This window comes from Citrobacter freundii complex sp. CFNIH2, assembly GCF_002880615.1.
In the GTDB taxonomy this organism is placed as follows: domain Bacteria; phylum Pseudomonadota; class Gammaproteobacteria; order Enterobacterales; family Enterobacteriaceae; genus Citrobacter_A; species Citrobacter_A amalonaticus_F.
In genome coordinates, this window is record NZ_CP025757.1 from 5,059,727 (window position 1) to 5,117,397 (window position 57,671).

Consider the following 57,671-nt stretch of genomic DNA (forward strand, 5'->3'; position numbering starts at 1 on the left):
AAACGCTTACATTCTGTCAGTGTTACGGAAAACGGCTGCTGGTTCAAGCAGATTGCCTGTTGCGACGCGGCAAATGTGAGCAAACTCCGTGGAATTAAGCCAAAAATCGAACGATGCAAACCATTAGTTACACTTTGCGAAGGGCTGTTGCGATTGTTCGCTGGCGACGTTTCTCAGCGGCTTGATAGAGTTGAGATCCCAGAGGTATTGATAGGTGAAGTCAACTTTCGGGTTGAGCACACGAATTACACCAGCCTGCGCCAGTTGCGCAGGTTTTTTTTTGCTATTACGCCAATCTGTAACAGTAAGCGATAATTTACACAACTGGTTGCATTTCCCTTCATTCCTTTGCGTTTTCTCGCTGGCGAAGCGGTCATGTACCGACCACAATCAAGATCCCAGAGGTATTGATTGGTGAGATTATTCGGTACGCTCTTCGTACCCTGTCTCTTGCACCAACCTGCGCGGATGCGCAGGTTTTTTTTCGCCCCGAGTTTACTGTCGCTCCTGTTGCCTTGTTCGTGTAATCTGCCACCATTATTTTACCGAATCGTGCGCAAAGGGAGTTGAAATGTTATTTGGCTTTTTCCGTAACCTGTGCCGCGTGCTCTATCGGGTACGCGTGACGGGGGATATGCAGGCGTTGCAGGGAGAGCGCGTCTTAATCACCCCCAACCATGTCTCGTTTATCGACGGCATTCTGCTGGCGTTATTTTTACCGGTACGTCCGGTATTTGCGGTTTACACCTCGATTAGTCAGCAGTGGTACATGCGCTGGTTAACCTCGCTGATTGATTTTGTGCCGCTCGACCCAACGAAGCCGATGGCGATTAAACATCTGGTTCGGCTGATCGAGCAGGGTCGCCCGGTGGTGATTTTCCCTGAGGGACGCATTTCGGTGAGCGGCTCGCTGATGAAAATCTACGACGGTGCCGGATTTGTCGCCGCGAAATCCGGCGCGACGCTGGTGCCGGTACGGATTGAAGGCGCAGAACTCACCCATTTCAGCCGCCTGAAAGGGCTGGTGAAACGCCGCTTTTTCCCGCAGATCCATTTGCATGTTTTACCACCGACCCAACTGCCTATGCCCGATGCGCCGCGCGCGCGCGATCGCCGTAAAATCGCCGGTGAAATGCTGCATCAGAAAATGATGGAAGCACGGATGGCGGTGCGTCCGCGCGAAACGCTGTATGAATCGCTGCTGGCGGCGAAGTACCGTTATGGTGCGGGCAAGCACTGTATCGAAGACATCAACTTCAAGCCGGACAGCTACCGACAGTTGCTCACTAAAACGCTGTTTGTCGGGCGTATTCTGGAAAAATACAGCGCGGAAGGTGAAAAAATTGGCCTGATGCTGCCCAATGCCGCGATCAGCGCGGCGGTGATTTTCGGCGCAGTGTCTCGCCGTCGTATCCCGGCAATGATGAACTACACGGCGGGCGTCAAAGGGCTGACCAGCGCCATCACCGCTGCGGAAATCAAAACCATTTTTACCTCCCGCCAGTTCCTGGATAAAGGCAAACTCTGGCACCTGCCGGAGCAATTGACGCAGGTTCGCTGGGTCTATCTGGAAGATCTCAAAGCCGACGTGACCACGGCGGACAAGCTGTGGATCTTTGCGCACCTGCTGATGCCGCATCGGGCGCAGGTCAAGCAGCAGCCGGAAGAGGCGGCGGTGATCCTTTTTACCTCGGGTTCCGAAGGTCATCCCAAAGGGGTGGTGCATAGCCACAAGAGCCTGCTGGCTAACGTCGAGCAGATTAAAACCATTGCTGACTTCACCGCCAATGACCGTTTTATGTCGGCACTGCCGCTGTTTCACTCGTTCGGTCTGACGGTAGGGCTGTTTACGCCGCTGCTCACCGGTGCTGACGTGTTCCTCTATCCCAGTCCGTTGCATTATCGCATTGTGCCGGAACTGGTTTATGACCGGAACTGCACGGTGCTGTTCGGTACCTCCACGTTCCTCGGTAACTATGCGCGTTTTGCCAATCCGTATGATTTCTATCGTCTGCGCTATGTGGTGGCGGGCGCGGAGAAACTCCAGGAGAGTACAAAACAGCTCTGGCAGGACAAGTTTGGTCTGCGCATTCTAGAAGGTTATGGCGTGACGGAATGTGCGCCAGTGGTTTCGATTAACGTCCCGATGGCGGCGAAGCCTGGTACCGTTGGGCGGATCCTGCCCGGCATGGACGCGCGTCTGCTGGCGATCCCCGGTATTGAAGAGGGCGGTCGTTTGCAGTTGAAAGGGCCAAACATCATGAACGGTTATCTGCGCGTGGAAAAACCGGGCGTGCTGGAGGTGCCGGTGGCGGAAAACGCCGCCGGAGAACTGGAGCGCGGCTGGTATGACACCGGCGATATCGTGCGCGTTGATGAGCAAGGATTCGTGCAAATTCAGGGCCGCGCCAAACGCTTTGCGAAAATTGCCGGTGAAATGGTCTCACTGGAGATGGTTGAGCAACTGGCGCTCGGCGTGTCACCGGAAAAAATGCACGCGACGGCGATCAAGAGCGATGCCAGCAAAGGCGAAGCGCTGGTGCTCTTTACCACCGATAGCGAGCTGACGCGTGATGTATTACAGCAGTATGCCCGTGCGCACGGGGTGCCAGAACTGGCGGTGCCGCGCGATATCCGTTACCTGAAGCAACTCCCGTTACTCGGCAGCGGTAAGCCGGATTTCGTGACGCTGAAAAGCTGGGTTGATGATCCGGAAAAACAAAATGCCTGAGTCAGTACATACCAATACCTCTGTCTGGTCGAAAGGGATGATGTCGGTTATCGCGGCGCAGTTTCTCTCTGCGTTTGGCGATAACGCCCTGTTGTTTGCCACGCTGGCGCTGCTGAAGGAACAGTTCTATCCAGACTGGAGCCAGCCGATTCTGCAAATGGTGTTTGTGGGCGCTTACATCCTGTTTGCGCCGTTTGTGGGGCAGATCGCTGACAGCTTTGCCAAAGGCCGGGTGATGATGTTCGCCAACGGCCTGAAACTGCTGGGTGCGGCAACGATCTGTTTTGGCTTCAATCCATTTATCGGCTATACGCTGGTGGGGATTGGCGCGGCGGCGTACTCTCCGGCCAAATACGGCATTCTGGGGGAACTGACTACTGGCGATAAGCTGGTGAAAGCGAACGGCCTGATGGAGGCATCCACTATTGCGGCGATCCTGCTCGGCTCGGTGGCGGGCGGCGTGCTGGCCGACTGGCATGTTATTGCCGCGCTGGTTGCCTGTGCGCTGGCCTACGCCGGTGCGGTGGTGGCGAACCTGTCTATTCCCAAACTGGCGGCCGCTCGTCCTGGGCAGTCCTGGCATCTGGTGAAGATGACCCGCAGTTTCTTCTGCGCCTGCGTTTCACTGTGGCGCAATGGCGAAACGCGTTTCTCGCTGGTGGGCACCAGTCTGTTCTGGGGCGCGGGAGTCACGCTGCGTTTTCTGCTGGTGCTGTGGGTGCCGGTGGCGTTAGGCATTACCGATAACGCCACGCCAACCTACCTGAACGCGATGGTCGCGATCGGTATTGTGGTCGGTGCGGGTGCTGCTGCCAGACTGGTGACGCTGGATACCGTGGTGCGCTGCATGCCAGCGGGGATCCTGATTGGCGTCGTGGTGCTGATTTTCTCTCTGCAACACGCGCTGTTGCCTGCCTATGCGCTGCTGATGCTGATCGGTGTGCTGGGCGGTTTCTTTGTGGTGCCGCTGAATGCACTGTTGCAGGAGCGCGGTAAAAAGAGTGTCGGCGCGGGTAATGCGATCGCGGTACAGAATCTCGGTGAGAACAGCGCGATGCTGTTGATGCTGGGGCTCTACTCGCTGGCAGTGTGGGTAGGGATTCCGGTTGTCGCCGTGGGTATCGGTTTTGGCGGTCTGTTTGCGCTGGCGATAGCGGCGCTATGGATCTGGCAGCGCCGCCAGGCATAATCAACGCGCCGGAATTCCTCCGGCGCGTTTCTGTTACGGTGCAGGATAGGTGTAAACCTGATGCACCGCTTCAATCTCAGCCAACACCTCTTCGCTTAACGTCAGATGCAAGCTCTCGACGTTGGTTTTCAGCTGTTCCATGGTGGTGGCACCAAGCAGCGTGCTGGCAACAAACGGTTGATGACGAACGAACGCCAGCGCCATCTGCGCCGGATCGAGGTTATGCCGTCTGGCGATATCGACATACGCCGCCACGGCTTTTTGCGTCTGCTCGCCGCTGTAGCGGGTAAAGCGGCTAAACAGCGTATTGCGCGCACCGGCAGGTTTCGCGCCGTTCAGGTATTTGCCGGTCAGCGTGCCAAATCCCAGGCAGGAATAGGCCAGCAGTTCAACGCCTTCGTACTGGCTTACTTCCGCCAGCCCCACTTCAAAGCTGCGGTTGACCAGGCTGTAAGGGTTCTGGATGGTGACAATGCGCGGCAGGTCATGCTTATCCGCCAGATGCAGATAGCGCATCACGCCAAAGGCCGTTTCATTCGACACGCCGATGTAGCGGATTTTGCCCGCCCGCTGGAACTCAGCCAGCGCATCCAGCGTATCCAGTAGCGACACCACCGGCGCGGCGTCGTTCCAGCTGTAGCCGAGTTTGCCAAAACAGTTGGTGGGGCGCTGTGGCCAGTGAACCTGGTAGAGGTCCAGATAATCGGTTTGCAGACGTTTCAGGCTGTCATGCAGCGCTTCACGAATGTTTTTACGATCCAGTGCCTGATTCGGGCGAATGCTGTTGTCATTATTGCGCGACGGGCCGCTAACTTTAGAGGCGACAATCAGCTTTTCTCGATTGCCATATTTGGCCAGCCAGTTTCCGACGTAAGTTTCGGTGAGACCCTGGGTTTCCGGGCGTGGCGGGACCGGGTACATTTCGGCCACGTCGATCAGGTTAATGCCGTTGGCGACGGCATAGTTGAGCTGTGCATGTGCGTCGGCTTCGCTATTTTGTTCACCAAACGTCATTGTGCCCAGCCCCAGTGTACTGACTTCAAGCGAGCTGTGGGGTATACGGTGATATTGCATAGCCGTTTCCTTTTTATAATCACGACATAAGGATTATAAAAATGGCTGAGGGAAGGGAAAAAGGGAAGAAAAATTGTTAAGGCCAGCAGCGCGGCTGACCTCAACCTTCAACGTTCAATGATTTGAGAAACGTCGTCGCGGTTAATTTGCATGGCGTTGCCCTGCTGGTCGTGGTAGCTCACCAGACCGGTATCGTCATCAATCTCGGGTTTGCCGTCGGTCAGGATCATCCGACCATCTTTGGTCGCCATGACATAATCGCTGCTACAGCCGGAAACAGCAAAAGCCAGTCCTACTGCGGAAATTATCACTGCCCATTTTTTCATCCATTTATCCTCACGTGGCCTGCGTCTGATAACAGTCTAGTAATAACCTGAAGTTGTGGGCAGGAAAAGCAGGAAAATCTTAATCTGAGAGGAGAAAAGGTGAGATATTCGCTCCCCGCAGGGAGCGAAAAGGGCAATTACAGTGGGTTCTTTTTGTTTCGTAACAAGTTCAGGCTCTCGACCGCAATCGAGAAGAACATGGCGAAATAGATGTAACCCTTCGGCACGTGAACGTCGAAGCTTTCCAGTATCAGGGTGAAGCCCACCAGAATCAGAAACGACAGCGCCAGCATCTTAACGGATGGGTGTCTGTCGACAAACTCGCCAATAGGACGCGCCGCAAACATCATTACGCCAACGGCAATCACCACCGCCGCCATCATGATGAACAGATGATCGGACAAGCCCACCGCCGTGATCACCGAGTCCAGACTGAAGATGATGTCGAGCAGCATGATCTGCACGATGGCCCCCAGAAAGGAGGTGACGCGCATGTTCATCCCTTCTTCTTCACCTTCAATGGATTCGTGGATCTCCTTACTCGCTTTCCAGATCAGGAACAATCCGCCGAGCAGAAGGATCAGGTCACGGGCGGAAATGGCTTCACCAAACACCTCGAACAGCGGATTGGTCAGCCGGGTCACCCAGGCGATGGAGGCCAGCAGCGCCAGCCGCATAATCATCGCCGCCGCCAGACCGAGACGACGGGCATGCGCACGTTGCGCAGTCGGGAGTTTTGCCACCACCAGAGAGAGGAAAATAATATTATCGATCCCAAGCACGATCTCCAGCAGCGTCAGCGTACCGAGCGCAAGCCAGGCGTTAGGATCGGTTATCCATGCAAATAACATTGAACAAAGTCCTGCCAAAAAAAGAAACGCTAATTATATGCTTCCCGGACACCAGGCGAAAGTCTAACGCTGTTGTAACAAAAAGTGGCGTTCCAGCAGGGCACGTGTGAAGTTCTTTTTCAGGTAGAACCCACGCGGCAACGTCAGTATTGGCTCGCCCTGGGCGCCGATCGCCTCGGTGAGCGCTTTGGCGTTTGCCGCCTTCGGTCGCAGTTGTAAAAATTCGCCATGGCGGGCGGTGATACGTTCAACCTGACCGAGCACAATCATGTCCATTAATTCTTCCCAGTCGAGCCGTAACTGACGATCTTCTTCTTCATCAGGGCTCCACAGTACCGGCGATCCCACCCGCCGCTGTGCGAGAGGAATGCTGCGCTCGCCTTCCACCGGGATCCACAGCACCCGCTTCAGTTTGTGCCGTACGTGACTGGTTTCCCACGTCACGCCGCTGTTTCCGGTCAGCGGTGCAACGCAGACAAAGGTAGTTTCAAGCGGCCGCCCGAGGCTATCCACAGGAATGGTTTTCAACTCGACGCCTAAGGCGGCGAAATCCTGTTCAGGCTTACTTCCGGCGCTGGCCCCCAGCCAGAGTTCCAGCAACACGCCGATCCAGCCTTTGTCCCGCTTGAGATCGTTCGGTGCAACAATACCTGCCATCGCCGCCAGTTCGCCCAGCGAATAGCCCGAAAGCTGCTGCGCTTGCTGGAGCAGAAGGGCTTCAGATTCCGGTGGAAAGCGTAAAGGATGGAGTCCGGACATGGCGTCACACCTTAGGTGAAAAAATGAACAAGGATTTTATACCGTGAGAAAGAAGTTTATCGTTTTCCACATGTGATATTCAATGCCATGATTTATATTGGTTTTTAGTTTCTGACGTCACGTGTTGCGCAACGTAAGAATGGGTTTTCCATTTCTGGTCACTGAATTTAAACAGGATCTTACACCATGTTATCCACAGAAAGATGGGATAACTGTGAAAAACCTCGACTACTGTTTCGATTTACAGCCTTGACGTGCGACGAAAATCGAATTTTCACACAATTTGTGTTTAACTTATTGGCACAATCTGTGGATAAAGTCGGCGCTGTTCGATCTTTCATCAGCCTGAAGATCCTCAGTGTGATGGCTATCACTTTTTTGCCTGATTATCACTGAAAGTAGCCAGTAAGCTCATGAATAAAAGAAAATATTTTTTTCACTCTATCGCCTGGTTATTCGGACTGTTCCGGGTTTTCCCGGAGTAATTCCGTACTTCTTCACAACTCTATCCACAGAAAAGGTGAATAAAATCGCCCAAATGGGTGAGTGTCTGTTTATAACTTTGTCTTTAACTGTGAGTTATTCAATTGTTATTAGATGCACACCGCCGTAACTCAGTGGTTTACCGTCTGTCAGGAGTGTGAAACAATCATTCTCATATAAGGTTTATGTTGAGGTAGTCCGGTGATTGATGACGATGGCTACCGCCCAAATGTAGGTATCGTAATTTGTAATCGTCAGGGCCAAGTGATGTGGGCCCGGCGGTTTGGTCAGCACTCCTGGCAGTTCCCTCAGGGTGGGATAAATCCAGGAGAATCAGCAGAACAGGCGATGTACCGGGAACTGTTTGAAGAAGTAGGGTTAAGCCGTAAAGATGTGCGAATCCTTGCCTCTACTCGCAACTGGTTGCGTTACAAGTTACCGAAACGTTTGGTGCGTTGGGATACAAAGCCGGTGTGTATCGGCCAGAAACAAAAGTGGTTTCTTTTGCAGTTGATGAGCGGGGACGCGGAAATCAATATGCAAACCAGTAGCACTCCTGAGTTTGACGGCTGGCGTTGGGTAAGTTACTGGTACCCGGTCCGGCAAGTGGTTTCATTTAAACGCGATGTCTACCGCAGGGTGATGAAAGAGTTCGCAAGTGTTGTGATGGCGCTTCAGGAAGCGACGCCGAAGCCGCAAAATACACCTGCTTATCGACGTAAAAGAGGTTAAGCCACGCAAATTATGCTCACCCGCCTGCGCGAAATAGTCGAAAAGGTGGCCAGTGCTCCGCGTCTTAATGAAGCGCTGAATATTCTGGTTACTGACATCTGTCTTGCGATGGATACAGAGGTCTGCTCGGTTTATCTGGCCGATCATGACCGGCGTTGTTATTACCTCATGGCGACGCGGGGGCTTAAAAAACCGCGCGGTCGTACTGTCGCACTCGCGTTTGATGAAGGTATCGTCGGCCTGGTTGGCAGGCTGGCGGAACCTATCAACCTCGCTGATGCGCAAAAACATCCCAGTTTTAAATACATCCCCTCGGTAAAAGAAGAACGCTTCCGCGCCTTCCTTGGGGTGCCAATCATTCAGCGTCGTCAACTGCTGGGCGTCCTCGTTGTACAGCAGCGCGAACTGCGCCAGTACGATGAAAGCGAAGAATCTTTCCTGGTGACGCTCGCCACGCAGATGGCGGCGATCCTGTCACAATCTCAGCTTACCGCCCTGTTCGGCCAGTATCGCCAGACGCGTATTCGCGCGCTACCGGCGGCGCCGGGTGTGGCGATCGCCGAAGGCTGGCAGGATGCGACGCTACCACTGATGGAGCAGGTATATCAGGCCTCGACGCTGGATCCCGCTCTGGAGCGTGAGCGCCTCACCGGCGCGCTGGAAGAGGCGGCAAATGAGTTTCGCCGTTACAGCAAGCGGTTTGCCGCTGGCGCGCAGAAAGAGACCGCCGCGATATTCGATCTCTATTCGCACTTGCTTTCCGATGCCCGTCTGCGACGTGAGCTGTTTACCGAGGTCGATAACGGCTCGGTGGCGGAGTGGGCGGTCAAAACGATCATCGAAAAGTTTGCCGAACAATTTGCCGCGCTGAGCGACAACTATCTCAAAGAGCGTGCGGGCGACCTGCGTGCGCTGGGCCAACGCCTGCTGTTCCATCTCGATGATTCCATACAAGGGCCAAATGCATGGCCAGAACGCTTCGTGCTGGTGGCTGACGAACTCTCCGCCACGACGCTAGCGGAACTGCCGCAGGACCGGCTGGCGGGCGTTGTTGTTCGCGACGGGGCGGCCAACTCCCATGCCGCGATCATGGTCCGTGCCCTGGGCATTCCCACCGTGATGGGCGCCGATATTCAGCCGTCGGTGCTGCACCGGCGTACGCTGGTGGTGGATGGCTACCGCGGTGAGCTGCTGGTCGATCCTGAACCGGTATTGATTCAGGAATATCAGCGGCTTATCAGCGAAGAGAACGAGCTCAGCCGGCTGGCGGAAGATGACGTCAATTTACCCGCACAGCTGAAAAGCGGTGAGCGGGTCAAAGTTATGCTGAACGCGGGGCTCAGCCCGGAGCATGAAGAAAAGCTAGGCAGTCGTATTGACGGCATTGGCCTGTATCGCACCGAAATCCCCTTTATGCTGCAAAGCGGTTTCCCTTCTGAAGAGGAGCAGGTGGCGCAGTATCAGGGCATGTTGCAGATGTTTAACGACAAGCCGGTGACGTTGCGAACGCTGGACGTTGGCGCGGACAAACAGTTGCCGTACATGCCAATCAGCGAGGAGAATCCCTGCCTGGGCTGGCGGGGGATCCGCATTACGCTCGATCAGCCGGAGATCTTCCTTGTCCAGGTGCGGGCGATGCTGCGCGCCAATGCGGCAACGGGCAACCTGAGTATTCTGCTGCCGATGGTAACCAGTATTGATGAGGTGGATGAAGCGCGCCGCCTGATTGAACGTGCGGGCCGCGAAGTGGAAGAGATGATTGGGTACGCGATCCCGAAACCGCGTATCGGCATCATGCTGGAAGTGCCGTCGATGGTCTTTATGCTGCCGAATCTGGCGAGCCGTATCGACTTTATCTCCGTCGGGACTAACGATCTGACCCAGTACGTGCTGGCGGTGGATCGCAACAATACGCGCGTTGCCAGCATCTACGACAGTCTGCATCCGGGGATGTTACGTGCGTTGTCGATGATTGCGCAGGAAGCCGAGCGTAGTGATATTGACCTGCGCGTGTGCGGCGAAATGGCGGGCGATCCGATGTGTGTCACCATCCTGATTGGACTGGGTTTCCGCCATCTTTCAATGAACGGTCGTTCCGTGGCGCGCGTAAAATACCTGCTGCGCCGCATTGATTACGAAGAGGCAAAAATCCTTGCCCAACGCAGCCTTGAGGCGCAACTGGCAACGGAAGTGCGCCATCAGGTGGCGGCGTTTATGGAGCGTCGCGGCATGGGCGGCCTGATTCGCGGGGGGTTGTAAAAGCGCTATACAGATCTTTTACATCTTCCCGACAGCCTCACAGAACCTCGTATGCTATCATTCGCTCCTTTGGAGCGCCTGTAAGCAGTGGGTGCGCATATCGCTCGCTGAGTTTTTTCAGCGAAATAACAAGAACTTGTGGTGACAGATGACCAGTAGCTATCTGCATTTTCCGGAATTCGATCCGGTCATTTTCTCAATTGGACCCGTTGCACTTCACTGGTACGGCTTAATGTATCTGGTTGGCTTCATTTTCGCGATGTGGCTGGCGACGCGCCGAGCCAACCGTCCGGGCAGCGGCTGGACCAAAAATGAAGTCGAAAACTTACTCTATGCAGGTTTCCTCGGGGTCTTCCTCGGGGGGCGTATTGGCTACGTGCTGTTCTATAACTTCCCGCTGTTCCTGGATAATCCGCTGTACCTGTTCCGCGTCTGGGATGGGGGCATGTCCTTCCACGGTGGTTTGATTGGTGTGATTCTGGTGATGATCATTTTCGCCAAACGCACGAAGCGCAGTTTCTTCCAGGTCTCTGATTTTATTGCGCCGCTGATCCCGTTTGGCCTGGGGGCCGGGCGTCTGGGCAACTTTATCAACGGTGAACTGTGGGGGCGTGTCGACCCGAATTTCTCTTACTCCATGCTGTTTCCAGGGTCGCGCACTGAAGATATTCTGCTGCTGCAAACCAACCCGCAATGGCAATCTATTTTTGATACCTACGGCTCCCTACCGCGCCACGCGTCTCAGCTCTATGAGATGGCGCTGGAAGGCGTAGTGCTGTTTATCATTCTTAACCTGTTTATTCGTAAACCGCGTCCGATGGGGTCAGTCTCCGGGCTGTTTTTGATTGGTTACGGCGCGTTTCGTATCATTGTTGAATTCTTCCGTCAGCCGGATCAGCAGTTCACCGGTGAATGGGTACAGTACATCAGCATGGGACAGATCCTCTCGATTCCGATGATTGTCGCTGGTGTGATCATGATGGTTTGGGCCTATCGCCGTCGCCCACAGCAACACGTTTCCTGAGGAACCATGAAACAGTATTTAGAACTGATGCAAAAAGTGCTGGATGAAGGCACACAGAAAAACGACCGTACCGGAACCGGAACGCTTTCCATTTTTGGTCATCAGATGCGTTTTAACCTGCAGGAAGGATTCCCGCTGGTGACGACAAAACGTTGCCACTTGCGCTCCATCATCCACGAGCTGCTGTGGTTCCTGCAAGGTGACACCAACGTGGCCTATCTGCACGAAAATAACGTCACTATCTGGGACGAATGGGCAGATGAAAACGGCAACCTTGGCCCGGTGTATGGCAAACAATGGCGCGCCTGGCCAACGCCGGACGGTCGCCACATTGACCAGATCACGACGGTGCTGAACCAGTTGAAAAATGATCCCGATTCGCGCCGTATTATCGTTTCGGCGTGGAACGTCGGCGAACTGGACAAAATGGCGCTGGCGCCGTGCCATGCGTTCTTCCAGTTCTATGTTGCGGACGGCAAACTCTCCTGCCAGCTGTATCAGCGCTCCTGCGACGTGTTCCTCGGCCTGCCGTTTAACATCGCCAGCTATGCGTTGCTGGTGCATATGATGGCGCAGCAGTGCGATCTGGAGGTCGGCGATTTCGTCTGGACCGGTGGTGATACGCATCTGTACAGCAACCACATGGAGCAGACGCATCTGCAACTGACTCGCGAACCGCGCGCGCTGCCGAAACTGGTGATTAAACGTAAACCTGATTCCCTCTTCGACTACCGCTTCGAAGATTTTGAAATCGAGGGTTACGACCCGCACCCGGGGATAAAAGCGCCGGTTGCTATCTAAACGGGGTTTATCCTGTCATAGCCGACGCCTTTGCGCGTCGGTTTTTTTTACCCTAATTTTGGTTTTTCGGTACGGGTTCCTGAAATGATGCAACCTGCTGCAACAGGATAAATTTCTTTCGTAACGCGCCGAAAAAGCTGAATTCTCGCCTCGTGTTAACCTCCCGACGCGTCATACTGCCGCCATGAATACACAGCAGGGCTATACGCTCATCGAAACGCTGGTCGCGATGCTTATTATTATCAGCCTGAGTGCAACAGGACTCTACGGCTGGCAGCAGTGGCAGCAACAGCAACACCTCTGGCAGACCGCCTGTCAGCTGCGCGATTTCTTGCTGCAGCTACGAGAGGATGCCAACTGGCATAACCGCGATCACATCATTACCGCCATCAGGGAGGACGCGTCATGGTGTCTTGTCAGTTCGACAGCCTTACGAAATACCTGTACGCCGCGCTCTGCGCTCGTTTTTGTGCCGCTCTGGCGCGATGTCGACCTCGTCGGGATTACAGCTTCACTGGCGTTTTATGGTCAGCGCAACACCGCGTGGCCGGGGAATATCCGCCTGAAAAATGCGACAGGCGAATGGCGAGTGGTGGTTTCGCCGTGGGGACGCATTCGCTTGTGCGAGCGCGACGATACCGAGGGGTGTCGGTGAGTGAACGCGGTTTTTCTCTGCTTGAGGTGCTGATTGCGATGGCGATCAGCAGCGTGCTGTTGCTGGGCGCCGCCCGTTTTTTACCGGCGTTACAGCGCGATATTTTACAGCAGACCCGCAAACTCGCGCTGGAGGATGACGTGTGGCAGCGGGTGTACACCGTCGCGAAGCATCTCCAGCGCGCAGGATATTGCCACGGTAGCTGTAGTGGTGATGGGGTAAACATTACCAACGCGGGACAGTGTGTCATTGTTCAGTGGGATGCCAACGCGAATGGCGTCTGGGAAAGCGAGCCGGTAAAGGAGGCTGAACAAACCGGGTTTCGTCTGAATGACAACGTGCTGGAGACGCAGCGCGGCGCCAAAACGTGCAGTGGAAAAGGATGGGATAAAATGACCGATCCTGACGTCGTACAAATTACGGCATTTGAAGTTGTGCCTCAGGATATCGCGGGCTTTGCGCCCGAGTTGACCATACATCTGCGCGGCGCAAGCCGGGGGGATCCGCAAACCGTGGTCGATGCGCGCTACAGCGTTACCGGTTTTAATTTATGAACCGCGAACGGGGCGTCTCCTCTCTGGCGCTGGTTCTGTTGCTGTTAGTCCTCGGCAGCCTATTGTTGCAGGGGGTTAACCAGCAGCAGAGCAGTTTTGCTTCGCGGGTGACGATAGAAAGCCAGGCTCTGCAACGCCAGGCTGTCGTACAGTCAGCCATGGAGTGGGGCAGGATGCAGCCATGGTCGATAAGCTCGGATAAACCGTGTCGGTACTACGGGGAAGTCAATGTCCCCGTCTGCCTGCGCAGACTCGCCAACAGTCGCGCTTTGCTTATTGCCAGCTATCAGGGAACCTCCATATGGCGAGAAGGTGAGCAACAGGAGGAAAGCGTCGTCTTTTCTCTTCATGGCTGGAGCGATTTCTGTCCGCTACGGGAGGTTGCGCTATGCCAACTCCCCTGAGCCGCCAGCGCGGGTTTAGCTTGCCAGAGGTGATACTGGCAATGGTTCTCATGGTGATGGTGGTGACGGCGCTTTCCGGATACCAGCGCGCGCTGATGAACAGTTTTTTCATCAGGGGCCAGTACCTGCAGCTCTGGCGGCAGGGCTGGCAGCAGACGCAACTGCGTTCGTTTTCGCCACCTGTTAACTGGCAGGTTAACCGGATGCAGACAACGCAGGCGGGATGTGTCAGCATCAGCGTTACGCTATCTTCACCTCAGGGCAGGCAGGGAAAAATGACACGCCTGCACTGTCCAAACCGTTAGTTGCCAGGAGTCTCTATGTTAAGGGTCTACCACTCAAACCGTCTGGATGTGCTGGAAGCATTGATGGAGTTCATCGTCGAGCGCGAGCGGTTGGACGATCCTTTTGAGCCGGAAATGATTCTGGTGCAGAGTACCGGGATGGCGCAGTGGTTACAGATGACCCTTTCGCAGAAATTTGGTATTGCCGCCAACATAGAATTCCCACTTCCGGCCAGTTTTATCTGGGATATGTTCGTCCGCGTACTGCCGGAGATCCCCAAAGAGAGTGCCTTCAACAAACAAAGCATGAGCTGGAAGTTGATGACGCTACTCCCGCAACTGCTGGATCATGACGACTTCGCGCTGCTACGCCACTATCTGACGGACGATACTGATAAACGTAAGTTGTTTCAGTTGTCGTCGCGCGCGGCGGATCTTTTCGATCAGTATCTGGTGTACCGACCGGAATGGCTAACCCAGTGGGAAGCGGGGCGAACGGTTGAAGGGTTGGGAGAGGCGCAATGCTGGCAGGCGCCGCTGTGGAAGGCGTTGGTGGAATATACTGATGCGCTGGGGCAGCCGCGCTGGCATCGTGCCAATCTCTATCAACGGTTTATCCAGACCCTCGAAAACGCTGACTGCTGCCCGCCAGAACTCCCTTCTCGTGTGTTTATCTGCGGGATCTCCGCGTTGCCACCTGTATACCTACAGGCACTGCAGGCGCTCGGTAAACATATCGATATTCATCTGCTCTTCACCAATCCCTGCCGCTACTACTGGGGCGACATCAAAGATCCGGCGTATCTGGCAAAACTGCTGGCACGTCAGCGGCGACATAGTTTTGAAGACCGTCATTTACCGTTGTTTCGTGACAATGCGAATGCCGAAAGTTTGTTTAACGGCGATGGCGAACAGGATGTCGGTAACCCGATGCTGGCTTCGTGGGGAAAACTGGGACGCGACTACATTTATCTGCTCTCCGAACTGGAAAACAGCCAGGAGCTGGATGCGTTTGTCGACATTACGCCGGATAACCTGCTGCATAACATCCAGGCCGATATCCTTGAACTGGAAAACCGCGCAGTGGCGGGCGTGAGTCTGGAAGAGTATTCCCGCAGCGACAATAAGCGACGCCTTGATCCAAACGACGCCAGCGTCACCTTCCACGTCTGTCATAGCCCACAGCGTGAAGTCGAAGTTCTCCACGATCGTCTGCTGGCAATGCTGGAGGCAGACCCAACGCTCACGCCGCGCGACATCATCGTGATGGTGGCCGATATCGACAGCTATAGCCCGTTTATTCAGGCGGTTTTTGGCAGCGCCCCTGCGGAGCGTTATCTGCCTTATGCGATTTCCGATCGCCGGGCGCGTCAGTCGCATCCGGTGTTGCAGGCGTTCATCAGCCTGCTGTCTCTGCCTGACAGTCGTTTTGTTTCTGAGGATGTGCTGGCGCTGCTGGATGTCCCGGTGCTGGCGGCGCGCTTCAATATCAGCGAAGAAGGATTGCGTTATTTGCGGCTATGGGTCAATGAATCGGGCATTCGCTGGGGCATTGATGACGACAACGTGCGGGAACTGGAACTTCCGGCAACGGGACAGCATACATGGCAGTTTGGCCTGACGCGCATGCTGCTGGGCTATGCCATGGAAAGTGCGCAGGGCGAGTGGCAGTCCGTTCTGCCTTACGATGAGTCCAGCGGACTCATCGCCGAACTGGTAGGGCATCTGGCGTCGTTACTGATGCAGCTTAATCTCTGGCGTCGTGGCCTGGCACAGGAACGCCCACTGGAAGAGTGGCTGCCAGTGTGTCGTGAGATGCTCAACGATTTCTTCCTGCCTGATGCTGAAACCGAGGCGGCCATGACGCTGATTGAGCAACAGTGGCAAGCGATCATCGCCGAAGGAATGGAGGCTAAGTATGGTGACGCGGTCCCGCTGTCGCTACTGCGCGATGAGCTGGCGCAGCGGTTGGATCAGGAGCGAATTAGTCAGCGCTTTTTGGCCGGGCCGGTAAACATCTGTACGCTGATGCCGATGCGTTCCATTCCCTTCAAAGTGGTTTGTCTGCTGGGAATGAACGACGGTGTTTATCCGCGCCAGCTTGCGCCGCTTGGTTTTGATCTTATGAGTCAGAAACCCATGCGCGGGGATCGCAGTCGTCGTGATGATGACCGTTATCTGTTCCTCGAAGCCTTAATTTCTGCCCAGCAGTCGCTTTACATCAGCTACATCGGGCGTTCGATCCAGGATAACAGCGAACGTTTTCCTTCCGTGCTGGTGCAGGAACTGCTCGATTACATCGGACAAAGCCACTACCTGCCGGGTGACGAGGCGTTAACCAGCGATGAGAGCGAGAAACGGGTGAAAGCACATATCGCTCGCCTGCATACCCGTATGCCGTTCGATGCGCAAAACTTCCTGCCTGGTGAACAGCAAAGCTACGCCAGCGAATGGCTACCAGCGGCAAGCCGTCGTGGAGAAGCCCATAGCGATTTTGTGCAGCCGCTAGCCTTTGATATGCCAGAGACGCTGAGTCTGGAAACGCTGCAGCGCTTCTGGGCGCATCCGGTGCGGGCGTTTTTCCAGCAGCGTCTGCAGGTTAATTTCCGCTCCGAAGAGCAAGAGATCCCGGACACCGAACCGTTTACCCTGGAAGGGCTGACCCGTTATCAGCTCAACCAGCAGTTACTGAACGTGCTGGTTGAACAGGATGATGCCGAACGTCTGTTCCGTCGCTTCCGCGCGGCGGGGGATCTGCCGTATGGGGCCTATGGCGATATCCTCTGGGAAGCTCAGCATCAGGAAATGCAGACGCTGGCGGACAGGATCGTGGCTTGTCGTCAGCCGAGCCAAAGCCTGGAGGTTGATCTGCACTGCAACGGCGTACAGTTGACCGGCTGGCTGCCGCAGGTGCAGGAAGATGGTCTGTTGCGCTGGCGGCCTTCGTTAATCAGCATTTCACAAGGCGTGCAACTTTGGCTCGAACACCTTGTCTATTGTGCCTGCGGGGGAAAAGGTGAAAGCCGGCTGTTTTTGCGAAAAGACGGAGAGTGGCGATTCCCACCGCTGGAGCAAGAGCAGGCATTGGGGTATCTGGCGCAACTGATTGACGGATATCGCGAAGGGATGTCCGCACCGCTGCTGGTGTTACCGGAAAGCGGCGGCGCGTGGATAAAAACCTGTTATGACGCGGCAAATGATGCCATGTTAGATGACGATGATACGCGACAAAAAGCCCGCGTGAAGTTTATGCAGGCTTACGAAGGCAATATGGTCGTGCGTGGCGAAGGCGAGGATATCTGGTATCAGCGCCTGTGGAGACAACTGGACTCAGAAACCTATGAGGCCATTATTTTGCAGTCACAACGTTACCTGCTTCCGCTTTTCAGATTTAATCAGTCGTGATGATTGTATAAAAATTGCGCAATTTTGATGCTTCCTTTATGATGCGTTGCCCTGCTCAGAGAAGCATCCAATGTGTCTTTGCGCAGAAAGAAAGTTAATGATGAGGTTCTTGAATGCCCCGCAGCACCTGGTTCAAAGCGTTACTGTTGTTGGTCGCCTTTTGGGCGCCCTTAAGTCAGGCAGATACCGGTTGGCAACCCATTGCGGAAACCATCCGTAAAAGCGACAAAGATACCCGCCAGTATCAGGCCGTCCGTCTGGATAATGGCATGGTGGTATTACTGGTATCCGACCCGCAGGCGGTGAAATCGCTTTCTGCGCTGGTGGTGCCCGTGGGGTCGCTGGAAGATCCCGATGCACATCAGGGACTGGCACATTATCTTGAACACATGTGTCTGATGGGATCGAAAAAGTACCCACAGGCCGATAGCCTTGCGGAATACCTCAAACTGCACGGCGGTAGCCACAATGCCAGCACCGCGCCGTACCGCACGGCGTTCTATCTGGAAGTGGAAAACGACGCGCTTACCGGTGCTGTTGACCGCCTGGCCGATGCCATTGCTGAACCGTTGCTGGATAAAAAATATGCCGAGCGTGAGCGCAATGCGGTAAACGCTGAACTGACGATGGCGCGTACCCGTGACGGGATGCGGATGGCGCAGGTGAGTGCGGAAACCATCAACCCGGCTCACCCCGGTTCACGTTTTTCCGGCGGCAACCTGGAAACCTTAAGCGACAAACCGGGGAATCCGGTGCAACAGGCATTGCGCGATTTTCACAACAAGTACTACTCCGCCAATCTGATGAAAGCGGTTATCTACAGCAATAAGCCGTTGCCGGAACTGGCAAAGATTGCTGCAGAGACCTTTGGGCGAGTACCCAACAAGAATATCGAAAAGCCGGAAATTACCGTTCCGGTCGTCACCGATGCGCAGAAGGGCGTTATCATCCATTACGTTCCTGCGCTGCCGCGTAAAGTGCTGCGCGTTGAGTTCCGAATCGACAACAACAGCGCGCAGTTTCGCAGTAAAACCGACGAGCTGATCACCTATCTGATTGGTAACCGTAGCCCGGGTACGCTTTCTGACTGGCTGCAAAAGCAAGGACTGGTGGAAGGCATTCGCGCGGACTCCGATCCGGTAGTCAACGGCAACAGCGGTGTGTTAGCCATTTCCGCTACCCTGACCGACAAAGGGCTGGCGAACCGCGAAGCGGTGGTTGCGGCTATTTTCAGCTATCTTAATCTGTTACGCGAAAATGGCGTCGATAAACGCTACTTTGACGAGCTGTCGCATGTGCTTGATCTCGACTTCCGTTACCCGTCGATCACCCGTGATATGGACTACGTCGAATGGCTGGCGGATACCATGATCCGCGTGCCGGTGGAGCATACTCTGGACGCAGTGAACATTGCCGATCAATACGATGCGAAAGCCATTCAGGCGCGTCTGGAGATGATGACGCCGCAAAATGCGCGAATCTGGTACATCAGCCCAAAAGAACCGCACAACAAGACCGCTTACTTTGTTGATGCGCCTTATCAGGTCAATAAAATCAGCGAACAGACGTTCAGCGACTGGCAGAAAAAAGCGCAGGAGATAACCCTGTCGCTGCCGGAACTGAACCCCTACATTCCTGACGATTTCACGCTGATCACGCCGGAAAAGAAATACGACCGTCCGGCGCTGATTGTCGATGAGCCTGATCTGCGCGTGGTATACGCTCCGAGCCAGCATTTCGCCAGCGAACCCAAAGCGGACGTGAGCGTCATTCTGCGTAATCCGCAGGCGATGGACAGCGCCAGAAACCAGGTCATGTTTGCGCTGAACGACTATCTGGCGGGAATTGCGCTCGATCAGTTAAGTAACCAGGCGGCGGTGGGCGGTATCGGTTTCTCAACCAACGCCAACAATGGCTTAATGCTCAATGCTGACGGCTATACGCAGCGTCTGCCGCAACTTTTCCAGGCGTTGCTGGAAGGTTATTTCAGCTACACCGCCACCGAAGAGCAGCTTGAGCAGGCGAAATCCTGGTATAGCCAGATGATGGATTCCGCCGAAAAGGGGAAAGCCTACGAGCAGGCGATTATGCCGGTGCAGATGATCTCTCAGGTGCCCTATTTCTCCCGCGATGAGCGGCGTGCGCTGCTGCCGTCAATCACCCTGAAAGAGGTGATGGCCTACCGTGACGCGTTGAAAACGGGCGCTCGTCCGGAGTTTCTGGCGGTTGGCAACATGAGCGAAGCACAGGTCACGACGATGGCGCGGGATATCCGGAAACAGCTGGGGGCGAACGGTTCCGAATGGTGTCGCAACAAAGATGTGCTGGTGGATAAGAAGCAGTCGGTCATTTTTGAAAAAGCGGGCAGCAGTACTGACTCCGCGCTGGCGGCAGTCTTTGTCCCTGTCGGTTATGACGAGTATGCCAGCGCGGCCTACAGCGCCATGTTGGGCCAGATTGTCCAGCCATGGTTCTACAATCAACTGCGAACGGAAGAGCAGTTAGGGTATGCGGTGTTTGCCTTCCCGATGAGCGTCGGACGCCAGTGGGGAATGGGCTTCCTGCTGCAAAGCAGCGATAAACAGCCGCCGTATCTCTGGGATCGCTACAAGGCGTTTTTCCCCACGGCGGAAGCAAAACTGCGGGCAATGAAACCGGAAGAGTTCGCCCAGATTAAGCAGGCTATCGTCGCGCAGATGTTGCAGGCACCGCAAACGCTGGGCGAAGAAGCATCGAAATTAAGCAAAGATTTCGATCGCGGCAATATGCGCTTCGATTCACGTGATAAAATTGTGGCTCAGATAAAACAGCTGACGCCGCAAAAACTTGCTGATTTCTTCCATCAGGCGGTGGTCGAGCCGCAAGGCATGGCGGTACTGTCGCAGATTTCCGGCGGTCAAAACGGGAAGCCACACTATGTGCACCCGGAAGGCTGGAAAGTGTGGGACAACGTCAGCGCGTTGCAGCAAACTTTGCCCCTGGTGAGAGAACAGAATGAATGATGTCGCCGAGTCCCTTGATCCCCTGCGCTTGCCCCTCACGGGCGAGCGCCTGATTGAAGCCTCTGCGGGCACCGGCAAAACCTTTACCATCGCGGCGCTCTATCTGCGCCTGCTCCTCGGGCTCGGCGGTTCCTCCGCCTTTCCCCGCCCCCTGACCGTTGAAGAACTGCTGGTGGTGACCTTTACTGAGGCCGCCACCGAAGAGTTGCGCGGGCGTATCCGTAGTAATATTCATGAGCTGCGTATCGCCTGCCTGCGCGAATCGACTGACAATCCCCTTTATGCTCGTCTGCTGGACGAGATCGACGATAAAAAGCAGGCGGCTCAGTGGCTGCTGCTCGCCGAAAGGCAGATGGATGAAGCGGCAGTGTTCACCATCCACGGTTTTTGCCAGCGCATGCTGAGTCTGAATGCCTTCGAATCCGGCATGTTGTTTGAGCAACAGTTGATCGAGGATGAATCATTGCTGCGCTACCAGGCCTGTGCGGATTTCTGGCGTCGACACTGTTACCCCTTGCCACGTGAAATTGCTCAGGTAGTGTTTGAAACGTGGAAAGGGCCGCAGGCGCTGCTGGTGGATATTAACCGTTACCTGCAAGGGGAAGCGCCGGTTATCAAAGCACCACCGCCGGATGACGAAACGCTGGCGTCCCGTCATCAACAGATCGTGCAGCGAATCAATGCGCTTAAGCAACAGTGGTGTGACGCGGAGGGTGAGCTTGAGGGGTTGATGGAAGCCTCAGGCATTGACCGGCGTAAATTTAACCGTGGCAACCAGGGGAAATGGATCGAGAAGATCCGCGCCTGGGCGCAGTCCGGAACGCAAAGCTACCAGTTGCCAGAAGCACTGGAGAAATTCTCTCAGCGTTTCCTTGAAGACAGAACCAAAGAAGGCGGTGTTGTGCCGCAGCATCCGCTGTTTGTCGCGATTGATGAATTACTGGCGGAACCTCTGACGCTCAGAGATCTGGTGATCACCCGCGCACTGGCGGAGATCCGTGAGACGGTGGCGAAAGAAAAACGCCGCCGGGGTGAGCTGGGGTTTGACGATATGCTCAGCCGACTGGATAGCGCGCTGCGCAGTGAAAGCGGCGATGCGCTGGCGGCGGCGATCCGTACCCGCTTCCCGGTAGCGATGATTGATGAGTTTCAGGATACCGATCCGCAGCAATACCGTATTTTCCGTCGTATCTGGCAGCATCAGCCAGACACCGCGCTGTTGCTGATTGGCGACCCGAAGCAGGCGATTTATGCGTTTCGCGGCGCGGATATTTTTACCTATATGAAGGCCCGCAGTGAGGTCAGCGCGCACTATACCCTCGACACCAACTGGCGTTCCGCCCCAGGCATGGTGAACAGCGTCAACAGGCTGTTTAGCCAGATGGACGACGCCTTCATGTTCCGCGAGATCCCGTTCCAGCCGGTGAAATACGCCGAAAAAAATCAGTCGCTGCGTTTTGAATTTCACGGTGAAACTCAGCCCGCAATGACGATGTGGCTGATGGAAGGGGAAAGCTGCGGAATAGGGGATTATCAAAGTCATATGGCGCAGGTGTGTGCCGCGCAGATCCGCGACTGGCTGAAGGCCGGGTTGTGCGGAGAGGCGATGCTTATCAGCGGTCGTGATGTGCGTCCGGTGAGCGCGGCGGATATCAGCGTGCTGGTGCGTAGCCGCCAGGAAGCGGCGCTGGTGCGCGATGCTCTGACACAACTGGCGATTCCGTCCGTCTATCTTTCCAATCGCGACAGCGTGTTTGAAACGCTGGAAGCGCAGGAGATGCTCTGGGTGCTACAGGCGGTGATGGCGCCGGAAAAAGAAAATACACTGCGCAGCGCGCTGGCGACTTCAATGATGGGGTTGAACGCACGCGACATTGACATGCTCAACGGCAATGAAAATGCCTGGGATCAGGTGGTCGATGAGTTTGTCGGCTACCGCCAGATCTGGCAAAAACGCGGCGTGATGCCGATGCTGCGCGCGTTGATGTCAGCGCGACAGATTGCGGAGAACCTGCTGGCAACAGCGGGCGGTGAGCGTCGCCTGACCGATATTTTGCACATCAGTGAGCTGTTGCAGGAGGCCGCTTCGCAACTGGAAAGCGAGCATGCGCTGGTGCGCTGGCTCTCGCAGCATATTCTTGAACCTGACAGCAATGCCTCCAGCCAGCAAATGCGTCTGGAAAGCGACAGCCATCTGGTGCAGATCGTCACCATCCACAAGTCAAAAGGGCTGGAGTACCCGCTGGTCTGGCTGCCGTTTATTACTCATTTCCGCGTTCAGGATCAGGCGTTTTATCATGACCGCAACTCGTTTGAAGCGGTCCTGGATCTGAGCGAGGCGGACGAAAGCGTGGCGCTGGCTGAAGCCGAAAGGCTGGCGGAAGATTTGCGTTTACTGTACGTGGCGCTGACGCGTTCAGTCTGGCACTGCAGTCTGGGCGTTGCGCCTCTGGTTCGCCGTCGTGGCGATAAAAAGGGCGATACCGATGTGCATCAGAGCGCGCTGGGGCGTTTGCTGCAAAAAGGCGAACCGATGGATGCCGCCGGGCTACGCGCGGCAATAGACGCAGTTTGCGATGAGAACATCGTCTGTCGTATTCCGGAAGCGGTCAGTATGGAGCCGTTGCCTGGCGCCGTTGCGAGCGAGGCGTCTCTGAATGCCCGACGGGTACAACGAACGCCGGGCGACAACTGGCGGGTGACCAGTTATTCCGGCCTGCAACAGCGTGGTCACGGCATCGCACAGGATCTCATGCCGCGACTGGACATCGATGCGGCAGGCGTCGGTGAGGTGGTTGAGGAGCCGGAACTGACGCCGCATCAGTTCCCACGCGGCGCGTCGCCGGGGACATTTTTACACAGCCTGTTTGAAGATCTCGATTTTACCCAGCCGGTTGAGGCCGCCTGGGTGCAGGAAAAGCTGGAGCTTGGTGGCTACGATGCCAACTGGGAACCGATCATCACCGCGTGGGTGACGGCGATTCTCCATGCGCCGCTTAATGAGTCTGGCGTCAGCCTGAGCCAACTGTCTGCGCGTGAAAAACAGGTCGAGATGGAGTTTTATCTGCCCATTAGCCAACCGCTTATTGCGGAAAACCTGGATGCGCTGATCCGCCAGTTTGACCCGCTCTCGGCGGGCTGTCCGCCACTGGAATTCGTCCAGGTTCGCGGAATGCTGAAGGGCTTTATCGATCTGGTATTTCGTCACAACGGGCGCTATTACCTGCTGGATTACAAATCGAACTGGCTGGGTGAAAACAGCGCCGCTTACACCCCAGAGGCGATGGCGGTGGCCATGCAGGCGCATCGCTACGATTTGCAGTATCAGCTCTATACCCTCGCGCTGCACCGGTATTTACGCCATCGCATCGCAGATTACGACTACGAGCGCCATTTTGGCGGCGTGATTTATCTGTTCCTGCGCGGTGTGGACAGCACACAGCCGCAGCAGGGGATTTACACCACTCGCCCGGCGGGTGAGTTGATTACCCGGATGGACGAGATGTTTGCCGGTGTGGCGCTGGAGGAGGCATCATGACGCTACAGAAGCGCTTGCTTGAGGCCGTCGAGCAGAAGCAACTGCGCCCCCTGGATGCGCAATTCGCGCTGGCGGTGACCGGCGAACATGAACCCGCCGTGACGCTGGCAGCGGCGTTACTCAGTCGGGATGCCGGAGAAGGGCACGTCTGTTTACCGCTCACCCGACTGACGAGGGATGCTGACCTGCCGCCGCTCCTGGCTGCCTGTCTGAGTGAGACAGACGAACCGGCGGACTGGGCGGAATGCCTGCTCGCTTCCGACGCCGTCAGTCGTGGAGAGCGGCCATCGCCGATGGTCCTTCACGGCGATCGCCTGTATCTGAACCGGATGTGGCGCAACGAACGTACCGTTGCTCATTTCTTTAGCGAGGTGAATCGGCCCATTGAGGTGGATGAAGCCTTGCTGACGCAAACGCTGGAAGCGCTGTTCCCGACGACAAACGAAATCAACTGGCAAAAAGTCGCCGCGGCGGTGGCGCTGACCCGCCGTATTTCGGTGATTTCTGGCGGGCCGGGGACGGGAAAAACGACGACCGTGGCGAGACTGCTGGCAGCGCTGATCCAGATGGCGGAAGGCGAGCGTTGCCGTATTCGCCTGGCGGCGCCGACAGGTAAAGCTGCGGCGCGTTTGACAGAGTCCTTAGGCAAGGCGCTGCGCCAGTTGCCGCTGACGGATGAACAAAAGAAACGCATCCCGGATGATGCCAGCACTCTGCACCGGTTGCTGGGCGCGCAACCCGGCAGTCAGCGCTTACGCCATCACGCGGGCAACCCGTTACATCTGGATGTGCTGGTGGTGGATGAGGCGTCAATGATCGACCTGCCGATGATGTCGCGCTTGATCGATGCGTTGCCGCCGCACGGGCGCGTTATTTTCCTCGGCGATCGCGATCAGCTTGCCTCGGTCGAGGCGGGGGCGGTGCTGGGAGATATCTGTGCCTGGGTGAATGCGGGCTATACCCCTGAACGGGCGCAGCAACTGGCTCGCCTGACGGGGATGCCCGTTCCGGCAGGTGCTGGTCAAGAAGCCGCCATGCTGCGGGACAGTCTTTGTTTGCTGCAAAAGAGCTACCGTTTTGGCAGCGATTCCGGCATCGGACAACTGGCTGCGGCGATTAACCGCGGTGACAAGGCGGCGATAAACGGCATTTTCCAACAGGGCTTCAGCGATATCGATAAACGGACGCTTGAGAGCAGTGAAGATTACACCGCCATGCTTGAAAACGCGTTGGCAGGTTATGAACTCTATCTGCAACGGCTTCAGGCGCGCGCGGAGCCGGCATTAATCATTCAGGCATTCAATGAGTTCCAGCTGCTGTGCGCGCTGCGCGAAGGGCCGTTTGGCGTAAGCGGACTGAATGAACGCATCGAACTGGCTATGCAGCAAAAGCGCAAAATTTATCGCCTGCCACATTCCCGTTGGTATGAAGGACGGCCAGTGATGATTGCCCGTAACGACAGCGCGCTGGGCTTGTTTAACGGCGATATCGGCGTGGCGCTCGATCGTGGGCAAGGATTAAGAGTCTGGTTTGCGATGCCGGATGGCAGTATTAAGTCTGTGCAGCCCAGTCGCCTGCCGGAGCATGAAACGACCTGGGCGATGACGGTGCACAAATCTCAGGGCTCGGAGTTCGATCATGCCGCGCTGGTGTTACCCACGCAGCGCACGCCAGTGGTGACACGGGAACTGGTGTATACCGCCGTCACCCGCGCACGTCGCCGCCTGTCGTTATATGCCGATGAACGCATTCTTGGCAGTGCGATTGCCACCCGAACCGAACGACGCAGTGGGCTGTCAACGTTGTTTAAATGAGAGGTTGCCGGATGGCGCTTGCGCTTATCCGGCCTCGTTAAGTGCGTGATTGTAGGCCGGATAAGCCGTTTACGCTGCTATCCGGCAATCCGATAACCGCTACCCCAGATCCGCCATCAGCACTTTGGATTTCCGCTGATAGTTGTACATCTCTTTCTTGCTTTCCGGCAGCAGGTCGATATCCACCGGCGTGAAGCCGCGTTCCTGGAACCAGTGAATGCTGCGGGTCGTCAGGACGAACAGCTTGCTCAGGCCAATCTGCTTCGCCTGGGCGGCGATCCGCTCCAGTAACACTTCTCCTCTCGAAGAACTGCGGTAGTCCGGATGGACAGCCACGCAGGCCATTTCGCCGATTTTCTCTTCCGGGAAGGGGTACAGCGCGGCACAGGCGATGGTCATGTTATCGCGCTGGATAATGGTGAACTTGTCGATCTCCATTTCCAGTTGTTCGCGTGAACGACGCACCAGAATGCCCTGCTGTTCCAGCGGGCGGATCAGCTCCAGGATCCCGCCGATATCATTAATGGTGGCGCGGCGGATCTGCTCGGCGCTTTCCATCACAATTTGTGTCCCGATACCGTCGCGCGAGAACAGCTCCTGCAACAGCGCGCCATCTTCCTGATAGCTGATCAGGTGACAACGACGGACGCCGCTGCGACAGGCTTTCACCGCGCCACGCAGAAAGCGTACGGTACCCGAGTTATAATCGCCTTTTTCTTCCTGTGCTTCTACGCGCGCCTGCGCTTCGTTCGGGAACAGTTCGGAGACGATATCGCCGTCGTCGTTAGTTACCCCCTGTGAAGAGCAGAAACCGATCATCTTTTCCGCTTTCAGTTTGATCGCCAGCTGCGTGGCGATCTCTTCCGAGGTCAGGTTAAAGCTCTCGCCGGTGACAGACACCGCAACAGGGCCCATCAGCACAATGGCGCCACTGTCCAGTTGACGATGGATCGCCTCTTCATCGATGCGACGGATACGTCCGCTGTGGCAGTAATCCACACCGTCATCGACACCCAGCGGCTGCGCAATGATAAAGTTGCCGCTGACCACGTTGATATGCGCGCCCTGTAGCGGCGTATTGTTCAGGCTCATCGACAGGCGAGCGGTGATATCCAGTTGCAACGTTCCCGCCGCCTGCTTTACCAGCTCCAGCGTTTTGGCGTCGGTGACGCGGGTATTTTTGTGATACATCGGCTCATGGTGATGGATGACGAGGTTGGCGTCGATTTGCGGACGCGCGCCATAAACCACCACCAGGCGAATGCCGAGGCTGTGAAGAAGCCCAATGTCGTTGACGATGCTGGAAAAGTTTTCATGCTCAATGGCTTCGCCGCCGAGCATAATGACAAACGTTTTTCCCCGATGGGTATTGATATAGGGAACAGAATGGCGGAATCCCTGTACCAGTTCGGTTCTACGCTCCTTCACCACGGCATATCCTCATTGCATGATTATTCGTAATTAGTGTATTTTTATTCTGTTTTTCCGCCGCGCGCAAGTGCAAATTTTGACCCTGACAAAGTTTTTTCTCAGTAATACCGTGAATACAATAACAATGTTTACCCTTTTATAGATGACAGATTATGCGTCATTCGTTAAAGTTTCCGGTCAATTTAGACGTTTACTATCTCATCACCAATACGTTTTATTTTGCTCGGGAGAAGCATGTCAGGATCCAATCCACCTATTAGCCGCCGTCGTTTACTGCAAGGGGCGGGCGCCATGTGGCTATTGAGCGTCAGTCAGGTCGGTCTGGCTGCGGCCAGTCAGGTCGTTGCGGTTCGTATTTGGCCAGCGTCCAGTTACACCCGTGTGACGGTGGAATCGAATCAACAGCTGAAGTACAAACAGTTTGCGCTGAGCAACCCTGAACGCGTGGTGGTGGATATTGAAGGTGTGAACCTGAATTCCGTGCTGAAAGGCATGGCGGCGCAAATTCGCCCCGACGATCCTTACATCAAGTCGGCGCGCGTGGGGCAGTTCGATCCGCAGACCGTGCGCATGGTATTTGAACTGAAGCAAGACGTGAAGCCACAGCTGTTCGCGCTGGCGCCGGTGGCTGGGTTTAAAGAGCGTCTGGTGATGGATCTCTATCCGGCTAATGCGCAGGATATGCAGGATCCGCTGCTGGCGTTGCTGGAAGATTACAACAAAGGCGATCTTGATAAGCAGGTGCCGCCCGCGCAGAGTGGGCCTCAGCCAGGCAAAGCGGGGCGCGATCGTCCGATTGTGATCATGCTCGATCCGGGACATGGCGGTGAAGATTCTGGTGCCGTCGGTAAATACAACACGCGTGAGAAAGATGTGGTGTTGCAAATCGCCCGGCGACTGCGCGCGTTAATCGAGAAAGAAGGCAACATGAAGGTCTACATGACGCGGAATGAAGACATTTTCATTCCGCTGAAGGTGCGCGTGGCGAAAGCCCAGAAGCAGCGTGCGGATCTCTTCGTCTCGATTCATGCGGATGCGTTCACCAGCCGGCAGCCCAGCGGTTCATCCGTGTTTGCGCTGTCGACCAAAGGGGCGACCAGTACGGCAGCGAAATATCTGGCGCAAACGCAGAACGCCTCGGATTTGATCGGCGGCGTGAGCAAAAGCGGCGACCGCTACGTCGACCACACCATGTTCGACATGGTGCAGTCGCTGACCATCGCCGACAGCCTGAAGTTTGGTAAAGCGGTGCTCAACAAACTCGGCAGGATTAACAATCTGCATAAAAATCAGGTGGAACAAGCCGGGTTTGCGGTGCTGAAAGCGCCGGATATCCCGTCGATTCTCGTTGAAACGGCGTTTATCAGTAACATCGAAGAAGAGCGGAAGCTGAAAACCGCAACCTTCCAGCAGGAAGTAGCAGAGTCGATTCTGGCGGGGATTAAAGCGTACTTCGCCGATGGGGCGACGCTGGCGAGAAGGGGATAATAAAAAAGCGCTGAAAAGCGCTTTTTTTACGGACCGCAGAAACAAAAAAACACCCGTTAAGGTGTTTGATATTGGTTGCGGGGGCCGGATTTGAACCGACGACCTTCGGGTTATGAGCCCGACGAGCTACCAGGCTGCTCCACCCCGCGTCCGTCATTCTGCTGTGCATTTTAAGCTGCTTTGCAGAAGCATGTACTGCATCAAAATTTGATTGGTTGCGGGGGCCGGATTTGAACCGACGACCTTCGGGTTATGAGCCCGACGAGCTACCAGGCTGCTCCACCCCGCGTCCGTCATTCTGCTGCGCATTTTAAGCTGCTTTGCAGAAGCATGTACTGCATCAAATTTTAATTGGTTGCGGGGGCCGGATTTGAACCGACGACCTTCGGGTTATGAGCCCGACGAGCTACCAGGCTGCTCCACCCCGCGTCCGTGGATGCGCACTATACTCTGCTAACATTTTCATGCAACCCTTTTTTCACCTGGATCACGGTTTCGGGATGAAAATGAACAAAAACAAGGCATTTCAGTTTAAATAATGTGCAAAATTTGCGTCTGGGCAGCGGTGCTCGTTTCAATAGCGGGCCGGGTTTGTTATCTTCATGGCGCATGATTTACAGCTAAAAGAAGAGAACAATGAAAGGACGTTGGGTAAGTTACCTTCTCATGGGCGCGGTGGTTGCAATGCTGGCTGCCTGTTCCTCTAAACCAACCGATCGCGGACAGCAGTATAAAGACGGGAAGTTTACCCAGCCTTTCTCACTGGTGAACCAGCCGGATGCCATCGGTGCACCGATCAACGCCGGCGATTTTGCCGAGCAGGTCAATCAGATCCGCAGTGCTTCTCCGCGTCTGTACGGCAATCAAAGCAATGTCTATAACGCTGTGCAGGACTGGCTGCGCGCCGGTGGCGATACGCGTACTATGCGCCAGTTTGGCCTCGACGCCTGGCAGATGGAAGGCGCCGATAACTACGGCAACGTGCAGTTTACCGGTTACTACACGCCGGTGATCCAGGCGCGCCATACGCGTCAGGGCGAGTTCCAGTACCCCATCTATCGCATGCCGCCGAAGCGCGGTCGCCTGCCGTCTCGCGCCGAGATTTACTCCGGTGCGCTAAGCGATAGCTATATTCTGGCGTACAGCAACTCTCTGATGGATAACTTCATCATGGACGTGCAGGGCAGCGGCTATATCGACTTTGGCGACGGCTCCCCGCTGAATTTCTTTAGCTATGCCGGGAAAAACGGGCATGCCTATCGCAGTATCGGTAAAGTGCTGATCGATCGCGGCGAAGTGAAGAAAGAAGATATGTCGATGCAGGCGATTCGCCACTGGGGCGAAACGCACAGTGAAGCGGAAGTGCGTGAGCTGCTGGAGCAGAATCCGTCATTCGTCTTCTTTAAACCGCAATCTTTTGCCCCGGTGAAAGGTGCCAGTGCCGTACCGCTGATTGGTCGCGCATCGGTGGCCTCTGACCGCAGTATTATTCCGGCAGGCACCACGCTGCTTGCCGAAGTTCCGCTGCTGGACAACAACGGGAAATTTAACGGGCAGTATGAACTGCGCCTGATGGTGGCGCTGGATGTCGGCGGGGCGATTAAAGGCCAGCACTTTGACATTTACCAGGGCATCGGGCCAGACGCCGGACACCGCGCAGGCTGGTATAATCACTATGGTCGCGTGTGGGTGCTGAAAAGCGCACCGGGCGCAGGTAACGTGTTTAGCGGCTAATTGCCGGATGGCGCTTCGCTTAGCCGGCCTACATCATCAAGTAGGCCTGATAAGGCGCAGCCGCCAGCAGGCAGTCATACCGTTCGATATTAATGAATTTGAGGTGTTATGTCTGTGGTTATCAGTGATGCCTGGCGTCAGCGTTTTGGCGGCACCGCGCGTCTGTATGGTGAAAATGCGCTACAGCTGTTTGCCGATGCGCATATCTGCGTGGTTGGGATTGGCGGCGTCGGTTCCTGGGCGGCAGAAGCGCTGGCGCGAACCGGGATTGGTGCGATTACGCTCATCGATATGGATGACGTTTGTGTGACGAACACTAACCGCCAGATCCATGCGCTGCGCGATAATGTCGGGCTGGCAAAAGCCGAGGTGATGGCAGAACGTATCCGCCAGATTAACCCCGAGTGCCGGGTGACGGTTGTCGATGACTTTGTTACGCCGGATAACGTTGCAGAATATATGAACGCAGGTTTCTCGTATGTCATTGATGCGATTGACAGCGTGCGGCCAAAAGCGGCGCTGATTGCGTACGGTCGGCGTAATAAGATCCCGCTGGTGACGACCGGCGGCGCGGGTGGACAGATCGATCCGACGCAGATTCAGGTCGTCGATCTGGCGAAAACGATTCAGGATCCGCTGGCGGCGAAACTGCGTGAACGGCTGAAAAGTGATTTTGGCGTCGTGAAAAACAGCAAAGGAAAACTCGGCGTCGACTGCGTGTTTTCAACGGAAGCGCTGGTGTATCCGCAGTCTGATGGAAGTGTGTGCGCCATGAAGGCGACGGCGGAAGGACCCAAACGGATGGATTGTGCGTCGGGGTTCGGCGCCGCAACGATGGTTACCGCCACGTTCGGTTTTGTGGCAGTATCCCATGCTTTGAAAAAGATGATGGCAAAAGCGGCGCATCAGGGCTGAGATTGTTTTGCACGATGCATTGCGTCGCAGGCCGGATAAGACGAGTCAGTGTCGTCATCCGGCAGCGTGAGCCGCGTCGACGATAGCCTCATTGAGCGCCGCCAATCCCTGACTGCGCGACGCGCTGAGCTGAGTGCGTAATCCCAGTTCATCAAACAAGGCCAGCGGCGAATGGGCCAGAAGTTCCGCCGCCGTTTTCCCTTCTGCGGCGGTCAGTAATACCGCCAGCAGTCCGCGCACGATGCGACCTTCACTGTCGCCGAAAAAGTGCAGCGTGCCCTTTTCAGAGCGCGTATATCCCAGCCAGACGCGATTTTCGCAGCCAGCGATCTCTTTAGCCTGCGCTTTGAGATCGTCGGGCAGCGCCGGAAGCTGTTTACCGAGCAGAATCAGTTGCCGATATTTGTCTTCCCACTGGGTCAGCGGGAGAAAGGTATGACGCAACGTCTCTTCGGTTACGGTCGTGCCAAACGGGTGTCCGGCAAACATTGGGCTAGTCATTAATCCACCAGTATTTCCAGGGCGCGATCAACGGCGTTGATCAACGCATCCACATCACTTTGGGTATTATACGGCGCAAATGAGGCACGTAGCGTACCCGAGACGCCAAGTTCAGCCAGCAGTGGCTGCGCGCAGTGCTGACCGGCACGGAGCGCGATACCATATTCCGCCAGCAGGGTGACCATATCGCTATGGTGAACACCGGCAAAATCAAAGGCCAGCAGACTGGAGTCCTGACAGCGAAATGAACGGAACCCCGGACGCTGAGCCAGCGCCTCTTCCGCCAGCGTAGCCAGTCCGCGACTCCAGCTTTCCGCCTGGATGATGTCAACATCGGCCAGCCATTCCAGTGCGGCGCTCATGCCAATCACGCCAGCGACGTTAGGGGTACCTGCTTCCAGCTTCCATGGTGCGGCCTGGGTGGTGAAGCCCTCGAAGCTGACTTCGTTGATCATCTTACCGCCACCGAGCCAGGGCGACATGGCCTCCAGCAGCGCCGGTTTGCCGTAAAGCACGCCGATACCGGTTGGACCGTACAGCTTATGGCCAGAGAAGGCGTAGAAATCGATATCGAGCGCCTGGACATCTGCCGGGAAATGGACGGCACCCTGCGCGCCATCCACCATCACTACCATGTCTGCGGCATGGGCGAGGGTAATGGCACGGGCTAAGTCCGGGCAGCCGCCGGTGACGTTCGACATCTGCCCCAGCGCGAGAATTCGGCTGCGCGGGGTGATGATTTCTGGCAGACGTTCGACATCAGGCAGGTGTTGGGCGTTGAGCGGCAGCTTGACCACTTTCGCCCCGGTTTGCTCCGCGACCATCAGCCATGGCACGAGATTCGCGTGATGCTCCGCGACGCTGACGATGATCTCATCGCCCGGTTGCAGGCGAGGGCGGGCATAGCTCTGCGCCACCATATTGATGGCCTCCGTGGTGCCCCGGGTCCAGACGATGGTTTTGTCATCTGGCGCATTCAGCAAACGCGCCACTTTCTCCCGTGCGGCCTCATAGCGCGCGGTCAGGCGCTGGGCCTCGGCGAACTGGCTGCGATGGACGTTGCCAGCGCTCAGACTATAGAACTGCCGGGTCGCCTCGATAACGGCCTGCGGTTTAAGGGCCGTCGCGGCGCTATCCAGATAGACGCCCGCGTCAGCGAGTGCCGGAAATTGCGCGCGAAACTGCGCGGGATTGAAAGCGTTCATGGTATTCCTCGGTTCAGTAACCCGATCGTGGCGCAAATTGGTCGTTGATTCAAGACGTGTACGGTCTCCAGGAATTTTCTGGATGTTGTGGCGAAATCAGACCAGTAGCTTATGCTGAATTATGTTAGGTAAATATTTATGCCTGTTACAGAGTACGTTTTAAATAGAATAAACAGCTTTAAGGAGAAAAAGATGAAAAAGACTGCCGCAATTATCTCTGCATGTATGCTGACTTTTGCCCTGAGCGCCTGTTCCGGTCCGAACTACGTGATGCACACTAATGACGGGCGTAGCATCGTCGCGGACGGTAAGCCGAAAACCGATGATGAAACCGGGATGATTTCGTACAAGGACGCTAATGGCAACAAACAGCAGATCAATCGTACCGATGTGAAAGAGATGGTCGAGTTGGATCAATAGCCGGTAGAGAGTAGGTAAAAAAAAAGCACCGCAAATTGGCGGTGCTACATTAATCACTATGGACAGACAGGGTAAATGTACAGGAAGTGAAAAAGGGTAGCGTTGCTACCGTGGTCTGAATCGCAGACCAATTGCAAACACAACAACACAACATCACAACCGTAAGCCAAAAGCCCACCAGAACACGCATTCCGGTAAAACTTTTCGTTCCGGCTCAGGAAGTGCCGCCACTATAGGTATTTGCTGGTAGTTCCTCAACGGACAAATTATAATGGCTCAGATTAAAAAAACTAATAGGTTACATGGTGTAGCCTAATTGTTAAATTCTTTTAACATCAAAGTTTAAAAGCCATGTCAAAACGACTTCCACCTCTGAACGCACTACGTGTTTTTGATGCCGCCGCACGGCATCTGAGCTTCACCCGCGCAGCAGAAGAGCTTTTTGTGACGCAGGCCGCAGTAAGCCACCAAATCAAGTCACTTGAGGATTTTTTGGGACTTAAGCTGTTTCGCCGACGCAACCGTTCTCTTCTTCTTACCGAAGAAGGACAGAGCTACTTTCTCGACATAAAAGAGATTTTTTCGCAATTAACCGACGCGACGCGTAAACTTCAGGCGCGGAGTGCAAAGGGGGCGCTGACGGTCAGTTTATTGCCCAGTTTTGCGATTCAGTGGCTGGTGCCCCGACTCTCTAGCTTTAACTCAGCTTATCCGGGAATTGACGTCAGAATCCAGGCGGTGGACCGTCAGGAAGACAAACTGGCGGACGACGTCGACGTGGCGATCTTTTATGGCCGCGGTAACTGGCCTGGACTGCGCGTAGAGAAATTGTACGCCGAATATCTGCTGCCGGTCTGTTCACCGCTGCTGCTGACAGGTGAAAAGCCCCTGAAATCGCCAGAGGATTTGGCTTCGCATACTTTGCTGCATGATGCCTCGCGTCGTGACTGGCAAACCTATACGCGACAGCTGGGGTTAAATCACATCAACGTCCAGCAGGGACCTATCTTTAGCCACAGTGCGATGGTGCTGCAGGCCGCGATTCACGGACAGGGCGTGGCGCTGGCGAATAACGTGATGGCGCAGTCAGAAATTGAAGCGGGACGACTGGTCTGCCCGTTTAATGATGTACTGGTCAGTAAAAACGCATTTTATCTGGTTTGTCATGACAGTCAGGCAGAACTGGGTAAAATAGCCGCCTTCCGTCAGTGGATACTGGCGAAAGCGGCCACGGAACAAGAGAAATTCCGCTTTCGTTACGAACAATAACTTACGTAGGGTATTACCATGACCAGCCGTTTTATGCTGATTTTTGCCGCTATCAGTGGCTTTATTTATGTCGCTCTGGGTGCTTTCGGTGCGCATGTCCTGAGCAAAACCCTCGGTGTGGTTGAAATGAGCTGGATCCAGACCGGCCTGCAATATCAGGCGTTTCATACGCTGGCGATCTTCGGGCTGTCGGTTGCGATGCAACGCCGGATCAGTATCTGGTTTTACTGGAGTAGCGTTTTCCTCGCGCTAGGAACGGTGCTGTTTAGCGGCAGCCTGTATTGCCTGGCGCTGTCTCATCTGCGCCTGTGGGCGTTTGTTACCCCTGTCGGCGGCGTCAGCTTCCTGGCAGGTTGGGTGCTGATGTTAATCGGCGCCATCCGTTTGAAGCGTAAGGGCGTAGTTCATGAATAAGGTTGTGTTGTTGTGTCGCCCGGGCTTTGAAAAAGAGTGTGCCGCAGAAATTACCGATAAAGCAGGGCGTCGGGAGCGTTTCGGTTTTGCTCGCGTCAAAGAAAATGCGGGCTATGTCATCTATGAGTGCTATCAGGCCGAAGACGCCGAAAAAATTATCAGCGAGCTGCCGTTCAGTTCGCTGATTTTTGCCCGTCAGTGGTTTGTGGTGGGCGAGTTACTCCAGCACTTGCCGCCGGAAGATCGCATTACGCCGATTGTCGGTATGTTGCAGGGTGTGGTGGAGAAGGGTGGCGATCTGCGCGTGGAAGTGGCGGATACGAACGAAAGCAAAGAGCTGATGAAGTTTTGCCGCAAATTTACGGTGCCGCTGCGAGCCGCGCTGCGCGACGCCGGTGTGCTGACGAATTATGAGACGCCGAAACGCCCGGTGGTGCACGTCTTCTTTATCGCGCCAGGCTGCTGCTATACCGGCTACTCGTATGCCAGTAATAACTCGCCGTACTATATGGGCATTCCACGCCTGAAGTTCCCTGCCGATGCGCCCAGCCGCTCGACGCTGAAGCTGGAAGAAGCGTTGCACGTGTTTATTCCGCAAGATGAGTGGGATGAACGTCTGGCAAACGGGATGTACGCGGTGGATTTAGGCGCCTGTCCCGGCGGCTGGACTTATCAACTGGTTAAACGCAACATGTGGGTGTATTCGGTCGATAACGGCCCGATGGCGCAAAGTCTGATGGATACCGGACAGGTCACCTGGCTGCGCGAAGACGGCTTTAAGTATCGCCCCAACCGCAACAACATCTCGTGGATGGTGTGCGATATGGTTGAGAAGCCGGCGAAAGTGGCGGCGCTGATGGCGCAGTGGCTGGTCAACGGCTGGTGTCGGGAAACCATCTTTAACCTCAAGTTGCCGATGAAAAAGCGCTACGAAGAGGTCTCGCAGAACCTGGCCTATATTCAGGCACAGCTTGATGAGCATGGCGTGAATGCGCAGATTCAGGCGCGGCAGTTGTATCACGACCGTGAAGAAGTGACGGTACACGTGCGTCGCCTGTGGGCCGCAGTAGGTGGACGTCGCGACGAGCGCTAACTCGCGCCATTGCAGACCTGATGCTCTGTGTTGATCAGGTCTGCAACCCGTTCCTGTTAGCCGTTATGACTATGGTGCGTCCGACACAATATGCGTTACGTCATCCAGATGGCCGAGCCGGGCTTCTCCTGAGCGATTGAATTTGCTCTTGTCGATCAGCAATAACGACTGCGACGCGCGTTTCAGCAGGACTGATTTGAAGTCCGCATTGAAGGTGCTGGAATCCCACAGTGCGCCGTGGCGGTCGATCCCTTCGCAGGAAAAAATGAACAGATCGACATCAAGAAATTTGAGCTGTGAAATGAGCGCAGGGTTGACGTAGCAGCCGTGCTTGCGCTCCAGCCTGCCGCCAGAACTGATGAGCTGAAGTTGTTGGCGTTTGCCGAGCTCCTGACAAATCGGCTGGCTATTGGTAAAAACTTGTATATTGATATCCGGCAGTTGTCGCGCCAGATACCAGCAGGTGGAACTGGCATCCAGCGCAATCACCATACCTTCTTCAATCCAGCTCAGCGCCTTTCGGGCAATATCGGCTTTGTGCGCGAAATGGCTCTTCAGGCGAATATGAAAGGGATCGCCACTGTCCGGGTTTTCCCGCTCGATCCCTTTTACTCGCCCGTGGTTGCGCAGGACTTTCCCCTGTGTCTGCAGTTCACTGAGATCGCGGCGAATGGTCTCTTTGCTGACGTTGAGCTGAACGGCCAGTGCTTCGGTAGTCAGGCTTTTATGCTGACTGAGCAGATCCACAATTGTCTGCTGACGTGCCGCTTTCATCTCTTCTTACCTCTCAATCAAATGCCCTGACCGCGATTGAGATTACGGTGTTACCCCTTTTTTTAAAAGAATATTCCCGTACTTTGCGCGCTCGCCGGTGATGACAATGGCAAAGGCCTTTTGCGCGCGGGCGTAGAAGGCGAAACGATCGATTCGCGCGATCTCCGGGCATGGCGCCTGTAGGGAAAGCGCCTCGCGATAACGCGTTTCAACGTGCGGGTCGAGGGTATCGCCCTCGACGGCAGCCATCATCACCAGCGGTGGCGCATAGCTGTCGAGTTCAAACAGCGGGATCACGGCTTGCAGTAAGTCGCTGACGCTGAGACCATCCGCACGGATCACCTGTGGCCCCATGCTGTTCGCCGGGAAGTGCGCGTCTGAGAAAATGATCTCATCGCCGTGTCCCATTTGCGCCAGTACTTTAAGCAGCTCCGGCGAGATGAGTGGAGAAATCGTTTTAAGCATGCGAGATTCCTTTACTGTGCTTCAGGATAGAAATAACGGTACTGGTAGCGCACTTGTTCTCTGGCCTGTTGTGGACTGGAAAACGCACCGATGCCATACCAGCCGTACATCGCCGCGCCTGCAACGGTGGTTTCAGCGTCATCCAGCACTTTGATGGGGATCTCCAGGGTGTTGGCCTTAATCTGATTCCACAAGGTATTACGGCTTCCGCCGCCGACCAGCAGCAGTTCTGTGGCGTTGAACTGGCCAATTTTTTCCAGCGTATGCAGGTTATGTCGCAACTGGTCCGTTAATCCTTCCAGCGCCGCGCGATAGAAATGACCGCGGGTGGTATTCAGGGTGACGCCGCGCCAGCCTGCGTCCACAGAGGAGAGCAGCTCGCACTGCATCCGCACGCCATCGGCCCCGGCGGGAACCGCTTGTGCTTCCGCAATCAACGTTTGCCACGGGGTTTCGGGTGTCCACAGCAGCTTACGCACCCATTCAAGGATGCCGGAAGCAAGCCATTGCATCCCCGGATTGTAAAGTCCCGGCTGGCTGTCCAGTTCACAGGTTGAACCGGCATGTCTGCTTAGTAACGATGTATCGACCCTGGCGCTACGCACCATCAGGATTTCCCACGTGCCGGAAGAGAGAACCGGTTCATCTTGCCCCGCACCGGCGCCAAACAGCGCGAACTGGGTATCGTGTCCGGCAGAGATCACGGGAATTCCCGGCGGGAGACCGAGCATCGTTGCCATTGCGGGCTGCAACGAACCTACCTGTTCACCGGCTTCCACGAGTCGCGGGAAGAGCCGTCTCGGCAACCCTGCGGCCTGCAAGATATCGGCGCTGAAATCCCGCTGCTGAATATCCAGCATTTGGCTGGTGCCCGCCATGGTGATGTCAGTGGTGAATTCGCCGGTCAGGCGATGATTAATGAGTGAGGAGATAAACAGCCAGGCGTGGGCTTGATCCAGCCGTTGCGGGTGATTTTCTTTAAGCCAAATCAGCTTATATAAGGTGTTGAAGCTGAATGCGCCGACGCCGGAAAGGTTCTGCAACTGACGCGGCGGCATAACGCGGCTGATATTTTCCATTATCGCGGCAGTGCGCGGGCATTTCCAACTGATGACTGGGTAGAGCAATTCGCCGTTTTCATCGACCAGCGCACCGTCAACGCCAAAGGTGGTGACGGTGATACCGCATATCCGAAAGGCCGAGAGTTCAGCCGACAGCGTCCGACAGCACTGTGCGAAACGTTGCAGGATGGCGTCCAGCGACCACTGATGCCAGGCGTTGTTTTCCATGGCTTCCTCGCTGGCATTAGCAACCGCCGCGCGAGCAACGATGTGTCCCTGACGATCAACGGCAATGGCCCGCACGTTTGTCGCGCCACAGTCGAGAACCAGGATGATTTCATTTTTCATAATGACTCCCGTTGCCGGATGGCGCTGTGCCTGTCCGGCCTACGAGCCATTACCCGTAGACCAGATAAGATGCGCCAGCGTCACCATCAGGCAGTTACGCTATCCTTAACGTTTATACAGTGGCCCGTAGTTCTGACAGGCGCGATAATCCTGGCCTTCTGTGTCCATCCCGTGTGCGGCCCAGGCGGAAGGGCGGTAAATTTTCGCCTCTTCCACGTTGTGCATGCAGACCGGAATGCGCAGCATCGCGGCGAGGGTGATGAAGTCTGCGCCGACGTGACCGACGGTCAGCACGCCGTGGTTCGCCCCCCAGTTCGCCATGACGGAATAGACGTCGGAGAACGGTCCTTTACCGGTAAGACGTGGCGCAAACCAGGTGGTGGGCCAGCTCGAGTCGGTGCGTTTGTCGAGGGTGTCATGGACCTCTTTTGGCAACTCAACGCTCCAGCCTTCCGCAATTTGCAGCACTGGTCCCAAACCGTTGATGATGTTCACGCGGGTCATGGTGAACGGCACGCCGCCTTCGGTCAGGAAACGTGATGAATAACCGCCGCCGCGAAAATATTCATGGATCGCCGGACACCACTCGGTTGCCGCCAGGCAGGCGTCAGCCTCCTGCTGCGTGACCTCCCAGTGTGGTTTCATTGTCGGTTTTCCTTCGCTGTCACGCTGTTTACAGGTGCCATCCAGCGCGGCGGAACCGGAGTTGATCAGATGGATAATGCCGTGTTCTGCCCGTCCGGTCAGCGGCTGACCGGTTACGCGTTCAACTGCTTCTGGCGACCAGTAGGTTCGCACATCGGCAAAGACCTGCGCGGTGCCGGTCAACTGATGCCCCAGCAGCATGGCTACGCCGTTCAGGCTGTCGTTTTCGGTGGCGACAACAAACGGTTCGCGCACACCGTTCCAGTCAAAAGAACTGTTCAGCAGCGCTTCGGCGGTATCACCGTTGGGATATTGATCGGTCCAGTGACGTTGTCCCTGGAAGCCAGCGGCAATCGCGTTATAGCCGAGCGACTCTTCCACGCGCCCCATTTCCGCCAGCTTAGGGTTTCCTTGCATCATGTCGCGAATGCACATCGCCATCAGCAGGCTTTCCCGCAGGATTGCCCGGCTCTGTTCGGCGTTCCGTTGATACTGCTTCGCGTTTTTATCTTCACCGTAGCGGAAGTGTTTATCCGCCCACGCCAGCGCCATTTCCAGCTCGGCTTCGTCATAGATTTTTTGATCGATGCGGCGACGCAGTTCGGTCATATCGACGGACTGGACCTTCATTCCCAGCCAGGACTCAAAGAAATGATGATCGACGATGGAACCGGCGATCCCCATCGACACCCCACCCAGCGAGAGGTAACTTTTCCCCTTCATGCTGGCGACAGCGAGCCCTGCCCGGGCGAAGCGCAGCAGTTTTTCCTCAACGTCGGCAGGGATCGATGTATCTCCGGCATCCTGTACATCCTGGCCGTAGATGGAGAACGCCGGGATCCCTTTTTGGCTATGCGCCGCCAGTGCGGCAGCCAGGTAGACCGCTCCCGGACGTTCGGTACCGTTAAAACCCCAGATGGCTTTTGGGCGTAGGGGATCCATATCGATGGTTTCACTGCCGTAGCACCAGCACGGTGTGACAGTGATTGTCAGGCCGACGTTTTGACTGCTGAACTTTTCCTCACAGGCGGCGGATTCTGCCATTCCGGCGATACAGGTGTCGGCAATAACGCAGTCAACCGGAGTGCCACAGGCGTAGCGCAGTTTTTCTGTCAGCAGGGCGGCAGTGGCCTTTGCCATATTCATCGTTTGTGCTTCCAGTGATTCACGAACGCCCATTCGGCGTCCATCAATAACCGGACGAATACCAATTTTCGGCAGGCTGATCTTCTTCATTCGGGGTTCCTCATCTCACGTGTAGGCGTGCTGCTCAGGCGGATGACAGGGCACCACCACAGCAGTCGGCTGAAACAGGTAAATTTGCTAACTCGAGTTAGCTTAGGTATTGGCGTGTTTTTTACACAACTTTTTTCTGATGGGATTGTGAGGGGCTTCACGAGAAGTGGTTAAAATTCGATCTGCATCAAATAATTAAATGACAGTCAGATTTATTAAAGTATTTAAAATCAGATGATTATAAATAAATGTCTGTCCGGTATCACAGTTTTAACCCAAATGATTTGGCTATTTTTGGTGGCTAAAATAGCTTTAAAGGGCAATTCGCTAACTCGAGTTAGCAATATCTGGCAACATATCGACGTGACGTAAACGTGTTTTCAGGAAGTATTCACATTCATGGTGACGCTCGCTCCCTGAGAATGCACTTCGCCTGATTCACTGCCTGCAGTTTCTGATTATTGAGGAAAGCAGCAATGTCCGAAACATTTTTACAGATGAATCATATTACCAAACGCTTTCCCGGCGTATTAGCGTTGAGTAATGTGAATTTTACTCTTCGCAAAGGCGAAGTGCATGCGCTATTAGGCGAAAATGGCGCAGGCAAATCCACGCTGATGAAAATTTTGTCCGGTGTTTATCAACCGGATGAAGGGGATATTATATTTGAAGGGAAGCCTGTGTCATTCAGCGATCCGCTCAGCGCGCAGAATGCCGGGATTACTATTATTCACCAGGAATTTAATCTCTTTCCGGAATTAACCGTGGAAGAGAATATCTTTATCGGCAGAGAGTTTTGTAAAAATAACCGTTGGCGGCTGGATGAAAAACAGCAGCGACAGGCGGCAACTGAGATTTTGCAGAAATTAAACCTGAATATTTCGCCAGAAACGCTGGTGTCAGATCTGACCGTGGCGCAACAGCAGATGGTGGAAATCGCGAAAGCGATATCCGTCAATGCCAAAATCCTGATTATGGACGAACCCACGGCGGCGCTGACGGAAACAGAAATAGAAAGCTTATTCCAGGTGACCCGCCTGCTTAAAGCGCAGGGGACCGGGATTGTCTACATCTCGCATCGCCTGGAAGAGTTAGCGCTGATTGCCGATCGGGCGACGGTCATGCGCGACGGTCAATACATTGATACCGTTGATTATGAAACCGTGAAGATCAGTGAGCTGATTGCGATGATGGTCGGGCGCGAACTGGGGAATATCTATCCTCGCCGGGAAGCGCGGACGCATCAGGAGCCGGTGCTGGAGGTTAACGGCCTCACGCGCAAAGGCGTGCTCAATAACATCGACTTTACGTTGAACCGGGGCGAGATACTGGGTTTTGCCGGGTTGATGGGCGCCGGGCGTACGGAGCTGGCGCGAGCCATTTTTGGCGCCGATCCCATCGACAGCGGGACCATTAAGTTGAACGGTAAGGCCATCGAGATAAAAGGGATTTCTGACGCCATCGCGCAAGGCATTAGCTATTTAACGGAAGACCGTAAAAAAGAGGGACTGGCGCTTAATCTGTCCGTTGAGCGCAATATCATGTTGGGAAATTACCCTGAATATGCCGACCGTTTTGGTCACGTTGATTCTAAACGCTGCCAGCAAACAAGTGAAGAGCAGGTCAGGGCGCTCAGAATCAAAACGCCGCACCTTGAGCAGGCGGCCCTGAATTTGAGTGGGGGAAATCAGCAAAAAATTATTATTGCCCGTTGGGTGTGCAAAGATACCGATATTCTTATTTTTGATGAACCTACCCGTGGAATTGATGTCGGCGCTAAGCTGGAAATCTATGAATTAATGAATCGCCTCGTGGCAAAGGGGAAATCGATCATTATGATTTCTTCGGAATTACCGGAGGTGCTGGGTATGTGCGATCGTATCTTAGTCATGCGCAGTGGTCGTATTACCGGAGAATTAACTGCTGATAACGCCACACAAGAAAAAATCATGCAATATGCGACGTTAGAGGATTAAATCATGACCATCTCTGTAACCTCTTCAGACAGCAATAATAAGAAAATAAAAATTAATAAAGAACTTTTAATGCGCCTTGCGCCGCTTTTTAGCTTGATTATCCTGGTTGTGTTTTTCAGTTTCAGTTCGCCGTTTTTCTTTAATACCGAAAATATCATGACAATTGCGCTGCAAACGTCGGTTATCGGCATTATGGCCATTGGCGTAACGTTCGTGATTATTACCGCGGGGATCGACCTCTCTTTAGGATCGGTGGTGGCGTTTTCCGGCGTTGCGGTCGGCATTTGCGCGACGCTCGGACTTCCGTTGCCGGTCTGTATTTTAGCAGGCGTGCTGGCCGGAGGATTATGCGGCTACGTGAATGGCCTGCTGGTGACCAAAATGACGATTCCACCGTTCATCGCTACGCTGGGTCTGATGATGTCCGTCAGGGGAATTAACATGGTGATGACGGATGGGCGCGCCATCTATTTCGCCGATTATCCCACCTTCAAGCTGCTGGCGCAGGGACGTTTATTCGATGTGCTGCCATATCCCGTGTTCTATCTGGTGATTGTGGCGCTGGTTGCCGGCTATATCCTCAAGAAAACGGTAATTGGTCGCTATGTCTATGCCGTGGGCAGTAATGAAGTGGCGGCGCACCTTTCCGGGATCAAAGTTCAGCGCGTCAAAATCTTCGTCTATGCCTTCTGCGGTCTGCTGACTGGCATTGCCGGGGTGATTCTGGCCTCGCGTCTAAACTCCGGTCAGCCGACGGTCGGCGTCGGTTATGAACTGGAAGCCATTGCCGCAGTCGTGATCGGCGGCACCAGTCTGATGGGCGGAATTGGCACCATCGGCGGCACGATCATCGGTGCATTTATTATGAGCGTATTGAAAAACGGCCTGAACCTGATGGGGGTTTCTCAGTTCTGGCAAATGGTTGCGATGGGCATTGTGGTCGTCGCCGCTGTCTACCTCGATACGTTACGCAAAAAGATTCGTTGATTTACGCTCCCGGCAGTCACGGGGAATACTGACCCTGACGTTAAGGGTGACACACTCACAACGGAGTACAACAATGAAAACCAGGCATTTTGTCTATGCGTTATCCCTGCTGGCGTGCATCACTTCCAGTGCGTTAGCGAAAGATTTGAACCTTCCGGTCATCAGTAAAGGTTTCCAGCATGAATTCTGGCAAACCGTGAAAATGGGGACGGAAGCGGCGGCGAAAGAGCTGGGCGATAAAACCAGCTATGTCGGACCTGCGGACGAAACCCAGATTGCGGAACAAATTCAGTTGGTTGAAAACGCCATGGCGCAAAAGCCGAACGGCCTGCTGCTGGCGGCGCTGGATGCCAATGCGCTTGCTCCGCTGGTGGAAACGGCGAATTCGCGTGGCATTAAGGTTGTCACCTTTGACTCCGGCGTGAACTCGGATATTCCGGTTAGCTTCGTGGCGACCAATAACCGTAAAGCTGGCGCTGAAGCGGCGGATGCGCTGGCCGCGCAGGTGAACAATAAAGGTAAAGTCGGCATTATCGCTCACGTCGCCGGGACGTCATCCGCGATTGAACGCTCGGAAGGGTTCATTGCCCGCATGAAGGAAACGTATCCGGATATCAAGGTGCTGCCCGTGCAGTACAGTGATGGCGATCCGCAAAAAGCGATGGATAAGACTATTGATATGATTCAGGCCAACCCCGATCTGGCGGGGATCTATGGCACCAATGAGGGCTCAACGCTGGGCGTCGCCAACGCCATCGACAGCCAGAATCTGAAAGGGAAGGTGAAAGTCATTGGTTTCGACAGTACCGAAGCGATTATTCACTTCCTGAACACCGGCGTGATCCAGGGCTTTGTCGTCCAGGACGCTTATCAGATTGGTTACCAGGGGATTAAAACCCTGAATGCGGCGTTGTCCGGGCAAACGGTCGCGAAAGAGATCGATATCCCGGTGAAATTTGTGAGCGCCCAGAACATCAATACGCCGGAAATAGACAAGCTGTTACATCCTTTCGGCAAGAAATAAACCGGCAGGGGGCGGTGTCTTCGCCCCTGCTTACCTGGTGAGATCAACGGCGTGCGCTTAACCGACTGATGCGGTAAGACAAAAGTGTAAAATGCTTTTATGATTGTCAATTGACGCTTGGACGGTGACTGGGGCACATACATGGCTAAAACAGTAGAACAGATAGCCAGCGACCTGAATTTATCGGTGACAACCGTGAGACTGGTGCTAAACGGAAAAGCTGAACAGTATCGAATCAGCCTCAAAACGCAAACGCGTATTAATGAATATGTTGAGCGATATGGTTATGTGATTAACCATTCCGCCCGCAGTCTGAAGCTGAATAAAACGGATACGCTTGGCCTGATTGTTCCCAATATTTCTAACGTCTTCTTTGCCACACTGGCAGAGAAACTTGAGCAGCGCTGTCGTCGATCCGGTTATCAACTGATGATTAGCTGTACCTATGATGATGTCGATTACGAAAACAAAATCACCAAGGCGTTAATTGCCCGTAATGTGGACGGTCTTTTTATTGTCCCGTCAACGTTAGAAAACCAGCAGCATCATTTACGTCAGGTGAGAAAACCGATGGTATTGCTGGACCGTGATTTTAAATACACGGATAACGCGCTGGTGGAAAGTCACAATATTTCAGGCGGTGAACACTTAACCCAAAGTTTGCTGGATGCTGAAAAGTTACCGGTCTGGTTTCTGGTGGGTGATACCGGTTTGCCCAGTATCAGCGACCGTCTGACGGGTTACCTGAATGCGCTCAGTAAAAAAGGGATTCATCATCGTGACTGGGTGCGCGAAGGGCCGGTGAACACCCCGGAAGGGGGATACCAGATCATGCAGGCTTTGATCGACGAAGCAGGATGTCCGCAGGCGTTTATCGCCTCGTCATTACCGGTGCTGGAAGGGGCGGTAAGAGCCATTCGCGACCGTTTTGGCGTCATTCCGCCCGAGATCAATATCGGTACGTTTGACGAACACCCGATGCTGGGATTCCTGTCCAATAACGTGTGGTCAATGCAGCAGGATGAGAACGCCTGGGCGGAAAAAGCGTTCACTATGATGCTCAACGCCATCGAAGATCGCCCTGTTCATGAGACGGTAAAAGTTGAAATGAAATTAATTAAGCGCTTAAGACAAAAATAATACGCGCGACAAAAAGAGTGTTATCAGTCATTGAACCGAGTACCCCGGAGAACTGAGATGGAAAGAACTCGTTTATCTCGAGAAATTATTGAAACCTGTCTTGAAATGACGCGCCTGGGTTTAAACCAGGGGACGGCGGGAAATGTGAGCGCGCGTTATCAGGACGGTATGTTGATTACCCCGAGCGGCATTCCTTATGAACGAATGACCGAACAGATGATTGTCTACGTGGATAACGACGGCAAATACGAAGAGGGGAAATTACCGTCCAGCGAATGGCGTTTTCATCTGGCGGCTTATCAGACTCGCCCGGAGGCAAATGCCGTTGTGCATAACCACGCCATTCATTGTACCGCGGTATCTATTCTCAACCGGCCGATCCCGGCCATCCACTATATGATTGCGGCGGCGGGAGGGAATTCCATTCCCTGTGCGCCCTACGCCACTTTCGGCACCCGCGAACTCTCAGAACACGTGGTCGTGGCGCTGAAAAATCGCAAAGCCACGCTGCTGCAACACCACGGTTTAATTGCCTGCGAGGAGAACCTGCAAAAGGCGCTGTGGCTGGCGCACGAGGTGGAAGTGTTGGCGCAACTCTATATGAAGACGCTGGCGGTGATGGATCCGGTGCCGGTGTTATCCGATGAAGAGATAGCCGTAGTGCTCGAGAAGTTTAAAACCTACGGATTACGTATCGAAGAATAAGTGGCGGAGAACCGTCGCAGTTTGTGTGCCGGGTCGGACGGTCTGCGCCATCCGGCCCGCAATTCTACCGTGCCAGACGCAACTGTTGCAGGTTCCCGTCAAGCTGCAAATCGGTTTGTAACCGTGCGATATCACGGCATAAGAATGCCATCTCCTGGTGAGCCTCCAGCTTCTTGCGCCATTTTTCCGGCACGTCATCCAGATGTGCGTAGAGACCTTCCAGCGTCTGAAACTGTACCAACAGTTGGGTGGCGCTTTTCGGACCAATACCGGCGACGCCGGGTACTTTTGAACTGCTGATCCCCGCCAGTCCCCAGTAATCCGGCAACTGCTGCGGTTGAACGCCAAACTCTTTTTCAATGAATGGCGCATCCAGCCAGCGTTTCTGAAAGTAATCGCGAATGCGTAAAGTCGGGGAGAGCAACTGGCAATAGCCTTTGTCCGTTGACACGATAGTCGCCTGGTGGCCCGCTTGCGCGACTTTTACCGCCAGGGTTGCCGCCAAATCATCGGCTTCATTACCGCTCGACACCCAACACGCGACGCCTCGCTGTTCAAAAGCCGCGCGCAGGGCGGGCATCTCATTGTGCAGTTCATCCGGCATCGGTGGACGACCGGCTTTGTAGTCCGGAAGACGCTGGTGACGCCATCCGCTGTTACGTGCTTCATCATCAAACACCGCCACGGCGTGGGTGGGCTGGCTGTGGACAATCAGCTGGTCAAGCGCGTGCAGACAGGTCTCCACACAGGGAGAACCCTGAACGGCGTGGATCCGGCGAATTAAATTGAGCGCGTCGACGATGAGCAGATGGACAGCCACGGTGTTCTCCCTTACCAGTCAGCGTGTAGGGTAACATTCGGGACGAAATGAGGCGAGTGTTGCCGAGACGGCGACATCCGTAGGACTGATAAGCGTCACCCTATCAGGCAAAAAAGCCGGATAACGACGTAAACGCCTTATCCGGCCTACAGAACGGTCTTAATCGCAGGTGACGATCTTCATGGCCAGGCCGCCGCGAGAGGTTTCGCGGTACTTGGCGTTCATGTCTTTACCGGTTTCGTACATGGTTTCGATGACTTTATCGAGGCAAACGCGCGGTTCGCTGGTACGACGCAGGGCCATACGTGCCGCGTTGACCGCCTTGACGGACGCAATGGCGTTACGCTCAATGCACGGTACCTGAACCTGTCCAGCGACCGGATCGCAGGTCAGACCGAGGTTGTGTTCCATACCGATTTCCGCAGCAATGCACACCTGCATCGGGCTGCCGCCCAGCAGCTCAGCCAGACCGGCCGCCGCCATCGAACAGGCTACGCCGACTTCACCCTGACAGCCCACTTCCGCGCCGGAAATGGAGGCATTCATCTTGTACAGTGAGCCAATCGCACTGGCGACCAGCATGTAGCGTGCCAGCGAGTTAGCGTTCACTTCACGGATGAATTTGTCGTAGTAGGCGAGCACGGCCGGCACGATACCACAGGCACCGTTCGTCGGCGCAGTAACCACGCGTCCGCCAGCGGCGTTCTCTTCGTTTACCGCCAGAGCGAACATGTTGATCCAGTCAACGACCGCCATCGGATCGGTGGTGGTTTTGTCGCTGCTCACCAGCATACGACGTAGCGCCGCCGCACGGCGGGGGACGCGTAGTTTTCCTGGCAGGACGCCTTCGGTGGTGATGCCGCGCTCAATGCCGCCGCGCATGACTTCCCAGACGTTGGCAAAGTGCTGTTCCAGCTCTTCTTTGCTGTGCAATGCCAGCTCGTTTTGCATCATCAGGCCGGAAAGGGAAAGCCCGGTTTCCTGGCAGTGTTTTTGCAAATCGGCAGCCGATTTGTACGGATACGGTACGTTGACCGGCGCACTGTTCGGTAAACCGAAATGCTCTTCATCAACGATGAAACCACCGCCAATGGAGTAGTAAGTCTGGCTGTAGAGGACGTTATCGCCCGCCAGCGCGGTGATACGCATCCCGTTCTCGTGCAGAGACAGGTTATCGGCATGGAAATTCATGCACTTATCAACCGGGAACTCGACCTCATGCTGACCGTTCGCCAGCAGCAGTCGCCCGTGGGTGTTGACGTCCTGGATAAAGCTCGGGATGGCATCGATGTCGACGGTATCCGGCAGATTTCCCGCCAGACCCATGATAATCGCGATATCGGTGTGGTGGCCTTTACCCGTCAGCGACAGGGAGCCATACACATCCACCACCACGCGGGTGACATCCGTCAGAATATGGCGGGCAATCAGATCATCCGTGAATTGTTTGCCTGCTTTCATTGGTCCAACGGTATGTGAACTGGAAGGGCCAATGCCGATTTTGAAAATATCGAATACGCTAATCATAGGGCATCCATTGCGGTTATATCAGGGAGGAAGCGCCGCCCGAAAGCGGCGCTAAACAACTTAGCTGAACAGGGAGTAGAAAATCGCGGAGATAGCAATCAGACCCATCACGACAACAAACACGTTGCTGATGTGACCGCTGTATTTACGCATTGCCGGTACTTTCTGGATGGCGTACATCGGCATCAGGAACAGGATCATCGCGATGATTGGACCGCCCAGGGTTTCAATCATACCGAGGATGCTCGGGTTCAGGGTGGCGACAATCCAGGTCGTTACCAGCATGAACAGCGCAGTGATGCGGTTCAGTTTGTTGATTTCGATAGACTTGCCTTTACCGCGCAGAGACTTGATGACCATCCCGTTGAAACCTTCACGCGCGCCCAGGTAGTGGCCGAGGAAGGATTTGGTGATAGCAATCATCGCGATGATCGGTGCCATCCAGGCGATGACCGGCGCGTTAAAGTGGTTCGCCAGGTAAGACAGAATCGAGATGTTCTGATCTTTCGCTGCCGCCAGGTCTGCTGGCGTCAGGCTCAGTACGCAACTGAAGACGAAGAACATGACCGTCAGCACCATCATGATGTGAGCGAATGCCAGAATCTTCGAGCATTTTTTCTCTGCCGCGTCGCCGTACTCTTCACGCTTCGCCACTGCGAAGGAGGAGATAATCGGAGAGTGGTTGAAAGAGAACACCATTACCGGAATTGCCAGCCACAGGGTCATCCACAGACCGTTGCCGGTCGTAGCCGCAGAGTCAAAGGACAGGGTTTCCAGCGCGGCTCCGCTCCACTGTGGGATCAGGTACAGTGCCAGCAGCATCAGCGCGGCAACGAACGGGAACACCAGGATGCTCATCGCCTTCACGATCATCTGCTCACCGAAGCGAACGATAGTCATCATCCCGACAATCAGGATCAGCGACAGGATCGCACGCGGTGGCGGGGTGATGGCTAACTGGTGAGTCAGGAAGCTCTCAACCGTGTTAGTAATCGCGACGCTGTAAACCAACAGAATCGGGTAAATCGCGAAGAAGTACAGCAGGGTAATCAGTTTACCCGCGCCGATACCAAAGTGCTCTTCAACCACTTCTGTAATGTCTTCACCCGGATTTTTGCCGGACAGCACAAAGCGAGTCAGGCCACGGTGGGCGAAGAAGGTCATCGGGAAAGCGATAATTGCCATAATGATCAGCGGGATCATCCCACCGACACCTGCGTTGATTGGCAGGAACAATACGCCCGCACCGATAGCCGTGCCATAAAGGCCCAGCATCCACATGGTATCGGTCTTGCGCCATGCGCTTCGTGATTCAGTCGAAGCAATTGTGCTGGTTTGAATGGTTTCCATCTATTTCTCCTGGAGGAAGCTAAAAATCAGGAAAATGTTCCTGACCGTAAAACGAAATTCTTGCAGTGACGATTTTTATAAAATTTTTAACCGTAGTAATTTGCGGGCAGAAAGATACATTTAACTAATGAATCTATCAGTGATCGCGATCCCAAATGCAATAATCCACTTCTAATGTGGATATGTTTGGATCATTAGTCTGTTAAAAAATCATCACAGCGAATTTACGCGTGCGAAGGCTAGCATTAACAACATATTGACAGAAAGGATTGCCAGAAAGATGCGGAGGTTACGTTGTAAAAAGCGATCTTTATAGTGGTTTGTGGTGACTAATTTAAATTCTGGATGATAAAACGCGGTTGCATTAGCGAGGTAATCGTTTGCGTGGCGATATTTTTTGTATGATGTATTAGCAGGCTTAATAAAGTGAGCGTGTTATCTCTTTGGTAATTATAAAAAAACCGGAAGGGCCATCAGCCGCTCCCGGTCCGTTAAACGCTTTTCGCGTCAGGCGCAAATTTCGTAGCAGGGGATATAGGCGGTGCCAGGCAGCTTCATACGGTGCTGCGCGACAAAACCTTGCAGGAGATCGTCCATGCGACGCATCATTTCACTGTCGCCGTGGATTTTGTATGGCCCAAACTCTTCAATGGCGCGGATACCCACTTCCTTAACGTTACCCGCCACAATGCCGGAGAAGGCGCGACGCAGGTCCGCCGCCAGGACTTCAACCGGTTGGTCAGGGTACAGCTTCAGGTTGGCCATGTTCTCGTGGGACGGTTCGAACGGCATTTGCAGATCCGGCGTGATACGAATCGACCAGTTGAAGCTGTAGGCGTCACCGGTATCACGACGATTCTCTTTCACCAGCGGCATCGCTTTTTTCATCAGGCGCGCCACTTCTGCCGCGTCATCAATGATAATGCGGTAATGCGCGCGCGCGGCGTCTCCCAGCGTATGCACGATGAACTCATCCAGCACGCGGAAGTAGTCGGCGCTCTCTTTCGGGCCGGTGAGGATGAGCGGCAGAACCTGATCTTTGTTCGCCGGGTTCATCAGGATCCCCAACAGATACAGTAACTCTTCCGCCGTACCAACACCGCCCGGGAAGATGATAATGCCGTGGGCGATACGCACGAAGGCTTCCAGACGTTTTTCAATGTCCGGCATAATGATCAGTTCGTTAACCAGCGGGTTCGGTGGTTCTGCGGCGATAATCGACGGCTCAGTCATCCCAATAAAACGGCTGTCTTTATAACGCTGCTGAGCATGGCCCACCGCTGCGCCTTTCATCGGCGCTTCCATCGCGCCAGGTCCGCAACCGGTACAGATGTTCAGCTCGCGCAGGCCTAACTGCGTCCCGACGCGTCGGGCGTACAGGTATTCGTTTTCATTAATGGAGTGGCCGCCCCAGCAGACAACCATGTTTGGCGCTTCGCCCACGTGCAGCGCTCTGGCATTACGTAAAATAGAGAACACCAGGTTAGTAATGTGCACGGAGCTTTCGAGATCCAGATGCTGGAAACGACCCGCGTTATGAATCTGCCCATTAACAAACAGAATATCGCGCAGCACGGCAAACAGGTTCGCCTGCAGTGCGCGGATGATACGGCCATCGACGAAGGCATCTTCTGGCGGGTTGATCAGTTCCAGCTTCACGCCGCGCTCGCGGCGCAGCACGTTAATGTCGAAACTTTCAAAGCGGGACAGCAGTTCTTTGCTGTTGTCAGTCAGACTGCCGGAGTTTAAAACGGCAAGCGAACAGTTACGAAACAGTTGATACAGGTCGCTGCTGGCCGTGCGTTTAAGCATATCGACTTCCAGCTGCGACAACATGTCCATTGAGCCAAGTGGGCTAATATGTGTAATCAAGTAAACTCCTTATGGGACGCAAAACGTCATTCCCTGTAGATTACAATAGCCCTGGCTTATGACCTTTCACAACCTTGCGCGTGGAATCCGACCCGCAAAATTGTGAAATAATTCACTGTCGAACTAATCTGCCGGTCGCTGGAACGAAGTCGGTGTTGCTCCGCCATGGGTTGATATCCAGACCACCACGGCGCGTATAGCGTGCATAAACGCTCAGTTTTTCCGGCTGACAGAAGCGTAACAGGTCGTTGAAAATGCGTTCCACACACTGCTCGTGGAACTCGTTATGGTGGCGGAAAGAGACCAGATAACGGAGCAGCTTTTCGCGATCGATCTTGCGTCCGCGATACTGAATTTGTATGGAGCCCCAGTCCGGCTGATGGGTGATCAGACAGTTTGATTTCAGCAGATGACTCACCAGCGTCTCTTCTACCACTTTTTCACCGCTGGTGGCGGATTGCAGATAATCGGTGGTGAACTGGTAGCTGTCGATATCGATATCTTGCTCATCAATGCAGGTGCCGTGAAAATGCGCAACCGGCTGTCCTTCCAGTTCATCGAGACGGTATAGCGCAACGGTCACCTTCCCTTCGGCGCAGGCGCACAGATCGTTTTCCAGCGTCTGTTTCACCGCTTCCCAGGAGTAAAATCGCGTCTGGTTAAAGCTGTTCAGGTACAGCTTAAAGCTTTTGGATTCAATCAGATTGAGGCTGGTGTAATCCAGTTCCACGTGACCCACCGCCACCTGTGGTAATCCCCTGGCATTCAGCCATGACAGCTCATACAGCGTCCAGATATCGGTGCCGTGAAACGGCAGACTGTCAGCTTTTAGTCCCAGCGGGTCGCGATTCAGACTGCGTGGCACGCCCTGTAGCAGGCTGGGGTCGTAAATATCCCGGTAATCCGTTGATTTACCGAGCGTCAGGCCATCAAGAGCCTGATGGTTTTCATAAGAAGACATGTTTCACCGTCATAAACCAGATACACTATGCGCCAAGTGTATCCTGGCTTTTATGAAGAGAGAAACCGGTGGACGAACAGACAGCTTTGGCCCTGAAGGATTTTACGACGCGTTACTGTGACGCATGGCATGCAAAGAACGACAGTTGGCCGATGAGCGAAGAGCTGTATGGCGTGCCTTCTCCCTGCATTATCTCGACTACCCGTGATGCCGTGTACTGGCAACCGCAGCCGTTTGAAGGTGAACAGAATGTAAACGCGGTTGAACGCGCCTTCGATATTGTGGTACAACCTGCGCTTCACGCATTTTATACCACGCAGTTTGCCGGGGATATGCGCGCGCAGTCAGGCAGCGAAACGCTGACGCTGTTGCAGACCTGGAGCGCTGATGATTTCAGGCGGGTTCAGGAGAACCTGATTGGTCATCTGGTGACGCAGAAACGTTTGAAACTGTCGCCGACCCTTTTTATTGCCACACTGGACAATGAACTGGAGGTCATTTCGCTCTGCAATCTGTCGGGGGAAGTGATCAAAGAAACGCTGGGAACCCGTAAACGTTCCGTTCTGGCGCCTTCTCTTGCGGATTTCCTTACGCACCTTAATCCCCTTCTGTAATCCATTTCACCTATGAATATGTGAGAGATCTCTTACAAGCCCTGTAGGAGATCGCCAGGTAGTAAATGAAGACATCGCGAAGTAAAAATAGCTAATAACCAAATAAATCATCAAGTTAATGATTTTCTGTCAACTTTCATATGAAATTTTCCTTAAGGCATTGCCTGTAAGTGTCTTGTAAGACGGCGTGAAAAAGGCGATTCTATGTACGTCGACAGGGAGTCGCACAACGAAGTGAACATCAGGATGATGACACTTCAGTAGGACACACCAGGACGGTGATACAAGGAAAGGCTTCAGGATGAAGTGAAGAGGACAACGCGGGAATGCGTTAAAGGACACCTCCAGGAAGGAGAACGAGAGCCGGTCAGGATAGTCGGTGGGTCAGGATGGCCAGGACGCTTCAGGATGAAGTATTCACATCGGGGTGGTGTGAGCAGGATGCAAAATGTTCAGGATGAACAACAGGTCGCAAGACCAGAGGAAAAGTTGTCACGGATGAGCAGGGAGCACGAAAAGTAGCCGGAATGCTGCGAAACGAACCGGGAGCACTGTTTTTACAGTGCTCCCTTTTTTTGTTTCTTATTTTACTGGTGGTATCCTTCGCGCCAGATTTTTCATCATTGAGGGGACTTTCATGACGACTCATGACCGTGTGCGTCAGCAGCTTCATGCACTTGAAGCGCTGCTGCGTGAGCATCAACACTGGCGGATGGATGAACCCGAAGCCCACCTGTTTACCAGCACTCAACCGTTTTGTATGGATACGATGGAGCCAATTGAGTGGCTGCAATGGGTCCTGATCCCCCGCATGCATGCTCTACTGGACAGTGCGCAACCGCTGCCCGAGGCGTTTGCCGTCGCGCCTTATTATGAAATGGCGCTGACCGCCGATCATCCGCAGCGCGAAATTCTGCTGGAGGCGTTACAGGCGCTGGATGCGCTTTTCGCGCAAGATAAATCCTGATGCTGGAGATTCTGTATCAGGATGAATGGCTGGTTGCGGTCAACAAGCCCTCCGGCTGGCTGGTGCACCGCAGTTGGCTGGATCGCGACGAAAAAGTGGTGGTGATGCAGACCGTGCGTGACCAGATTGGTCAGCATGTGTTTACCGCGCATCGCCTTGACAGACCAACATCCGGCGTCCTGCTGATGGGGTTATCCAGTGAAGCCGGACGCCGTCTCGCGCAGCAGTTTGAGCAACACCAGATCCATAAGCGCTATCACGCCATTGTCCGTGGCTGGCTAATGGAGGAGGCGGTACTCGATTATCCGCTGGTGGAAGAACTGGATAAAATCGCCGATAAGTTTGCCCGTGAAAACAAGGACCCACAGCCAGCGGTAACCCATTACCGTGGCCTCGCCACCGTTGAAATGCCAGTAGCGACCGGGCGTTATCCGACGACGCGTTACGGTCTGGTGGAACTGGATCCGCAAACGGGGCGCAAGCATCAGCTCAGACGTCATCTGGCGCACCTGCGCCATCCGATTATTGGCGACAGCAAGCATGGCGATTTGCGGCAGAACCGCAGCGCGGCGGAATATTTTGGCTGCAACCGACTGATGCTGCATGCCAGCCAGCTTTCGCTGACCCATCCGTTTACCGGTGAACCGTTGACGATTCATGCCGGGCTGGATACGGTCTGGATGCAGGCGCTATCACAGTTTGGCTGGCAGGGACTTCTCCCTGATAATGAAAGGGTTGAGTTAAGTGAGCCGGCAGGTCAGGATGAAAGCATACGTTCTTCATTCAGGGAGTAATTAAGCATGGCGGAAATCGGGATTTTTGTCGGGACAATGTATGGTAACGCGCTGCTGGTGGCCGAAGAGGCCGAAGCGATCCTGACGGCCCAGGGGCACAAAGCAACCGTTTTTGAAGATCCTGAACTGACGGACTGGCAGGAATATCAGGACAAAATCGCGCTGGTGGTCACCTCCACGACCGGGCAAGGCGATTTACCTGACAGCATTGTGCCGCTGTTTCAGGGAATCAAAGACCAACTGGGTTTCCAGCCCAATCTGCGTTACGGCGTGATTGCGTTGGGCGACAGCAGCTACGTTAATTTCTGCAACGGCGGTAAACAGTTTGATGCCCTGTTACAGGAGCAAAGCGCACAGCGCGTGGGGGAAATGTTGCTGATTGATGCCAGTGAACATCCGGAACCCGAAAGCGAATCCAATCCCTGGGTTGAACATTGGGGCACGCTCTTACCCTGAGAGTTAACCCTCCCCCTACCGGGAGGGGCTCCCTTGTGGCGCCAGGCACGGGAACAACCTGACGCTATTCTACCCAATACTGAATCGAGTTAGCTTCGGGCAAACGCCCCTAAAAACCCTCAATACTGAAGGGTTTTTAGGGGCGTTTTCATAGGGTCAAGCGACCTGTTTCACACTCCTGCCTTTTCCACGTAAGCCCCGCGCGATTTCCGTTATATGTTTTCATTTCCGTGAAGTCGCTTCCATCACCCTGGGCTTTTGCCATAAACATAAGTGATACGTTGCCTAAATGTTGGGTTCTTGCACGGTGAGCAAGAACCGGCTGCTTTTTATACTTCTCCTGCCAGTTATAAAAAAATGCAGTTAGCAAGGCGAACGACCTAATAAAAGCTGCAATAAAAAACACGAAACGTCACCTCTGATCCCCTACCAGTTGTGCTGTTCAGAGTGAGCGTGACTAACGCGATAATTCAGGAGTGCAACAATGAGTTCATTAAGTCAGGCTGCGAGCGGTGCGGAAAAACGCACCAATGCCCGCTACTGGATAGTGGTGATGTTGTTTATCGTCACCTCCTTCAACTATGGCGACCGCGCCACCTTATCCATTGCCGGTTCGGAGATGGCCAAAGATATTGGTCTGGATCCGGTCGGTATGGGTTACGTTTTCTCTGCGTTCTCATGGGCCTACGTCATCGGGCAGATCCCGGGCGGCTGGCTGCTGGACCGTTTTGGTTCCAAACGCGTTTACTTCTGGTCCATCTTCATCTGGTCCATGTTTACCCTGTTACAGGGCTTCGTCGATATCTTCAGCGGATTCGGCATTATCGTCGCGCTGTTTACCTTGCGCTTCCTCGTCGGTCTGGCGGAAGCGCCGTCCTTCCCCGGCAACAGTCGCATCGTCGCGGCCTGGTTCCCGGCACAGGAGAGGGGAACGGCGGTCGCGATCTTTAACTCTGCGCAGTACTTTGCCACCGTTATTTTTGCCCCAATCATGGGCTGGCTGACGCACGAAGTGGGTTGGTCGCATGTGTTCTTCTTTATGGGCGGCCTCGGGATTGTCATCAGCTTTATCTGGTTGAAAGTGATCCACGAGCCAAACCAACATCCGGGCGTGAACAAGAAAGAGCTGGAATACATTGCAGAAGGCGGTGCGCTGATCAACATGGATCAGAAAGACACCAAAGCCAAAGTGCCGTTTAGCGTGAAGTGGGGGCAGATCAAGCAGTTGCTGGGCTCCCGTATGATGATCGGCGTGTATATCGGCCAGTACTGCATTAACGCGCTGACCTACTTCTTTATCACCTGGTTCCCGGTTTATCTGGTGCAGGCTCGTGGTATGTCGATCCTGAAAGCAGGCTTTGTGGCCTCGGTGCCGGCCGTGTGCGGATTTATCGGTGGGGTGCTGGGCGGCATTATCTCCGACTGGCTGATGCGTCGGACCGGCTCACTGAACATTGCGCGTAAAACGCCTATCGTGATGGGGATGCTGCTGTCGATGGTGATGGTGTTCTGTAACTACGTCAACGTCGAGTGGATGATCATCGGTTTCATGGCGCTGGCGTTCTTTGGTAAGGGCATCGGTGCACTGGGCTGG

The 57,671-nt window shown here is 54.6% G+C and carries 49 protein-coding genes and 3 tRNA genes (1 of these 52 cut by a window edge); 31 read left to right on the plus strand and 21 right to left on the minus strand.

Features of this window, described 5'->3' with window-relative positions; genetic code table 11:
• Positions 1-123: 123 nt before the first annotated feature.
• Positions 124-390 carry a hypothetical protein gene (locus tag WM46_RS26715; RefSeq protein ID WP_225622844.1) on the minus strand — a complete coding sequence of 89 codons (267 nt, stop codon included), beginning with the start codon at positions 388-390 and terminating at the stop codon, positions 124-126.
• 181 nt (positions 391-571) lie between these two features.
• On the opposite strand from WM46_RS26715, the gene aas reads away from it, so the two are divergent.
• Together aas and lplT are read left to right on the plus strand one after the other, a co-directional pair.
• Positions 572-2,731, plus strand: coding sequence for a bifunctional acyl-ACP--phospholipid O-acyltransferase/long-chain-fatty-acid--ACP ligase (gene aas, locus WM46_RS24825; RefSeq protein ID WP_102603649.1), 2,160 nt, complete (start codon positions 572-574; stop codon positions 2,729-2,731).
• Positions 2,724-3,920 (plus strand): lysophospholipid transporter LplT, encoded by a 1,197-nt coding sequence (gene lplT, locus WM46_RS24830; protein WP_102603650.1) that lies wholly within the window; start codon positions 2,724-2,726, stop codon positions 3,918-3,920. Before aas ends, lplT begins: the two co-directional genes overlap by 8 nt.
• Positions 3,921-3,953: 33 nt before the next feature.
• Here lplT and WM46_RS24835 read toward each other — a convergent pair whose 3' ends face one another.
• From WM46_RS24835 to mutH, 4 genes are all read right to left on the minus strand, one after another.
• Positions 3,954-4,994, minus strand: a complete 1,041-nt coding sequence (locus WM46_RS24835) for an NADP(H)-dependent aldo-keto reductase (RefSeq protein WP_102603651.1) — start codon at positions 4,992-4,994, stop codon at positions 3,954-3,956.
• Positions 4,995-5,101: 107 nt separating this feature from the next.
• Complete coding sequence (gene ygdR, locus WM46_RS24840) at positions 5,102-5,320, minus strand: lipoprotein YgdR (protein ID WP_000758655.1); 219 nt, start codon at positions 5,318-5,320, stop codon at positions 5,102-5,104.
• Between the two features lie 137 nt (positions 5,321-5,457).
• Entirely contained in the window at positions 5,458-6,171 is a 714-nt protein-coding gene (locus WM46_RS24845) for a TerC family protein (RefSeq protein WP_061075186.1), read from the minus strand.
• Positions 6,172-6,234: 63 nt separating this feature from the next.
• Entirely contained in the window at positions 6,235-6,930 is a 696-nt protein-coding gene (mutH, locus tag WM46_RS24850; RefSeq protein WP_061075185.1) for a DNA mismatch repair endonuclease MutH, read from the minus strand.
• Positions 6,931-7,614: 684 nt separating this feature from the next.
• Between mutH and rppH the strand changes: the two genes are divergently transcribed.
• The 12 genes from rppH to recD all read left to right on the plus strand — a co-directional run bounded on the left by rppH (position 7,615) and on the right by recD (position 25,885).
• Positions 7,615-8,145 (plus strand): RNA pyrophosphohydrolase, encoded by a 531-nt coding sequence (gene rppH / locus WM46_RS24860; RefSeq protein WP_042999471.1) that lies wholly within the window; start codon positions 7,615-7,617, stop codon positions 8,143-8,145.
• A 12-nt stretch (positions 8,146-8,157) separates the two neighbouring features.
• Complete coding sequence (gene ptsP, locus WM46_RS24865; protein ID WP_061075183.1) at positions 8,158-10,404, plus strand: phosphoenolpyruvate--protein phosphotransferase; 2,247 nt, start codon at positions 8,158-8,160, stop codon at positions 10,402-10,404.
• A gap of 148 nt (positions 10,405-10,552) precedes the next feature.
• Positions 10,553-11,428, plus strand: a complete 876-nt coding sequence (gene lgt / locus WM46_RS24870) for a prolipoprotein diacylglyceryl transferase (protein WP_102603653.1) — start codon at positions 10,553-10,555, stop codon at positions 11,426-11,428.
• 6 nt (positions 11,429-11,434) lie between these two features.
• Entirely contained in the window at positions 11,435-12,229 is a 795-nt protein-coding gene (gene thyA / locus WM46_RS24875; protein WP_061075182.1) for a thymidylate synthase, read from the plus strand.
• A 184-nt stretch (positions 12,230-12,413) separates the two neighbouring features.
• Positions 12,414-12,884 carry a prepilin peptidase-dependent protein gene (locus WM46_RS24880; RefSeq protein WP_102603654.1) on the plus strand — a complete coding sequence of 157 codons (471 nt, stop codon included), beginning with the start codon at positions 12,414-12,416 and terminating at the stop codon, positions 12,882-12,884.
• Positions 12,875-13,438, plus strand: a complete 564-nt coding sequence (locus WM46_RS24885) for a prepilin peptidase-dependent protein (protein ID WP_102603655.1) — start codon at positions 12,875-12,877, stop codon at positions 13,436-13,438. The genes WM46_RS24880 and WM46_RS24885 overlap by 10 nt, the downstream gene beginning before the upstream one ends.
• The gene (locus WM46_RS24890) at positions 13,435-13,842 is read left to right on the plus strand and encodes a DUF2509 family protein (protein ID WP_061075179.1); all 408 of its coding nucleotides are present in this window, start codon (positions 13,435-13,437) and stop codon (positions 13,840-13,842) included. The genes WM46_RS24885 and WM46_RS24890 overlap by 4 nt, the downstream gene beginning before the upstream one ends.
• Entirely contained in the window at positions 13,827-14,147 is a 321-nt protein-coding gene (locus tag WM46_RS24895; RefSeq protein WP_102603656.1) for a prepilin-type N-terminal cleavage/methylation domain-containing protein, read from the plus strand. The genes WM46_RS24890 and WM46_RS24895 overlap by 16 nt, the downstream gene beginning before the upstream one ends.
• Positions 14,148-14,162: 15 nt before the next feature.
• Positions 14,163-17,531, plus strand: coding sequence for an exodeoxyribonuclease V subunit gamma (gene recC, locus WM46_RS24900; protein ID WP_102603657.1), 3,369 nt, complete (start codon positions 14,163-14,165; stop codon positions 17,529-17,531).
• A 113-nt stretch (positions 17,532-17,644) separates the two neighbouring features.
• The gene (gene ptrA, locus WM46_RS24905; protein WP_102603658.1) at positions 17,645-20,533 is read left to right on the plus strand and encodes a pitrilysin; all 2,889 of its coding nucleotides are present in this window, start codon (positions 17,645-17,647) and stop codon (positions 20,531-20,533) included.
• Positions 20,526-24,071 carry an exodeoxyribonuclease V subunit beta gene (gene recB, locus WM46_RS24910; RefSeq protein ID WP_102603659.1) on the plus strand — a complete coding sequence of 1,182 codons (3,546 nt, stop codon included), beginning with the start codon at positions 20,526-20,528 and terminating at the stop codon, positions 24,069-24,071. The genes ptrA and recB overlap by 8 nt, the downstream gene beginning before the upstream one ends.
• Positions 24,068-25,885, plus strand: a complete 1,818-nt coding sequence (gene recD, locus WM46_RS24915; protein WP_102603660.1) for an exodeoxyribonuclease V subunit alpha — start codon at positions 24,068-24,070, stop codon at positions 25,883-25,885. The genes recB and recD overlap by 4 nt, the downstream gene beginning before the upstream one ends.
• A gap of 99 nt (positions 25,886-25,984) precedes the next feature.
• On the opposite strand, the gene argA is transcribed toward recD, so the two are convergent.
• Positions 25,985-27,316: an amino-acid N-acetyltransferase gene (gene argA, locus WM46_RS24920; protein WP_102603661.1), complete on the minus strand. Its 1,332-nt coding sequence runs from the start codon at positions 27,314-27,316 to the stop codon at positions 25,985-25,987.
• A 234-nt stretch (positions 27,317-27,550) separates the two neighbouring features.
• On the opposite strand from argA, the gene amiC reads away from it, so the two are divergent.
• Entirely contained in the window at positions 27,551-28,804 is a 1,254-nt protein-coding gene (gene amiC, locus WM46_RS24930; RefSeq protein ID WP_102603662.1) for an N-acetylmuramoyl-L-alanine amidase AmiC, read from the plus strand.
• 72 nt (positions 28,805-28,876) lie between these two features.
• Here the strand turns inward: amiC and WM46_RS24935 are convergent.
• The 3 genes from WM46_RS24935 to WM46_RS24945 form a co-directional block, all read right to left on the minus strand.
• Positions 28,877-28,953 (minus strand) — tRNA-Met (locus WM46_RS24935).
• 63 nt (positions 28,954-29,016) lie between these two features.
• Positions 29,017-29,093: transfer RNA gene (locus tag WM46_RS24940), tRNA-Met, on the minus strand.
• A gap of 63 nt (positions 29,094-29,156) precedes the next feature.
• Positions 29,157-29,233 (minus strand) — tRNA-Met (locus WM46_RS24945).
• Positions 29,234-29,440: 207 nt separating this feature from the next.
• Here WM46_RS24945 and mltA point away from each other — a divergent pair.
• Together mltA and tcdA are read left to right on the plus strand one after the other, a co-directional pair.
• On the plus strand, positions 29,441-30,538 hold the full coding sequence (gene mltA, locus WM46_RS24950) for a murein transglycosylase A (RefSeq protein ID WP_061075173.1): 1,098 nt from the start codon (positions 29,441-29,443) through the stop codon (positions 30,536-30,538).
• A gap of 108 nt (positions 30,539-30,646) precedes the next feature.
• Positions 30,647-31,453, plus strand: a complete 807-nt coding sequence (gene tcdA / locus WM46_RS24955; RefSeq protein WP_102603663.1) for a tRNA cyclic N6-threonylcarbamoyladenosine(37) synthase TcdA — start codon at positions 30,647-30,649, stop codon at positions 31,451-31,453.
• A 54-nt stretch (positions 31,454-31,507) separates the two neighbouring features.
• Here tcdA and csdE read toward each other — a convergent pair whose 3' ends face one another.
• A complete protein-coding gene (csdE, locus tag WM46_RS24960; protein ID WP_061075171.1) occupies positions 31,508-31,954 on the minus strand; it encodes a cysteine desulfurase sulfur acceptor subunit CsdE in 447 nt (148 codons plus the stop codon).
• Complete coding sequence (gene csdA, locus WM46_RS24965; RefSeq protein ID WP_102603664.1) at positions 31,954-33,159, minus strand: cysteine desulfurase CsdA; 1,206 nt, start codon at positions 33,157-33,159, stop codon at positions 31,954-31,956. The genes csdE and csdA overlap by 1 nt, the downstream gene beginning before the upstream one ends.
• A gap of 192 nt (positions 33,160-33,351) precedes the next feature.
• On the opposite strand from csdA, the gene WM46_RS24970 reads away from it, so the two are divergent.
• From WM46_RS24970 to rlmM, 4 genes are all read left to right on the plus strand, one after another.
• Positions 33,352-33,579 (plus strand): YgdI/YgdR family lipoprotein, encoded by a 228-nt coding sequence (locus WM46_RS24970; protein WP_042322452.1) that lies wholly within the window; start codon positions 33,352-33,354, stop codon positions 33,577-33,579.
• A gap of 351 nt (positions 33,580-33,930) precedes the next feature.
• The gene (gene gcvA, locus WM46_RS24975; protein WP_102603665.1) at positions 33,931-34,848 is read left to right on the plus strand and encodes a glycine cleavage system transcriptional regulator GcvA; all 918 of its coding nucleotides are present in this window, start codon (positions 33,931-33,933) and stop codon (positions 34,846-34,848) included.
• Positions 34,849-34,866: 18 nt separating this feature from the next.
• Positions 34,867-35,262, plus strand: coding sequence for a DUF423 domain-containing protein (locus WM46_RS24980; RefSeq protein WP_042999489.1), 396 nt, complete (start codon positions 34,867-34,869; stop codon positions 35,260-35,262).
• Positions 35,255-36,355 (plus strand): 23S rRNA (cytidine(2498)-2'-O)-methyltransferase RlmM, encoded by a 1,101-nt coding sequence (gene rlmM / locus WM46_RS24985; RefSeq protein ID WP_102603666.1) that lies wholly within the window; start codon positions 35,255-35,257, stop codon positions 36,353-36,355. The genes WM46_RS24980 and rlmM overlap by 8 nt, the downstream gene beginning before the upstream one ends.
• A gap of 69 nt (positions 36,356-36,424) precedes the next feature.
• Here rlmM and fucR read toward each other — a convergent pair whose 3' ends face one another.
• The 4 genes from fucR to fucI form a co-directional block, all read right to left on the minus strand.
• Positions 36,425-37,129: an L-fucose operon activator gene (fucR, locus tag WM46_RS24990; protein WP_102603667.1), complete on the minus strand. Its 705-nt coding sequence runs from the start codon at positions 37,127-37,129 to the stop codon at positions 36,425-36,427.
• 42 nt (positions 37,130-37,171) lie between these two features.
• Positions 37,172-37,594, minus strand: coding sequence for an L-fucose mutarotase (fucU, locus tag WM46_RS24995; RefSeq protein WP_061075155.1), 423 nt, complete (start codon positions 37,592-37,594; stop codon positions 37,172-37,174).
• Positions 37,595-37,605: 11 nt separating this feature from the next.
• Entirely contained in the window at positions 37,606-39,003 is a 1,398-nt protein-coding gene (fucK, locus tag WM46_RS25000) for an L-fuculokinase (RefSeq protein ID WP_102603668.1), read from the minus strand.
• Positions 39,004-39,108: 105 nt separating this feature from the next.
• Positions 39,109-40,884, minus strand: coding sequence for an L-fucose isomerase (gene fucI / locus WM46_RS25005; RefSeq protein WP_102603669.1), 1,776 nt, complete (start codon positions 40,882-40,884; stop codon positions 39,109-39,111).
• 476 nt (positions 40,885-41,360) lie between these two features.
• On the opposite strand from fucI, the gene WM46_RS25010 reads away from it, so the two are divergent.
• The 5 genes from WM46_RS25010 to fucA all read left to right on the plus strand — a co-directional run bounded on the left by WM46_RS25010 (position 41,361) and on the right by fucA (position 46,716).
• A complete protein-coding gene (locus WM46_RS25010) occupies positions 41,361-42,860 on the plus strand; it encodes a sugar ABC transporter ATP-binding protein (RefSeq protein ID WP_102603670.1) in 1,500 nt (499 codons plus the stop codon).
• A gap of 3 nt (positions 42,861-42,863) precedes the next feature.
• Positions 42,864-43,847 (plus strand): ABC transporter permease, encoded by a 984-nt coding sequence (locus tag WM46_RS25015; RefSeq protein WP_061075151.1) that lies wholly within the window; start codon positions 42,864-42,866, stop codon positions 43,845-43,847.
• 73 nt (positions 43,848-43,920) lie between these two features.
• Positions 43,921-44,871, plus strand: coding sequence for an ABC transporter substrate-binding protein (locus WM46_RS25020; protein WP_102603671.1), 951 nt, complete (start codon positions 43,921-43,923; stop codon positions 44,869-44,871).
• 141 nt (positions 44,872-45,012) lie between these two features.
• Entirely contained in the window at positions 45,013-46,011 is a 999-nt protein-coding gene (locus WM46_RS25025) for a LacI family DNA-binding transcriptional regulator (protein WP_042999498.1), read from the plus strand.
• Positions 46,012-46,068: 57 nt separating this feature from the next.
• Positions 46,069-46,716: an L-fuculose-phosphate aldolase gene (fucA, locus tag WM46_RS25030; RefSeq protein ID WP_044264281.1), complete on the plus strand. Its 648-nt coding sequence runs from the start codon at positions 46,069-46,071 to the stop codon at positions 46,714-46,716.
• A gap of 64 nt (positions 46,717-46,780) precedes the next feature.
• On the opposite strand, the gene xni is transcribed toward fucA, so the two are convergent.
• The 5 genes from xni to queF form a co-directional block, all read right to left on the minus strand.
• A complete protein-coding gene (gene xni / locus WM46_RS25035) occupies positions 46,781-47,536 on the minus strand; it encodes a flap endonuclease Xni (protein ID WP_061075150.1) in 756 nt (251 codons plus the stop codon).
• Positions 47,537-47,695: 159 nt separating this feature from the next.
• Positions 47,696-49,063: an L-serine ammonia-lyase II gene (gene sdaB, locus WM46_RS25040; RefSeq protein WP_061075149.1), complete on the minus strand. Its 1,368-nt coding sequence runs from the start codon at positions 49,061-49,063 to the stop codon at positions 47,696-47,698.
• 60 nt (positions 49,064-49,123) lie between these two features.
• The gene (gene sdaC, locus WM46_RS25045) at positions 49,124-50,413 is read right to left on the minus strand and encodes an HAAAP family serine/threonine permease SdaC (RefSeq protein WP_061075148.1); all 1,290 of its coding nucleotides are present in this window, start codon (positions 50,411-50,413) and stop codon (positions 49,124-49,126) included.
• A gap of 507 nt (positions 50,414-50,920) precedes the next feature.
• Complete coding sequence (ppnN, locus tag WM46_RS25050; protein WP_061075147.1) at positions 50,921-52,285, minus strand: nucleotide 5'-monophosphate nucleosidase PpnN; 1,365 nt, start codon at positions 52,283-52,285, stop codon at positions 50,921-50,923.
• A 112-nt stretch (positions 52,286-52,397) separates the two neighbouring features.
• Positions 52,398-53,246 (minus strand): NADPH-dependent 7-cyano-7-deazaguanine reductase QueF, encoded by an 849-nt coding sequence (gene queF, locus WM46_RS25055; protein ID WP_102603672.1) that lies wholly within the window; start codon positions 53,244-53,246, stop codon positions 52,398-52,400.
• A gap of 68 nt (positions 53,247-53,314) precedes the next feature.
• Between queF and syd the strand changes: the two genes are divergently transcribed.
• From syd to WM46_RS25075, 4 genes are all read left to right on the plus strand, one after another.
• Complete coding sequence (gene syd, locus WM46_RS25060) at positions 53,315-53,860, plus strand: SecY-interacting protein (RefSeq protein ID WP_061075145.1); 546 nt, start codon at positions 53,315-53,317, stop codon at positions 53,858-53,860.
• 637 nt (positions 53,861-54,497) lie between these two features.
• Positions 54,498-54,827 carry a YqcC family protein gene (locus tag WM46_RS25065; RefSeq protein WP_042999506.1) on the plus strand — a complete coding sequence of 110 codons (330 nt, stop codon included), beginning with the start codon at positions 54,498-54,500 and terminating at the stop codon, positions 54,825-54,827.
• A complete protein-coding gene (truC, locus tag WM46_RS25070; RefSeq protein ID WP_102603673.1) occupies positions 54,827-55,621 on the plus strand; it encodes a tRNA pseudouridine(65) synthase TruC in 795 nt (264 codons plus the stop codon). Before WM46_RS25065 ends, truC begins: the two co-directional genes overlap by 1 nt.
• Before the next feature lie 6 nt (positions 55,622-55,627).
• Positions 55,628-56,077 (plus strand): flavodoxin, encoded by a 450-nt coding sequence (locus tag WM46_RS25075; protein WP_061075142.1) that lies wholly within the window; start codon positions 55,628-55,630, stop codon positions 56,075-56,077.
• A 148-nt stretch (positions 56,078-56,225) separates the two neighbouring features.
• On the opposite strand, the gene WM46_RS25080 is transcribed toward WM46_RS25075, so the two are convergent.
• The gene (locus WM46_RS25080; RefSeq protein WP_146109659.1) at positions 56,226-56,483 is read right to left on the minus strand and encodes a hypothetical protein; all 258 of its coding nucleotides are present in this window, start codon (positions 56,481-56,483) and stop codon (positions 56,226-56,228) included.
• Positions 56,484-56,561: 78 nt separating this feature from the next.
• Here WM46_RS25080 and gudP point away from each other — a divergent pair, with 78 nt between their 5' ends.
• Positions 56,562-57,671 carry the 5' portion of a galactarate/glucarate/glycerate transporter GudP gene (gene gudP / locus WM46_RS25085; RefSeq protein ID WP_061075141.1) on the plus strand. It continues 249 nt past the right edge of the window, so the window shows 1,110 of its 1,359 coding nt (coding positions 1-1,110); it begins with the start codon at positions 56,562-56,564; the stop codon falls past the right edge of the window.

Excerpts from the sequence above, each read along its gene's own strand:
- aas (WP_102603649.1), top strand. The coding sequence starts at position 572 with ATGTTATTTGGCTTTTTCCGTAACCTGTGCCGCGTGCTCTATCGGGTA.
- lplT (WP_102603650.1), top strand. The coding sequence starts at position 2,724 with ATGCCTGAGTCAGTACATACCAATACCTCTGTCTGGTCGAAAGGGATG.
- WM46_RS24835 (WP_102603651.1), bottom strand. The coding sequence starts at position 4,994 with ATGCAATATCACCGTATACCCCACAGCTCGCTTGAAGTCAGTACACTG.
- ygdR (WP_000758655.1), bottom strand. The coding sequence starts at position 5,320 with ATGAAAAAATGGGCAGTGATAATTTCCGCAGTAGGACTGGCTTTTGCT.
- WM46_RS24845 (WP_061075186.1), bottom strand. The coding sequence starts at position 6,171 with ATGTTATTTGCATGGATAACCGATCCTAACGCCTGGCTTGCGCTCGGT.
- mutH (WP_061075185.1), bottom strand. The coding sequence starts at position 6,930 with ATGTCCGGACTCCATCCTTTACGCTTTCCACCGGAATCTGAAGCCCTT.
- ptsP (WP_061075183.1), top strand. The coding sequence starts at position 8,158 with ATGCTCACCCGCCTGCGCGAAATAGTCGAAAAGGTGGCCAGTGCTCCG.
- lgt (WP_102603653.1), top strand. The coding sequence starts at position 10,553 with ATGACCAGTAGCTATCTGCATTTTCCGGAATTCGATCCGGTCATTTTC.
- thyA (WP_061075182.1), top strand. The coding sequence starts at position 11,435 with ATGAAACAGTATTTAGAACTGATGCAAAAAGTGCTGGATGAAGGCACA.
- WM46_RS24880 (WP_102603654.1), top strand. The coding sequence starts at position 12,414 with ATGAATACACAGCAGGGCTATACGCTCATCGAAACGCTGGTCGCGATG.
- WM46_RS24890 (WP_061075179.1), top strand. The coding sequence starts at position 13,435 with ATGAACCGCGAACGGGGCGTCTCCTCTCTGGCGCTGGTTCTGTTGCTG.
- WM46_RS24895 (WP_102603656.1), top strand. The coding sequence starts at position 13,827 with ATGCCAACTCCCCTGAGCCGCCAGCGCGGGTTTAGCTTGCCAGAGGTG.
- recC (WP_102603657.1), top strand. The coding sequence starts at position 14,163 with ATGTTAAGGGTCTACCACTCAAACCGTCTGGATGTGCTGGAAGCATTG.
- ptrA (WP_102603658.1), top strand. The coding sequence starts at position 17,645 with ATGCCCCGCAGCACCTGGTTCAAAGCGTTACTGTTGTTGGTCGCCTTT.
- recB (WP_102603659.1), top strand. The coding sequence starts at position 20,526 with ATGAATGATGTCGCCGAGTCCCTTGATCCCCTGCGCTTGCCCCTCACG.
- recD (WP_102603660.1), top strand. The coding sequence starts at position 24,068 with ATGACGCTACAGAAGCGCTTGCTTGAGGCCGTCGAGCAGAAGCAACTG.
- amiC (WP_102603662.1), top strand. The coding sequence starts at position 27,551 with ATGTCAGGATCCAATCCACCTATTAGCCGCCGTCGTTTACTGCAAGGG.
- mltA (WP_061075173.1), top strand. The coding sequence starts at position 29,441 with ATGAAAGGACGTTGGGTAAGTTACCTTCTCATGGGCGCGGTGGTTGCA.
- tcdA (WP_102603663.1), top strand. The coding sequence starts at position 30,647 with ATGTCTGTGGTTATCAGTGATGCCTGGCGTCAGCGTTTTGGCGGCACC.
- csdE (WP_061075171.1), bottom strand. The coding sequence starts at position 31,954 with ATGACTAGCCCAATGTTTGCCGGACACCCGTTTGGCACGACCGTAACC.
- csdA (WP_102603664.1), bottom strand. The coding sequence starts at position 33,159 with ATGAACGCTTTCAATCCCGCGCAGTTTCGCGCGCAATTTCCGGCACTC.
- WM46_RS24970 (WP_042322452.1), top strand. The coding sequence starts at position 33,352 with ATGAAAAAGACTGCCGCAATTATCTCTGCATGTATGCTGACTTTTGCC.
- gcvA (WP_102603665.1), top strand. The coding sequence starts at position 33,931 with ATGTCAAAACGACTTCCACCTCTGAACGCACTACGTGTTTTTGATGCC.
- WM46_RS24980 (WP_042999489.1), top strand. The coding sequence starts at position 34,867 with ATGACCAGCCGTTTTATGCTGATTTTTGCCGCTATCAGTGGCTTTATT.
- rlmM (WP_102603666.1), top strand. The coding sequence starts at position 35,255 with ATGAATAAGGTTGTGTTGTTGTGTCGCCCGGGCTTTGAAAAAGAGTGT.
- fucR (WP_102603667.1), bottom strand. The coding sequence starts at position 37,129 with ATGAAAGCGGCACGTCAGCAGACAATTGTGGATCTGCTCAGTCAGCAT.
- fucU (WP_061075155.1), bottom strand. The coding sequence starts at position 37,594 with ATGCTTAAAACGATTTCTCCACTCATCTCGCCGGAGCTGCTTAAAGTA.
- fucK (WP_102603668.1), bottom strand. The coding sequence starts at position 39,003 with ATGAAAAATGAAATCATCCTGGTTCTCGACTGTGGCGCGACAAACGTG.
- fucI (WP_102603669.1), bottom strand. The coding sequence starts at position 40,884 with ATGAAGAAGATCAGCCTGCCGAAAATTGGTATTCGTCCGGTTATTGAT.
- WM46_RS25010 (WP_102603670.1), top strand. The coding sequence starts at position 41,361 with ATGTCCGAAACATTTTTACAGATGAATCATATTACCAAACGCTTTCCC.
- WM46_RS25015 (WP_061075151.1), top strand. The coding sequence starts at position 42,864 with ATGACCATCTCTGTAACCTCTTCAGACAGCAATAATAAGAAAATAAAA.
- WM46_RS25020 (WP_102603671.1), top strand. The coding sequence starts at position 43,921 with ATGAAAACCAGGCATTTTGTCTATGCGTTATCCCTGCTGGCGTGCATC.
- WM46_RS25025 (WP_042999498.1), top strand. The coding sequence starts at position 45,013 with ATGGCTAAAACAGTAGAACAGATAGCCAGCGACCTGAATTTATCGGTG.
- fucA (WP_044264281.1), top strand. The coding sequence starts at position 46,069 with ATGGAAAGAACTCGTTTATCTCGAGAAATTATTGAAACCTGTCTTGAA.
- sdaB (WP_061075149.1), bottom strand. The coding sequence starts at position 49,063 with ATGATTAGCGTATTCGATATTTTCAAAATCGGCATTGGCCCTTCCAGT.
- sdaC (WP_061075148.1), bottom strand. The coding sequence starts at position 50,413 with ATGGAAACCATTCAAACCAGCACAATTGCTTCGACTGAATCACGAAGC.
- queF (WP_102603672.1), bottom strand. The coding sequence starts at position 53,246 with ATGTCTTCTTATGAAAACCATCAGGCTCTTGATGGCCTGACGCTCGGT.
- WM46_RS25065 (WP_042999506.1), top strand. The coding sequence starts at position 54,498 with ATGACGACTCATGACCGTGTGCGTCAGCAGCTTCATGCACTTGAAGCG.
- truC (WP_102603673.1), top strand. The coding sequence starts at position 54,827 with ATGCTGGAGATTCTGTATCAGGATGAATGGCTGGTTGCGGTCAACAAG.
- WM46_RS25075 (WP_061075142.1), top strand. The coding sequence starts at position 55,628 with ATGGCGGAAATCGGGATTTTTGTCGGGACAATGTATGGTAACGCGCTG.